Here is a 55,032-nt window from a genome sequence, read left to right as displayed (position 1 = left end):
GCGAACGCCGCGCCACCTCCATCGCGCCATCCTCGGCGATCGGCAGGTCGAGCAGCCGCGCGGCACGGGTGACGACGCGGGTCAGTTCCTCGACCGTGTAGAATTGCAGCCGGACCGGAATGCCGAAACGATCCCGAAGCGGCGTGGTCAACAACCCCTGCCGCGTCGTCGCCCCCACCAGGGTGAAGCGCGGCAGATCGATCCGCACCGATCGTGCGGACGGTCCCTCGCCGATCATCAGGTCGAGGACGCGGTCCTCCATCGCCGGGTACAAGACTTCCTCGACCGCCGGTTGCAGACGGTGGATCTCGTCGATGAAGAGCACGTCGCCGTCCTCGAGATTGGTCAGCAGCGCGGCGAGGTCACCCGACTTGGCGATGACCGGGCCGGAAGTCGCGCGGAAACCCACGCCCATCTCGCGCGCGATGATCTGCGCCAGCGTCGTCTTGCCCAGCCCCGGCGGGCCAAAGAACAGGACATGGTCGAGCGCATCGCCGCGCCCGCGCGCCGCCTGGATGAAGACGCGCAGATTGTCGCGCGCCGCCTGCTGCCCGACGAACTCGTCCAGGCTTTTGGGACGGAGCGCGGCATCGACATCCTCGGGACGACGGCTGGCGGACAGAAGGCGGTCTTGGTCGGTCACGCGCGCTGCCCTAGCGAGCGGGCGGCGGGGTTGTCGAGCAAAGCGATGATGGCGACGTCAGCGAACATTGCACGAACATAGCAGGGGATAGGCGACAGGGACAGCCGCCGCAGCGACCGCACCAAACCTAGGTAGCGGACTTACCGCAGAATCGCGCTACAACAGATGCCATGCCGCAGGACATTTTTCTGGCAACCGCCATTCCGCCCGCCCTGGAAATCGCACTGGCCGAACGCTTCACGCTTCACCGCGACACGCCTCCACCGACCGCCCGCGTCATTGTCGGCGGCGGCATGATGACGGTCGATGCCGCGCTGCTCGATCAACTGCCGGCGTTGCAGATCATCGCGGTGCACGGAGTGGGTTTCGACGGGATCGACCGCGAAGCCGTCGCCGCACGCGGCATCCGGATCGCGATCACCCCCGATGCGCTGACCGACGATGTCGCGGATCAGGCCATTGCGCTGTGGCTGGCGGTCGATCGGCGGATCGCCGCCAATGACCGGGCCTTGCGGATGGGCAATTGGACGGTGCCGCTGGGCCGCCGGGCGACGGGGCGGCGGATCGGCATTTTCGGGCTGGGGCGGATCGGCCAGGCCATCGCCAGACGCGCCGAGCCCTTTGCCGCAGAGATCCTATACACTGCCCGCTCGGCCAAGCCGGTGGCGTGGCGCTACGTCCCCGAACTGGCGCAACTGGCGGAAGAGAGCGACGTGCTGATCCTCGCTGCGCCCGGTGGCACGGAGACGCACGGGGCGGTGGATGCGGAGGTGCTGGACCGGCTGGGTGCCGATGGCGTGCTGGTCAATATCGCACGCGGGAGCCTGGTCGACGAGGAGGCGCTGATCGCCGCGCTGGAGAGCCACCGGATCGCCGGGGCGGGGCTGGACGTGTTCGCCGACGAACCCGAGGTGCCCTATGCTCTGCGGCGGATGAACCATGTCGTGCTCGCTCCGCACCAGGGGAGCGCGACACGCGAGGGGCGGGCGGAAATGGCGCAGATGGTGATCGCCAATCTGGAGGCCCATTTCGACGGGCAGGAGCCGCCGGGGTTACTGGATTAACGAAGGCGCTTGGCCTTTTGGCCTCGACCCCCGCGTTACTTCGCCGCCTTGCGCAATGCCAGGCGAACCAGCGCATCGAGCGAGGCCGTCGCGCCCAATTCCTCTTCCGCCGCCGCCACCGCCGCGCTTGCCTCGGCGGGACGGAAGCCCAGGTTGAGCAGCGCGGACACCGCATCGGCCCCTGCTCCGACCGGTGCGGCCATGCCGCCACCCGATCCCGGTGCCAGCACGATCCCGCCGACCTTGTCCTTCAACTCCATGACGATCCGCTGGGCAAGCTTCGGTCCGACACCGTTGGCGCGGGCCACCATCGCCTTGTCGCCGCTGGCGATCGCACGCATCAGGTCGGCGGGCTCCAGCGCCGACAGGATCGCCAGCGCCACGCGCGACCCCACGCCCTGCACGCCGGTCAGCAAGCGAAACCAGTCGCGCTCGTCGGCGCTGGCGAAACCGACCAGGCGGATCGAATCCTCCGACACCAGCATCTCGGTATGCAGCATCGCCGCCTCGCCCACCGGGCCGATGGCAGACAGGGTGCGCGCCGAAGCGCCGACCAGATAGCCCACACCGCCGACATCGATCACCGCATGGTCGATACCGGTGGAGTCCAAACGTCCCTTGAGATGCGCGATCATGGCGTAGGGTTAGAACAAAACGGGGATTTCGTCACCCACTTCGATGAGACGCGAATCTGATTCACGCGAAGTCGCGATGACGCGAAGGAATAGATTTTCGCGCGGAGGCGCGGAGGACGCAGAGGTTTTTCGCCCGCCGCGCCAGCGGCCCTACAATCTCGATCGGTGCGTGAAGCGGATAATGCGCCAAACAGGTCGCCACCTCCGCGATCTCTGCGCCTCCGCGCGAAACCACCTTCTTCGCGGCATCGCGGCTTCGCGTGAACCGAAATTCCTAAACCGCCGAAGCCCGCCGCTGCATCGCCCGCGCACTTGCCAGATGGTGCGCATGGGTGATCGCCACCGCCAGCGCGTCCGCCGCGTCGGGGCCGGTCAGCTTCACGCCCGGCAGCAGATGGCCGACCATCGCCTGCACCTGCTTCTTGTCCGCGCCGCCGGTGCCGACCGTCGCCTTCTTGACGATGCTGGGGTGATATTCACCGACCACCAGCCCCGCCTGCGCCGCCGCGAGCAACACGATGCCACGCGCTTGCCCCAGTTTCAGCGTGGACTGCGCATTGCTGTTGCCCAGCACCTCTTCCACCGCCGCGCCGTCGGGCTGTTGCTGGCGGATCACGTCGTAGAGCGCGGCGTGCAGGTTCGCGAGGCGGCGGGGGAGCACCATCGACGGCTCGGTCTTGATTTGGCCGTTGGCGACGTGGCGCAGGCGGTTGCCCTCCACCGCGATCACCCCCCAGCCGGTGGTGCCGAGGCCGGGATCGAGGCCGAGGATGATGGCGGGGGGTACGGTCATGGGTCGCCTTGAGAGGGGTGATCTATGGTCCTGCCCCTCCACCACCGGTTTCACCCGGCGGTTTCCCTCCCCAGACTCTGTCTGGGGAGGATCAGGGTTCAGGCCAGCTTTTCCATCACTTCGTCGGAGACTTCGTAATTGCCCCAGACGGTCTGGACGTCATCGTCATCGTCCAGCGTGTCGATCAGCTTGAACAGCGTCGCCGCCGCCGCTTCGTCGACCGAGACCATGGTCTGCGGACGCCATGCGAGCTTGGCGCCTTCCGCCTCGCCCAGCACGGGCTCCAGCGCCTTGGCGACTTCGTGCAGATCGCCCTGCGCGGTCCAGATCTCGTGGCCGTCTTCCGACGAGGTCACGTCTTCGGCACCGGCCTCCAACGCCGCCTCGAACACCTTTTCGGCGTCGCCCGCGCTGGCGGGATAGTTGATCAGGCCCATCCGATCGAAACCATGGCTGACCGAACCACCGGCACCCAGGTTGCCGCCATTCTTCGATACCGCGGTGCGGACATTGGTCGCGGTGCGGTTGCGATTGTCGGTCAGCGCCTCGATGATCAGGCTGACGCCGCCGGGGCCGAAGCCCTCGTACCGGACTTCTTCGTAATTCTCTCCGTCGCCGCGCGAAGCCTTGTCGATCGCGCGCGCGATATTGTCCTTGGGCATCGACGCCGCCTTGGCCGCGTTGACGGCGGCGCGCAGACGCGGGTTCATGTCCGGGTCGGGCGTGCCCATCTTCGCCGCGACGGTGATTTCGCGGGAGAGCTTGGAGAATGCCGCCGAGCGCTTCTTATCCTGCGCGCCCTTGCGGTGCATGATGTTCTTGAATTTGCTGTGGCCTGCCATCGGTGCCTCTTGATATGATCGCGCTCTCTACGACCGCGACAGGGCCTTTGCCAACCCGTCGATCTTCGCCTCCAGACTATCGAGCCGTTCGGTGACCGCGTTGTCCAGCTTATGGTGCAGCCGCAATATGTCGATCTCGGCGCGCAAATTGGTGCGATAGTCGAGGCTGGCGGCCAGCCGATCCTTGGCCGACTGCCGATTCTGGCTCATCATGATGACCGGCGCCTGGATCGCCGCCAGCGTCGAGAGCATCAGGTTGAGGAAGATGTAGGGATAGGGATCGAAGACCAGCCCGAAATGGCTGAGCACGTCCGAGTTCAGCAGCATCCACCCGAGCAGGATCACCGAGAAGGTGATGATGAAGCCCCAGCTTCCCCCGACCGCCGCGACCCGGTCCGCCAGCCTTTCGCCCCAGGTCGAGGTCTCGTCCGCGACATCGGCGGCGTCGCGCGCGCTGAGATTGCCCGACTCGATATCGGCAATGACCTGGGCCTCTTCCTCATCCAGTTCGTGCGCGGGCTTGCCCAGCGTGCGGCGGGCGATTTCGGCGGCGGTCGACAGGGCCATGGGCGAAGGGCTCCGTTCAGGGAATCAAATGCCTTGCTCCTTGGGGCGTTGATCGGCCAAACGCCAGAGTCATGACGGTACGCGTGGATATGGGAACCGATGAGCGTGGCTCGTCGGTGCCGATCGATCTTGAGGAACTGCTGGCGACCCGCCTGCTGGTGCAGGGCAATTCGGGGTCGGGAAAGTCGCATCTGCTGCGCCGGTTGCTGGAAAAGTCGGCGGGCCAGGTGCAACAGGTGGTGATCGATCCCGAAGGCGATTTCGTCACCCTGTCCAAGGCCTATGGCCATGTCGTGATCGAGGCGGGCGACTATGCCGAGCGGGAGGTCGGACGCTTCGCCACGCGGATTCGCGAACATCGCGCCTCGGTGGTCCTAAGCCTGGAGGGGCTGGAGATTGAGGGGCAGATGCGCTGTGCCGCGACCTTCCTCAACGCGCTGTTCGACGCCCCGCGCGAGCATTGGTACCCCGCGCTGGTCGTGGTGGACGAGGCGCAGTTGTTCGCCCCCACCACCGGCGGCGAGGTGACCGAAGAGGTCCGCCGCGCCTCGCTCGCCGCCATGACCAATTTAATGTGTCGTGGGCGCAAGCGTGGCCTCGCGGGCGTGATCGCGACCCAGCGACTCGCCAAGCTCGCCAAGAACGTTGCCGCAGAGGCGTCCAACTTTCTGATGGGCCGCACCTTTCTCGACATCGACATGGCGCGCGCGGCCGACCTGCTGGGCATGGAGCGGCGGCAGGCCGACTCGATCCGCGATCTGGCGCGCGGCACCTTTCTGGCGCTCGGCCCCGCCGTCTCGCGTCGACCGATCACGGTTAAGATCGGCGCGGTCGAAACCTCGGCCCGCTCGGGCAGTCCCAAGCTGACCCCCCTGCCCGATGCGCCGCCGCCGGACCTGCAGGAACTGCTCTTCGCGCCGGTCGAGGAAGCACCGACCCTGCCCATGACCTTCGACCCGCGCCCGCGCCGGGTGCCCGCCGAGGAACTGATGGCCGATCTCGGCCGCCCGCCTTTGCCCACCACCGCCGCGCCACCCGCGCCGGAAATGGACGAAGGCGAAGTCGAGGCGATCTATGAACAGGTGCTGCGCGCGATCGTCGAGGACCCCGAATCGACCTTCCGCCCCGCCTCGGTCCTGTTCCAGGACTTTCAGGTGCGATGCCGCATGGCAGGGCTGGCCCGGCCACCGCTCGACCTGAACGGCTTTGCCCGCCGCCTGTCCTGCGCGCGGGCGGGGATTTTCGACGTCAACGATCCCGACTGGCAGGAAGCACTGGCGCTGGCCGGGATGCTGCCCGACGACATGCTGGGCGCGTTCCTGCTGGTCGCGCGCGCGGCGCGTGAGGGCCTGCCCTGCCCGCCGGATACCAAGATCGCCGAGACCTATGGCACCAGTTCGCTGGGCCGGGTGAAGCGGCTGATCGCCTATATCGAGAGCCGCGACCTGTTCGTGTGCCGCACCGACCTGACGGGGAAGCGGTCGATCACGATTCCGCGATTGGGCTGGACGACCCAGGCAGCGGAGATGGGGTGAGCGGTTCGCGTGGCCTTCGACTTCGCTCAGGCTGAACGGAGGTTGGGGAAGGGCAATCCTTCATATTGTCGCGAAGATTAGGGCTTGGGAGCCGAAGCCTTGTCCTTCAGTCGTGGCACCCAGATTGTGCACGACAGTCCTGGCACCAATGGCCTGCCATCCGGCATCCGCACGCGCTTGAAACAGCCCCCCAGAGGAAATTCACGCCCCAGCCATTTGCCCTCTGGGGTGTCCTGCTCATAAGATTCGATCCTATACCGCTCCAGGAACGCCCATAGCTTTTCCGCCGCCTCTCCGGCACAGATGTATTTGTGGCTTTCTTCGGTGTCACTGACGTAACCCGCATCAACGGCCTCCCCCAGACACGCTTCCATAAAAATCGGCATCTGTTCCGGGAAGGGCTTGTCGATCGCAGCGGAAAGCAGCGCGAAAGGGAGGATCAGCATAATGAAACAAGACATGCCCGATCACCCCACCGCCATCAAGCACCACCCCCGTTCAGCCTGAGCGAAGTCGAAGGCTACGCCCCACCGCCGCCACAAACAAAAAGGGCGGCGGAGCACTAGCCCCGCCGCCCTTCGCATTCTGAAACCGGAAAACCGGGATCAGATCATGCCCAGCGCCTTCATATACACTTCGAGGATGGCTTCCTCTTCCTGATATTCCTCACGCTTCTTCTTGCGGATCTGCATGATCTTCTTGATCGCCTTGGGGTCGTACCCGCGCGCCTTGGCTTCGGCGAAGACGTCCTTGATGTCGTCCGAAATGCCCTTCTTCTCTTCTTCCAGCCGCTCGGCCCGCTCGATCAGCAGGCGCAGCTCGTCGGCCGTCACATTGCCGCTGCTGTCGTAATTGTCGTCCGCCATCGTCTTAACCCTCTGAATACCGATAGGCCCGCATGACCGAATCCATGTCGCGGCCCGTACCTGCCCCCTCAATCAAGCGAAGGTCGGTCTGGCGCGGCCGGATCAGGCCCCATGTCGGGATCGGCGGCGGGTCTAGGCGCTTAACGCGACATGCTCAAGCGGGCATGTTCGTCAGGCGTTCTTCTTCACGCTTTCGGCCATGCGCGCCAGCTGCTCGGGCGTCGCTTCGCCCTGATGCTGCGCCTTCCACTGGTCATAGGGCATGCCATAGATCGCTTCGCGCGCGGTCGCCTTGTCGACCCCTGCGGCCTCGCCCACCCAGTCGGACAGGCAGTTGCGGCAAAAGCCCGCCAGCCCCATCAGGTCGACATTCTGCGCATCGGTCCGGTGGCGCAGATGCAGGACCAGCCGCCGAAAGGCCGCCGCCGCCGCATTGTCATCGATTGCATTCAACGCATCCACTGCATCGGCCATATTCGTCTCTCCAAGGTTGATCGCGCCGCATTAGGCTTTAGGACGCACCCAGAAAAGAAGCAGGATGTAAGATGACCCAGGCCCTCCCCCCGCGTTCGCGAAAAGTCCGCGTTCTTGCCACGCTTGGCCCGGCCAGCAGCGATCCCGAAATGATCGCCACCCTGTTTCAGGCAGGGGCCGACGCCTTCCGAATCAATATGAGCCATGGCGACCAGCAGTCCAAGGTTCCGCTGATCCAGGCGATCCGCGCGCTCGAGGAGCGGTTCGGTCGCCCGACCACGATCCTCGCCGATCTTCAGGGCCCCAAGCTGCGCGTCGGCAAGTTCGCCGAAGGCAAGGTGACGCTGGAAACCGGCAGCACCTTCGTGCTCGACCGCGATCCGACGCCGGGCGACGCCACCCGTGTCGAACTGCCCCACAAGGAGATCTTCGCCGCGATCGAGCCGGGCGCGCGCCTGCTTCTCGACGACGGCAAGCTGGTGCTGCGCGTCGCCTTCCACGACGATCAGAAGATCACCACCCTGGTCGAGGTCGGCGGCGCGCTGTCGAACAACAAGGGGCTGAACGTTCCCGACGTGGTGCTGCCCATGGCCGCGCTGACCGAGAAGGACCGTTCGGACCTGGCCTTCGCGGTCGAACAGGGCGTCGACTGGATCGCGCTGTCCTTCGTCCAGCGGCCCGAGGATCTGATGGAGGCGCGCGGCCTGATCAAGGGGCGCGCCGCGCTGCTCGCCAAGATCGAGAAGCCGCAGGCGATCGACCGGCTGGAGGAAATCGTCGAGCAGTGCGACGGCGTGATGGTCGCACGCGGCGACCTGGGCGTCGAGCTGCCGCCCCAGGCCGTCCCGCCGCTCCAGAAGCGCATCGTCGAGGTGTCGCGCCGCATGGGCCGCCCGGTCGTCGTCGCGACCCAGATGCTCGAGTCGATGATCCAGAGCCCTTCGCCCACCCGCGCCGAGGTGTCGGACGTGGCGACCGCCATCTATGACGGCGCCGACGCGATCATGCTGTCGGCCGAATCGGCGGCGGGTGCATGGCCGGTCGAATCGGTCGCGATGATGAACGCGATCGGCGTGTCGGTGGAAAGCGATCCCGGTCACGGCGAGCGCGTCCACTTCACCGCGATGACTCCCGACCCGACCACCGCCGATGCACTGGCGGAGGCGGCCGCACGGATCACCAATACCGTGTCGTCCAAGGCGATCATCTGCTTCACCTCCAGCGGCTCGACCGCCCGGCGCGTGGCGCGGGAGCGTCCCCTGGTGCCGATCCTGGTCCTGACCCCGCGGCTGGAGACGGCACGTCGCCTGGGCCTGCTCTGGGGCTGTCACGCGGTGCATACCCGTGACGTCGAGTCGTTCGAAGAGATGGTCGCCAAGTCCAAGCGCATGGCGCTGCGCCATGGCATCGCCGAAGCGGGCAATCAGGTCGTGCTGATGGCGGGCGTCCCGTTCCGCACGCCGGGCTCGACCAATGTGCTGCACGTCACCCGGATCATGGGCGACGAACTGGCGAGCTACGGGGATCGCAGCGAAGAGGCGTAAGCCACTTAATTACCCGGTGAGATGGCCGGGATAAGGGAATCGGGGCGGCAGCGCGAACAGCGCCTGCCGCCCCTTTTCAATCGGTGTGGCGACGAACTGGTCGCCGGCACGTTGGTGGCCGCCGATCAGCTTATATCTACGATTCGGGCCAGCTTGCCGTCCGCGATCGCCAAGAACGAAGCACCTCGCATCGCGATCGGCCTGAACGATGGCAGTGCGCACCGCCTGATGACGGGTGACGAACATCGACGCGGCCTGCTCCGCCAGCGTGGCAAAGGCCGCCCGGCCCTCGATCCTCATGCTTTGATCGGCATTGGAGACATTCTCGAACACCACGCCCTCGTCCACACAGGCCACCAGTGCGGCGACGTCCTAGCGGTTATACGCGGCAAGATAGCGTTGAATGACGGCAGGCAGCGTCACAGACCATGTCCCTTCTTCCCGAAGCGCAGCCGCCCAACATGATTCCGGGCGGCAAGCCCGCGCTTGTCCTCGATATTGGAAGATGCCACGCGGCATCGGTTCACTTGGACGGACCCGACCTGACGTATCAGGCCGGGCGATTAAATCGTCCGATGGTCGCGATCGCGATGTGAACCGGGTGGGTCATGATGCGATTATGCCAGCTTGGGCGGGATTGTCGAGATCGTCGCCGATCGTTCGGGCCGCCTATATCAGCGGCAGGAACAGCTCCGCCACCGCCTCATGCTCCGCGACGTCCGGAAAGAGGCTCAGGCGCTGGCAGTAGAGCGGGAAATCGCGCGCTTCTTCTCCGCTTTCCGGTAGCCAGTCGCGGTAAAGATATAATGCAGCGGGCTCCAGATTGTCGGTGTTGCCGACGACGCGCAGCACGGCGCATCGTCCGCCGGGAATGAGCCCCGCCTCGATCCGCTCACCATGCGCTTCGATCGGTCGTTCGATCCCGACGCACAAATCCATGCGATACTCGGCCGGGGGTGTGGTTCGCGGGTCCGAGTGGAAGATATTGAAGGTCGGGCTGGTCTTGGGCGACAAACCGCACGCTTTGCGCCAGGCGATGAAACGCTGGATGGTCGCGCCGATCGTCATCGGATCGCCGCGATGCTCCAGGATCGCCACCGGCATCGGGGGCACGTCACGGATCGTCACATCGTCAGCGGTGTAGTGGGTCTGCATGAGCTTGCTCCTCGCTTTGTCGAGTGGCCCGAAGGCCCCAAGCCACGGCTCCCATTCGGGAGTCTTACGGAAAGACGATGGCGATTGGCCGAACCGCTGCCGAAAGGCGCGGGCAAAGGCATCGGGTGCATCATAACCGGCATCCATCGCGATATCCGTAATGCTCTCCCCATCACGATAGGCCAGCCGATAGGATGCCCGTTTCATGCGGGCGAGCTGGATGTAGCGATGTAGAGTGAGCCCGAAGGTCGCCGAGAACTGCCGGTGGAAGTGGAATTTCGAGAAGGCAGCAATGCCGCTGATCCTATCCAGATCCAGCTCGTCATCGAGATGCCGGTCGATATGATCCAGCACCCGTTGCATCCGCCCATGGTAGTTGCGAAGCGCCGCCCTCATCGTCCTGTCCTCCGTGGCGATGACAGCTAGACCTTCGTCTCGAAACCGCGCTCGACCGATCTTGCGCTTCACGCATAGCAGAAGGGGCGGACATCTTGCGATGCCCGCCCCCCTTTCATCATCCGGTGACAACCGATCAGATGTGGATCGGCTTGCCCTGCACCGCCATGGCGGCTTCCTTGAGCGCCTCGGCATGGGTCGGGTGCGCGTGGCAGGTATAGGCGATGTCTTCCGACGTTGCGCCGAATTCCATCGCCTGGGCGGCCTGCGCGATCATTGTGCCGGCCAGCGAGGAGATGATCCACACGCCCAGCACGCGGTCGGTCTTGGCGTCGGCGATGACCTTCACGAAGCCGTCGGTGTCGCGGTTGGTCTTGGCGCGGCTGTTCGCCATGAAGGGGAACTTGCCGACCTTCACTTCGCCCTTTTCCTTGGCGGCCTCTTCCGACAAGCCGACGCCGGCGATTTCGGGCATGGTGTAGACGACGCTGGGGATGACGTCGTGGTTCACGATGCCGGTCTGGCCCGCGATGTTCTCGGCCACCGCGACGCCTTCGTCCTCGGCCTTGTGGGCGAGCATCAGGCCCGGCGCCACGTCGCCAATCGCCCAGATGCCGTCGACATTGGTCGCGAAGTCATGGTCGATGGCGACCTGACCGCGATCGGTCAGCTTCACGCCGGCGGCCTCCAGGTTCAGGCCGTCGATGTTCGGCTTGCGGCCGATCGCGACCAGCACGGCATCGGCCGACAGCGTTTCCGCCGCACCGCCAGCCGCCGGTTCGACCGATACGGTCGCGCGATCGCCCTCGACGGTGACGCCGGTCACCTTGGTCGAGGTCTTCAGCTCCATGCCCTGCTTCTTGAACAGCTTGGCCGATTCCTTGCGGACCTCGCCGTCGAAGCCGGGGAGGATCTGGTCGAGATATTCGACGACCGTGACCTTGGCTCCCAGACGACGCCAGACCGAGCCCAGCTCAAGCCCGATCACGCCGCCGCCGATGACGACCAGATGCTCGGGCACCTTGGGCAGCGCCAGCGCGCCGGTCGAGTCGACCACGACCTTCTGGTCGATCTCGACGCCCGGCAGCGGGGTCACGACCGAGCCGGTCGCGATCACGATGTCGCGCGCGGTGACGGTTTGGTCGCCGACCGTGACCGTGCTCGAATCCTGGAACGCGGCCTTACCCTTCAGCCAGGTGACCTTGTTCTTCTTGAACAGATATTCGATGCCGCCGGTCAGCTCGCCGACCGCCTTGGCCTTTTCGGCATGCATCTGGTCGAGGTTGAGCTTCGCGCCCTCGATCTCGACACCGAACTTCGCAAGGGCACCATGCGACGCTTCCTCGAACAGTTCGGAGGCGTGGAGCAGCGCCTTGGACGGGATGCAGCCGACATTGAGGCAGGTGCCGCCCAGCGTCTCGCGCGACTCGGCGCACGCGGTCTTCAGGCCCAGCTGCGCCGCGCGGATCGCCGCAACATAGCCGCCGGGGCCAGCGCCGATCACCAGGACGTCATAGTCATACTCAGCCATTTGTCTCTCCCGTTCCCCGGCCTTCGGGGTCCAGCCTGCGGGCGCACCCGCCTTCACACAGCAATAACGGACCCTCGCCGGTGCAAGGGTCCGTATAGGTCACAAACCGATCAGAGGTCGATCAGGATGCGGGTCGGGTCCTGGATCGCGTTCTTCAACGCGACCAGGAAGGTCACCGCCTCGCGGCCGTCGATGATGCGATGGTCATAGGACAGCGCCAGGTACATCATCGGGCGGATGACGATCTGGCCGTCGACGACGACCGGGCGCTCCTCGATGCGGTGGAGGCCCAGCACCGCCGACTGGGGCGGGTTAATGATCGGGGTCGACATCAGCGAGCCGAACACGCCGCCGTTCGAGATGGTGAAGGTGCCGCCCTTCATCTCTTCCATCTTCAGCGTCCCGTCCTTGGCGCGCTTGCCGAAGTCGCCGATCGTCTTTTCGATGCCCGCGACCGTCAGGTCCTGCGCATCGCGGATCACCGGCACGACCAGGCCGTTCGGGGCCGAGACGGCGACCGAGATGTCGGCATAGTCGTGATAGACGATCTCATCGCCCTCGATCGAGGCGTTGACCGAAGGAATGTCCTTCAGCGCCATGGTCGCGGCCTTCACGAAGAAGCCCATGAAGCCCAGGCGGACGCCATGCTTCTTCTCGAACAGGTCCTTATACTTGGCGCGCGCCTCGATCACCGCGGTCATGTCGACGTCGTTGAACGTCGTCAGCATCGCGGCGGTGTTCTGCGCTTCCTTCAGGCGCTTGGCGATCGTCTGACGCAGGCGCGTCATCTTCACGCGCTCTTCCTTGCGCGCCGAACCGGCGGGGGCAGCAGCCGGAGCAGCGGCGGCCGGGGCCGGGGCGCTCGACTTGTTCGCGGCGGCGGCGGCGACGTCTTCCTTGGTGATGCGGCCGTCCTTGCCGGTGCCCTTGATCGTCGCGGGGTCGAGGCCATGCTCGAGCACCGCACGGCGCACCGACGGCGAGAGCGCTGCGGGCGAGTCGCTCGACTCGTCAGCGGCCGGCGCAGCGGCAGGTGCCGGAGCGGCAGCCGCCGGAGCTGCGGTCACGGCAGGCGTCGCCGCTTCGGTCTTGGCCGGAGCCGAGCCACCCGCATCGACGGTCGCCAGCAGCGCGCCGACCTGCACCGTGTCGCCGACCTTCACGGCATGCTCGCCCATGACACCCGCCACCGGCGAGGGCACTTCGACCGAGACCTTGTCGGTCTCCAGGCTCGCGATCGGCTCGTCCACCGCCACCGCGTCACCCGGCTGCTTCAGCCATTCGCCCAGCGTCGCTTCGGAGATCGATTCGCCCAGTACCGGGACCAGAACTTCAGTCGCCATTTCCATTTCCTCCGCCCGGTCCATCGACCGGGGCTCTTACGCGGGCGGGCAAAGCGCCCGCGCCAGATTTCATCCCTCCCCGGCCCCTGAAGGACCGGGGAATTCGGTTAAGTGTCAGTCCGCCGCCGCCGTGGTCGGCTTGGCGGTGGTGTTGCTGCCCTCGGCGCGCGTCCGGCGGATTTCCTCGCGGACATTGTGGCCCAGCGCATCGGCGACCAGCGCGCCCTGCTCGGCGGTGTGGCGCTTCATCAGGCCGGTGGCGGGCGATGCCGCCGCCGCACGACCCGCATAACGGGCGCGCTTCACGCTCGCACCGGCCTCGGCCAACGCTTCCTCGATCAGCGGCTCGACGAAGAACCAGTAACCGTTGTTCTTCGGCTCTTCCTGCGCCCAGACCACGTCCTGCAGGTTCGGCATGCGAGCGATCCGCTTGGCGAGCGCGTCGCTCGGGAACGGATAGAGCTGCTCGACGCGCACGATCTGGGTCGTGGTGTCGCCCGCCGCGTCGCGTGCCTCGATCAGGTCATAGGCGACCTTGCCGGTGCACAGGACCAGACGCGTCGTCGCCTCGTCGGCGGCACCGTTGGTGTCCGACAGCAGACGGCGGAAGTGGCTCTCGCCCTGGAATTCCTCGGCCTTCGACACCGCCAGCTTGTGACGCAGCAGCGACTTGGGGGTGAAGACGATCAGCGGCTTGCGGAAGTTACGGTGCATCTGGCGGCGCAACAGGTGGAAATAGTTGGCCGGGGTGGTGCAGTTCGCAACCTGGATATTGTCGTTGGCGCAAGACTGGAGGAAGCGCTCGGGACGGGCCGACGAGTGCTCCGGCCCCTGGCCTTCATAGCCATGCGGCAGCAGCATCACGAGGCCGTTGGCGCGCAGCCACTTGGACTCGCCGCTCGTAATGAACTGGTCGATCATGATCTGCGCGCCGTTGACGAAGTCGCCGAACTGCGCCTCCCACAGCACCAGCGTCTTCGGATCGGCGAGCGCATAGCCATATTCGAAGCCCAGCACGCCGTACTCGGACAGCGGGCTGTCCAGCACCTCGAAGCTGCCATGCTCGACCGTCTTCAGCGGCACGTACTTGTGCTCGTCGGCCTGGTCGACCCAGACCGCATGACGCTGCGAGAAGGTGCCGCGCCCCGAATCCTGGCCCGACAGACGCACGCCGTAACCTTCCGACAGCAGCGAACCGAAGGCCAAAGCCTCGCCGGTCGCCCAGTCGAAATTCTCGGACGTCGCGAACATCTGCCGCTTGGCGTCGAGCACGCGGTTCAGAGTCTTGTGGACCTGCAAGCCTTCCGGGATCGTGGTCAGCGTGCGGCCGATCGCGTCGAACAGCTTCTTGTCGAGGCCGGTCTCCACGTTGCGGCGACCCTGGTCGGTTTCCTTGGGTGCCGACAGACCCGACCAGCGACCGGCGAACCAGTCAGCCTTGTTGGGCTTGTAGCCCTGGCCCGCCTCGAACTCGCCATCGCAGCGCGTGGTATACTGCTTGATATTCTCGTCGACCCAGGCCTGATCGACCACGCCCTCGGACACGAGACGCTTTGCATAGGTTTCGGCAACGCCGGGGTGCGAGCGGATCTTGTTGTACATCAGCGGCTGGGTGAAGCCCGGCTCATCGCCTTCATTGTGGCCGAAGCGGCGATAGCACCACATGTCGATCACGATGTCGCGGTGGAACTTCTGACGGAATTCGATCGCCATCTTGGTGGCGAAGGTCACCGCCTCGGGATCGTCACCATTGACATGGAAGACCGGCGCCTGAACGCCCTTGGCCACATCCGACGGATAGGGCGAGGAGCGCGCGAACTGCGGGCTGGTGGTGAAGCCCACCTGGTTGTTGATGATGAAGTGGACGCAGCCACCCGTGTTGTAGCCACGGATGCCCGAAAAGCCGAGGCACTCCCACACGATGCCCTGGCCCGCAAAGGCCGCGTCGCCGTGGATCAGGACCGGCACCGACGCCGAGTGATCGGTCAGGTCGTCCGCGATGGTCTGGATCGCGCGGGTCTTGCCCAGCACGACCGGGTTCACCGCCTCGAGGTGCGAGGGGTTGGCGACCAGCGACATATGGACCTTGTGGCCATCAAACTCACGGTCGGTCGAGGTGCCGAGGTGATACTTCACGTCGCCCGATCCGCCAATGTCATCGGGGTTGGCCGAACCACCGGCGAATTCGTGGAAGATCACGCGCAGCGGCTTGGCCATGACGTTGGCCAACACGTTCAGACGGCCGCGATGCGCCATGCCGAACACGATCTCGCGCACACCCATCTGGCCACCGTACTTGATGACCGATTCCAGCGCGGGGATCATCGACTCGCCGCCGTCCAGGCCGAAGCGCTTGGTGCCGACGTACTTCTTGCCGAGGAACTTTTCCCACTGCTCGGCCTCGATGACCTTGTTCAGGATGGCCTTCTTGCCATCGACGGTGAAGTCGATCGCCTTGTCCTGGCCTTCCATCCGGTCCTGAAGGAAGCGGCGCTCCTCCACATCCGCGATGTGCATGTACTCGAGGCCGATATTACCGCAATAATTCTTGCGCAGCGTGTCGACCAGCTCGCGAACGGTCGCCCATTCGAAGCCCATCGTGCCGCCCAGATAGACCTTGCGGTCGAGATCGGCGTCGGTGAAGCCGTGATATTCGGTCTTCAGGTCTTCCGGAAGCTCACGCAGGCCCGACAGGCCGAGCGGGTCGAGATTGGCAGCAAGATGGCCGCGCACCCGGTAGGTGCGGATCAGCATCTGCGCGCGGATCGCGTCGCCCGCCGCCTTGACGATGTCGGCGGTGGAGGGGGCCGCGGCCGCAGCGGCCGCCGGGGCGGGCTTGCCGCCCTTGGCAGGCTTGGGGGCCGGTTCCATCTGGGTCGGGTCGAGGCCCGCCGTCAGATCGTCGGTCGAGGTCAGCGGCCAGCGCTTGTTCTGCCAGCTGGGGGCGCCCACGCCCTGCTCCAGACCGTCGAAAAAGGTCCGCCAGCCCGCATCGACCGACGACGAGTCGGCCTGATACTTGGCATAGAGCGTTTCGATGAAAGCGGGGCTGACGCCCGCCGCGATTTCGCTGAATTCCTGGCCTTCGTAGCCCATGAGACGCTTCCTCGACCGCCCGTCTTCTTCATGATCGCCACCCCGGCACATCCGCCTGGGGTCCGCAGCCGCGAGCGGCCCGCCTGCCGCCACGGACCCCGGCGGGTGTGCCGGGGTGACGCGATACGCCTTACTTGTTCAGCACCGACAACAGGGTCGAGCCGAGCTCCGACGGGCTGGCCGCGACCTTGATCCCGGCCGCTTCCATCGCCGCGATCTTGTCCTCGGCACCGCCCTGGCCGCCCGACACGATCGCACCGGCATGGCCCATGCGACGACCCGGAGGCGCGGTGCGGCCCGCGATGAAGCCGGCCATCGGCTTCGAGCGGCCGCGCTTGGCCTCGTCACGCAGGAACTGCGCGGCTTCTTCTTCGGCCGAGCCGCCGATCTCGCCGATCATGATGATCGACTGGGTTTCGTCGTCGGCCAGGAACAGTTCCAGCACGTCGATGAAGTTGGTGCCGTTGACGGGATCGCCACCGATGCCGACCGCGGTCGTCTGACCCAGGCCAGCGTTCGAAGTCTGGAACACCGCCTCATAGGTCAGGGTTCCCGAACGCGACACGACGCCGACCGAGCCCTTCTTGAAGATCGAACCCGGCATGATGCCGATCTTGCACTCGCCCGGCGTCAGCACGCCTGGGCAGTTCGGGCCGATCAGGCGCGACTTCGAACCCGACAGGGCGCGCTTCACCTTGACCATGTCGAGGACCGGAATGCCCTCGGTGATCGCGACGATCAGCGGGATCTCGGCGTCGATGGCTTCCAGGATCGAGTCGGCCGCGAAGGGCGGCGGAACATAGATGACCGACGCATCGGCGCCCGTCTTCGACTTGGCTTCGGCGACGGTGTTGAAGACCGGCAGGCCGATATGCTCGGTGCCGCCCTTGCCCGGCGTCACGCCGCCGACCATCTGCGTGCCATAGGCCAGCGCCTGCTGGGTGTGGAACGTGCCGGTTTCACCCGTCATGCCCTGGGTGATGACCTTGGTGTTCTTGTTGACGAGGATGCTCATCTAACTTCTCTTCCTCTTGTTCCCCGGCGAAGGCCGGGGCCCAGTTGGGGAAACGATCATGGCAGTGCGATCCGGTCGTAAAGATCATCCCAGTCGGGATTGAGCCCTTCGATTTCCCGCAGCTTCCAGGCCCGCTTCCATTCTTTCATCCGCAGCTCGCGCTGCCGTGCTGATTCGATGCTCTCATGCGCCTCGAACCAGACGAGGCGATGACAGCGATGTTTTCGCGTGAACCCGGTAACCACCCCTTCGCGATGCTGAAGCACGCGCTGGGCGAGGTTGCTGGTCACACCGAGATAGAGCGTCCCGTTACGATCGCTGGCCATGATATAGACATAGCCCGGCCGCTCCATCTCAAACGCCTTCCCAACTGGGCCCCGGCCTCCGCCGGGGCACAATCAGCTGGATTACGCCAGGCTCTCGTCGATACCTTTGCAGGCGACGAGCAGTTCCTTGACCGCGTCGACCGAGACCTGAAGGTTCGCCTTCGCCTCATCCGACAGCTTGACCTCGACGACCTTCTCGACGCCGCCGGCGCCGATCACGACGGGCACGCCGACGTACAGATTGTCGATGCCATATTCACCCGACAGGTGCGCGGCGGCGGGCAGGATGCGCTTCTGGTCGTACAGATACGCCTCGGCCATCGCGATGCCGCTGGTGGCGGGCGCATAATAGGCCGAGCCCGTCTTGAGCAGCGCAACGATCTCCCCGCCGCCGCCGCGCGTACGCTTGACGATCTCTTCGACCTTTTCCTTGGTCGAGAAGCCCATCTCGATCAGGTCGCTGACCGGGATGCCGCTGACGGTCGAATATTCCAGGACCGGGACCATGGTGTCGCCGTGGCCGCCGAGCACGAAGGTGTTCACGTCCTTCACCGACACGCCGAACTCCTCGGCGAGGAAGTGCGAGAAGCGCGCCGAGTCGAGCACGCCCGCCATGCCGACGACCTTGTTCGCCGGGAGACCCGAGAATTCGCGCAGCGCCCAGACCATCGCGTCGAGCGGGTTGGTGATGCAGATCACGAAGGCGTCGGGCGCGTTGTCGCGGATGCCCTCGCCGACCGCCTTCATCACCTTCAGGTTGATGCCGAGCAGGTCGTCGCGGCTCATGCCGGGCTTGCGCGCGACACCGGCGGTGACGATGATGACATCGGCGCCCGCAATGTCGGCGTAATCGTTGGAACCCTTGATATTCGCGTCGAAGCCTTCGACCGGGCCGCACTGCGACAGGTCGAGCGCCTTGCCCTGGGGCACGCCCTCGACGACGTCGAACAGGACGATATCGCCCAGCCCCTTGAGCGCGGCGAGGTGCGCGAGCGTACCGCCGATATTACCGGCGCCGATCAGCGCGATCTTCTTGCGAGCCATTCCAATCCTACTCCGTAGTGGACGTGCGTGATTGGTCACGCGGCCTACGCCCATATGGGCGTCGGGGCAACCGTTAATCCACAGAGCTTAAGATTTTAAACGATAATGGTTCGCAAGTGCATTAGACTGTCACAACCCCGTCATCGGAGCCATGACCTTGCGCCAGATACTCCTCGGATCGCATCTCTTCGAGGCGGCTGATCGTGCGTTCAAACTCGAACCGCCCGTCCCCCGTTTCATAAAGTTCGGCAGGCTGGGCATCGGCTGCGGCGAGCAGCTTGACCTTGTGTTCATACAGCGCATCGATCAGTTGGACGAAGCGCGCGGCCTCGTTGCGATTCTCCGGCCCCAGCTTGGGGATTCCCACCAAGATGACGGTGTGGAAACGCCGCGCCACCGCCAGATAGTCCGCCGCCCCCCGCGCCTCTCCGCACAGCCGCTTGAACGAGAAGACCGCGACGCCCTTCAGCGCCTTGGGGACATGCAGCACGCGCCCACCGACCTTCAGATCCTCCGAGGGCACATGCGCGGCATCCTCGACCGGATAGTCGGTCAGGCGGAAGAACGCCGCCGAGAGCGTCATCGTCGCCTTCGGCCCATTGGGTACCATCCAGGTATCCAGCCGCCCCAACCGGTCGCGCCGGTAATCGGTCGGCCCGTTGAGCGCCAGCACGTCCAGCCGCGCCTCGATCAGCGCGATGAAGGGCAGGAAATGCTCGCGGTTGAGACCGTTCTTGTAGAGGTCCTTGGGCGGCCGATTGGAGGTGGTGACGATCGTCACCCCCGCCTCGATCAGCGCGGTGAACAGCCGCGACAAGATCATCGCGTCGGGGCTGTTGGTCACCATCATCTCGTCGAACGCCAGCAGTCGGACTTCCTCGGCCAGCGCGGCGGCGACGGGGGCGATCGGGTCGCCCGCCTGCTTGGCCCGCTCGGTGGCGATACGGGCATGGACCTCCAGCATAAACTCGGCAAAATGGACCCGGCGCTTGGCCTCGACCGCCACATGGTCGAAGAACAGGTCCATCAGCATCGACTTGCCGCGCCCGACATCGCCCCAGAGATACACGCCCTTGGGCGCGGGGGCGCTTTTACCCGTCAGGCGAGCAAGAAAGCCGGACTTGCGCGGGGTTTCAAGTTCGGTGGCGAGTTGTTCGAGTCGGGCGGCGGCGGTGGCCTGTTCGGGATCGGGGCGGAGCTCTTCGGCGGAGACCATGCGGCGATAGGCGTTGAGGATGTCGGGCATATTAGGGGCGATGTCTGCCTCTGGTCCGGATGCGTCAACCCCCTCCGCCCTCACCCTTCCCACCCGCTTCGCGGGCGGGCCCCTTCCCTCTCCCCGCGGGAGAGGGAGGGGGCGCGTTAGCGCCGGAAGGGTGAGGGTATCCGGCGATTCCCACCGGCCACGAAAAAAGGGGGCCGTTTCCGACCCCCTTTCCGTTTCCGTCGAACCAACCGGATCAGATGATCCGCTCGGCCTCCATCTTCTTGATTTCCGCGATCGCCTTGGCCGGGTTCAAACCCTTGGGGCAGACATTCGCACAGTTCATGATCGTGTGGCAGCGGTACAGGCGGAAGGGATCCTCCAGCTCGTCCAGACGCTCGCCGGTCATCTCGTCGCGGCTGTCGGCCAGCCAGCGATAGGCCTGGAGCAGGATCGCCGGGCCCAAGAACTTGTCGCTGTTCCACCAATAGCTGGGGCACGAGGTCGAGCAGCAGGCGCACAGGATGCACTCGTACAGGCCGTCGAGCTTGGCGCGGTCGTCGGGCGACTGGAGCCGCTCCTTGCCCGAGGGCGCGGGCGACACGGTCTGCAGCCACGGCTTGATCGAGGCATATTGCGCGTAGAAATGGGTGAAGTCGGGGACCAGGTCCTTGACCACGTCCATGTGCGGCAGCGGGGTGATCTGGACGGTGCCCTTCACATCCTCGATCGCGGTGGTGCAGGCCAGGCCGTTGCGACCATCGATGTTCATCGCGCACGATCCGCAAATACCCTCGCGGCACGAACGACGGAAGGTCAGCGAGCTGTCCTGCTCGGCCTTCATCTTGATCAGCGCGTCGAGCACCATCGGACCGCATTCGTCGAGATCGATCTCGAACGTGTCGTAACGCGGATTCTGGCCCGAGTCGGGATCGTAGCGATAGACCTTGAACTTTTTCAGACGGCCGCCGGTGGTCGCCTTATGCGTTTCGCCCTTCTTGATGACGCTGTTCTTCGGCAGGGCAAATTCGGCCATGGTCACAAACCCGCTGGATAGGCCGACAGGCATGTCGGCAAAGGATCGCCCCCGCCGATACATGACAGGGGCGCTTGTCGCAAATGTCTTGACCGATTTAGGCGCTGCTTCAGATCACATCAAGAACGAGGCCCAGCTCGCGCGCCTCCTCGGCGTCGATATACCAGTTGCTCCTCGCCTTTTCCTGCAGCGTCTCGAAGGTCACCTTCGATCCGTTGACGATCGCGCGGAAGCCCTCCTCCTGGATCAGCACCGACTGCTCGATCTCGTGCAGCTTGGCCTTCAGCACCACGGGCAGGTTGGTGAGCGGGCCAGACAGGTCGATGCTGCCGCTCATCTGCCGCTCGTGCAGCATCAAACGGGTTCCGCGCGTCAGGAAACGATGCTCGACCGGAAAGGCCGACATCAGGGTCGCGCCCGCCGAATAGACCGCGACCTTGCCCAGGAACAGCGTGTCGCGGCCCGTATAATCCCTCAGCAGCCGGATCGAGTCGCCCATCGCCCGCGCAATCTCCGGATCGCCGCCCAGCGTGGTGATCGACACCACCAGCGGGCCATCGGTAGGCGCAGCATCGAGCTGGTCTTTGAAGCCGGCATACATCACCTCGTCCACCGTGCCGTAAAGCTGGATGTGCGGGCGGGCGAGCAGCGGATAGTTTACCGCATTGTTGGGCTGGTCATGCATGGTGCAGCGAACCGGGAGCGGGGGCGAAGGTTCCGCGTCGTCAGTTCGGGCGTGGCCTTCGACTTCGCTCAGGCTGAACGGAGGTTGGTATCCAGCCCTCGCCCCCTCTGCTCAGATCCCACTCTCCACAGCCGTTCAAGCTGAGCCCTTCGGCTGGCTGGCAAGCCAGCCGCTCAGGATAAACTTCGGCGCTTTGCGCCGAAGTCGAAGCCCAAGGGAATCCCTACCCGGTCTTCGCCCGAGCATAGGCCTGCGTCCCGCGCGTCACCACGTCATCCCCGTCCACGATCTCGGCCACCGGAATATCCGGCAACGCCTTGATCTCCGTATAGAGCGGGGCGAAATCCGTCTCCAGCGTGGTGCGCAGCAGTTCCTCGTAACTCGGGATCACGAAATAATTCTGCTGGAAATCGTCGATCCGATACTGGGTCCGCATCACGCGGGCGAGGTCGAAGCCGATCCGGTTGGGGCTCGGGTCCTCCAGCGCGAAGCGGCTTTCCGAATAGCTCGACACGATGCCTGCGCCATAGATGCGCAGGTCCCCGTCCTCACGTACCAGCCCGAACTCGACCGTGTACCAATAGAGTCGCCCGAGATATTTCAGCGCATCCATCCCCAGCGCGCGTTGCCCGCCGCGCCCATAGGCGGCGAGATAATCGGCGAAGACCGGGTCGGCCAGCATCGGCACATGGCCGAACACGTCGTGAAAAACGTCGGGTTCCTGAAGATAATCGAGCTGGTCGGGCCGCCGGATGAAATTGCCCGCGACGAAGCGGCGATTGGCCATATGGTCAAAGAACACATCGTCGGGCACCAGCCCCGGCACCGCCACCACCTGCCACCCGGTCAGCGTCATCAGCCGTTCGGACAATTCCTCGAAATCGGGAATGCCTGGCCGCGACAGCTTGAGCACGTCGAGACCGCGCAGATACGCCTCCGACGCGCGACCGGGGAGCAGTTTGGATTGGCGCGCGAACAGCGTATCCCAGGTCGCATGATCCTCCGCCGTATAATGCTCCCATCCTTGCGGGATGGTCCAGTCGGCCCCTGCTCCTTCAGGCGGGGCGGCAAGAACATGGGTATCCTGAGCCATAAGCGGAGCCTATCATGAGGATGGTGACAAATGAAACCATATCGTGGCGACGGGTGGGCCAGGTTGCAAGGGGGGCGCTGGCAGCCGTGGCGCTGCTCCTGGCCTGCTATCTCGCGGCGGGCCTGACCCTGGGGGCAATCCCTCGCCAGACCGTCGCGATGCCTGCCGCCGGGCCGGATGCGGTCACCATCTTCGTCGAATCGAGCGCGATCCACACCGCGATCATCGTGCCCAAACAGGCGGCAGGGGTGAACTGGCGCGACTGGGCGCGGCCGCAGGATTTGCGCGATCCGCGCTATGCGGGCTTTCCCTATCTCGCCATCGGCTGGGGTGAGGCGGGCTTCTTTCGCGAAACGCCGCATTGGCGCGATGTTCGGCCGGGGACGATCCTGCGCGCTGCGCTGGGCAGCGCGCGGACGCTGATCCATGTCGACCATCTGCCGCTCCCCCGCGCCAATGGCGACGATGTGCGGATGATCCGCCTGTCGCCCGAGGCGTATCGCCGCATGGTCGCGTTCATCCAGGCAAGCTGGCGGAGCGATGGCGCACATTATCCTGGCTATGACGTGTACGATGTCTTTTACGAGGCGAAGGGGCGGTACAGCGCGGCTCACACCTGCAACAGTTGGACCGGCGACGCGCTGGCGGCGGCGGGGGTGCGGATGGGGTGGTGGACGCCTTTCCCCTGGACGGTGATGCATTGGCTGTGATCCGGCCCCCGTCCAAGGCGCTCTGGGCCGCCGAACTGCCGCGTGCCCTATGGATGGGTGCGACCTGGTGGCGGCACCGCGCGGAGCTGGCCGCCGCGCCGCGTGGCGACGGGCGGACGGTGATGCTGCTGCCCGGCCTGGGCAATGACGACCTGTCGAACATCGTGCTTCGGCGCTATCTCGCCGCCAAGGGCTACCGCGTCCATGGCTGGGGACTGGGCCGCAACCTGGGCGTGCGCAGCATCGGACGGGACGCCGGGCGGCTGATCGCGCGGCTCGAGTCGCTGGCCGATAACGGCCCGGTCACGCTGATCGGCGTCAGCCTGGGCGGGATCATCGCGCGGATGGCGGCGCAGGCTCGGCCCGATCTGGTCGCGGGCGTCGTGACCATCGCCTCGCCCTATATGGGGCCGGCGCGGGCGACCAATGTCTGGCGCGCCTTCGAGCTTCTGACGGGCGAGCGGGTCGACGATCCGGCGGTTATCGCGCGGGGCGCGGTGATCGCGGGGCCGCTCCCCTGCCCTGCGGCGGCGATCTGGAGCCGGAGCGACGGGCTCGTCTCCGGCCGGATCTGTCGCGACGACACGATCCCGGCGGTCGAGGTCCGCTCCAGCCATTTATGGGTGCAGCACCGGCCGCAGGTGCTGGCGGCGGTGGCGACCCTCCTGGCGGGATGGCCGCCCGTCAGCGATCAGTAACCGGCGCGATAGCCGTCATAGCCCTGCTGACTGGGTTGGCCCTGCTGACCCTGCTGGCACTGCTCGGGGTGCTTGCGGCACTGCTTTTCATAGTCCCGCCGCTCACGGCCTTCGCGCGCTTCCTGCTTGCGCATCTTGCGACCGTAATTGCGGTCGGCCTCGTCCTGGCTGGTCGTCGTCCAGTCGACCACCTGCCCCGCCGCTTGGAACGGTGCCTTCACGACGCTGGCAACCGTCTTCACACAGCCTCCGGTCGCCAGTGGCAGGGTCAGAACGGCGAGTTTCAGGACGAGGTTACGCATGGTCACAGGGTCTTTCAGCGGGTGCGCACGACGGCGTTGCGCGATTCTACCCCGATTTGCGGGAAATCGGTGAAGAATCCGTCGATGCCCTGACCCAGCGCGGCGCGAATCTCGCCCGCGACATCGCCATGCGCCTTGGGATCGGTGCCTTGGCGGAAGGCGGGGCGGACGAACTGATTCTCCGCGCGGTAGGTCCAGGGATGCACCCGCAGCCCCGCTGCATGCGCGTCGGCCACCAGCGTCGTCGCCGCATCGCCCTTCCACAGCATCGCCTTGTCCGGGCCGATCCCCCAGGCATAGGTCGCGACCTGGCGAAGCCCTTCGGGCGTCATCATCGCGGCATAGCTGGGCGCGGCGCCATCCGCCGGACCGCCCTCGCCCGCGACCAGCTGGATCAGGCGGATGCCGGTCGTTGTCTTGAGATGCTGGAGGTTCTTCACCTCGAACGACTGGATGAAGACGGGCGCATCGGCAGTCTTCCACCCCGCCTTATCGAGCGCGGCGACCAGCGGCGCGTCGGTGCCCTTGCCGATCGAGGCGAAATAGGTCGGATGCTTGGTCTCGGGATAGATGGCGATGGTCCGCCCCAACTCCTTTGACCGCTGCTTGGCGAGCGCGATGATCTCTTCCAGGGTAGGGATCTGGAATTGCCCGTCATAAGCCGTCGAGCGGAATTGCGGCAGGCGTTCGCGGGCACGCAGCGTCTTCAATTCGGCCAGCGTGAAATCCTCGGTAAACCAGCCGGTTTCGCTCTGCCCATCGATCGTCTTCGTCGTCTTGCGATCGGCGAATTCGGGGTGCGCCGCGACATCGGTCGTCCCCGAAATCTCGTTTTCATGCCGCGCGACGAGGTGACCGTCCTTGGTCGGCACCAGATCGGGCTCGATCACGTCCGCACCTTCCCGGATCGCCAGGTCATAGGCGGCCAGCGTATGCTCAGGCCGCTCCCCGCTGGCCCCGCGATGCGCGATGACGATGGGAGACGAGAGCGGTTTCGACCAATCGGCGGACATGGCCTCAGACTGCCCCAAGACCAAGGCGGCGGCAATGAGAGTGGTTCGCAAAGGGAAACGCAGGGAAATCATGGCGTTTGTTCATCCAACTGTAATCCCAAGGGGATGGCGCGATGCATTTCACAATCAATGGTCAATCGCATGACATCGAGGTCGATGTCCGCACCTCGCTGCTCGATCTATGCCGCGAACATCTGGGGCTGACGGGTTCCAAGAAAGGCTGCGATCATGGCCAATGCGGCGCCTGCACGATGCTGGTCGACGGGCGGCGGATCAATAGCTGCCTGACGCTGGCGGTGATGCATCAGGATGACGAGATTACCACGATCGAGGGTCTGGGCCAGCCGGGCAATCTTCACCCCCTGCAGGATGCGTTCGTGCGGCATGACGGGTTCCAGTGCGGCTATTGCACGCCGGGCCAAATCTGTTCGGCGGTCGGCATGCTCGACGAGGTGAAGAAGGGCTGGCCGAGCCATGTCACCGAAGACCTTGGCCATGCCGAACTGACCGTGGAAGAAATCTCCGAGCGGATGAGCGGCAATCTGTGCCGCTGCGCCGCCTACCCCAACATCGTCGACGCGATCCGCGAAGTCGCCGGGGAAGGCGACCGCAATCCCAATGAGGAAGTCGGCCGGGAGGTCGCGGCATGAAGCTGTTCGACTATGCCCGCGCCGACTCGATCGGCACCGCCACCCGCGACGGCGCGGTGCCGGGTGCGCGCTTCATCGCAGGCGGCACCAACCTGCTCGACCTGATGAAATTGCAGGTCGAGACGCCCGACACGCTGATCGACATCAGCCGCCTCGCCCTGACCGAGATCGAGGCGCGCGAGGATGGCGGCCTGACCATCGGCGCGCTGGTGCCCAATAGCGACCTCGCCGCCGACCCCCGCGTGATCGAACGCTATCCGGTCCTGTCGCGCGCGCTGCTGGCGGGAGCCTCGGGGCAGTTGCGCAACAAGGCGTCGACCGGGGGCAATCTGCTCCAGCGGACGCGCTGCTATTATTTCTACGACCCCGCCACCCCGTGCAACAAGCGCGATCCGGGCAGCGGCTGTTCGGCGATCGGCGGCGAAAACCGTATCCTCGCCATCCTCGGCACCTCGGACCAGTGCATCGCGACGCATCCCAGCGACATGGCGGTCGCAATGCGCGCGCTGGAGGCGGTCATCATCACCCAGAAACCAGACGGCGACCGCCGCCGGATCGCGATCGGCGACTTCTATCGCCTGCCAGGCAGCACGCCCGAGATCGAGACCGTGCTGGAGCCGGGCGAACTCATCACCCATGTTGAGCTGCCCCCCGCCCCTGCGGGCCGCCAGACCTATCGCAAGGTGCGCGACCGCGCCTCCTATGCCTTCGCGCTGGTGTCGATCGCCGGGATCGTCGCGGTCGAGAATGGCAGGATCGCCTCGGTCCGGCTGGCGTTCGGTGGTCTTGGCCCGATGCCATGGCGCAACGAGGCGGTGGAGGCCGCGCTGGTCGGACAGGAGCCCACCGACGCCGCCTTCCACGCCGCCGCCGATGCGCTGCTGGCCGACGCCAAGGGCTATGGCTCGAACGACTTCAAGATTCCGCTGACGCGCCGCACTTTGGTCGCGACGCTCCGTGAACTGACGCAGGAGGGCTGATCCCATGTTCGGATTCGGCAAGGACGACACGCATTCGCTGACCATGAATCAGCCGCATCCCGACAGCCTGCTCGATACGGGCGTGCAAGGGGTGATTTCCAAACCGCTCGACCGGGTAGACGGGCCGAAAAAGGTGACGGGCACCGCCACCTATGCCGCCGAATATGCCATAGAAAACTGTGCGCATGGCGTGCTGGTCAGCGCCACGAAGGGCCATGCCAAGGTCAAGTCGATCGACGCCGAAGCGGTGAAGGCCATCCCCGGCGTGATCGACGTCATTACCGACTATGCCAGTTTCATCCGCAACCCGCAGCAAGGCGGCGAGACCGAGGCCCCGACGCAAGGGGTCCGCACGGTAGATTATTTCGGCGAGATCATCGCCATCGTCATCGCCGAAAGCTTCGAGGTCGCGCGTGATGCCGCCAAGCGGCTGAAGGTCGACTATGAGCCGCTCGACGGCAATTTCGACTATGAAGCGAACAAGGATCAGGCCGAACCCGCCCCCGACGGCCTGATCAAGGGCCATTATGACCAGGGCGATTTCGACAAGGCGTTCGAAAATGCCGCGGTCAAGGTCGACGTCACCTACACCACCCCCAGCCAGAACTCGGCCGCGATGGAGCCGCATGCCTCGATCGCGGTGTGGGAAGAGGGGGCGCTGACGCTGTACGGCGCGTACCAGATGCCGACCTCGGACGCGCAGCAGCTCGCCAAGGCATTGGGCGTGTCGCAGTCCAAGGTGCGGATCATCTCGCGCTATATCGGCGGCGGCTTTGGGTCGAAGTTGGGCATCGCGCCCGAAAGCGTCGCCGCCGCCATCGCCGCCAAGCGGCTGAACCGCCCGGTCAAGGCGGTGATGCTGCGCCAGCAGGTGTTCGACGCCACCGTCCGCCGCTCCAATACCGAACAGCGGATGCGGCTGGGCGCCGAGGCGGGCGGCCGGATCGTCGCGCTGGGACATGAGGCGATCACCTCCAACCTGCCCGACGAGGATTTCTTCGAGCCCGTCGGGATCGGCACGCACTTCCTCTATGCGGGCGAGAATCGGCGGATCAACCATGACGTGGTGCGGCTGAACTGGCTGCTCTCCGGCTCGATGCGCGCGCCGGGCGAGGCGGTGGGCATGGTCGGCATGGAATGCGCCATGGACGAACTGGCCGAGAAGATCGGCATCGACCCGATCGATCTTCGCAAGATCAACGATCCCGAACAGGACCCCGAACTCAAGGTCCCCTATTCCTCGCGCAACCTGACCCGTTCGTTGGAAGAGGGCGCGAAGCATTTCGGCTGGGACCAGCGTCAGGCGGCCGGCCAGCGGCGCGAGGGCGATTGGCTGATCGGCATGGGCGTGGCGTCCGCCTGCCGCTCCAATCAGTTGCAGTTGTCCGCCGCCAAGGTCGAACTCCATCCGGACGGCAGCGCGACGGTCTCGTCGGCGATGACCGATATTGGCACGGGCAGCTATACCATCATGGCGCAGATCGCCGCCGAAATCCTCGGCTTGCCGGTCGAGCGTGTGACGATGGCGCTGGGCGATACCAACGATCCCCCTGCCGCCGGGTCGGGCGGATCCTGGGGCGCGGCTTCCGCCGGGTCGGCGGTCTATCTCGCCGCCGAGCGGGTGCGCGAGAAACTGGCCAAGGCGATGGGCGTGAAGGCCGATGATCTCACGCTCAAGGACGGCATGGCGATCGGAGACAATCGCTCGGTCCCGCTGAGCGAACTGGTCGGCAAGGACGGCCTGTCCGCGATTGGCGAGATCAAGCCGGGGAAGCAGGAAAAGCAGTTCCAGCAGGCCAGCTATGGCGCGCATTTCGCCGAGGTCGGCGTCAACGTCGTCACGGGCGAAGTGCGCGTGCGGCGGATGCTGGGCGTGTTTGCGGCGGGGCGCGTGCTCAACGCCAAGACCGCGCGCTCGCAATGCCTGGGCGGCATGACCTTCGGCATCGGCACCGCGCTGACCGAGGAACTCATCCACGACCCGCGCACCGGCAAGCTGGTCAACCATGACCTCGCGGAATATCATGTGCCGGTGAACGCCGACGTGCCCCAGTTGGAGGTGCATTTCCTCGACGAGCGGGACATCCATGCCAACCCGATCCACGCCAAGGGGATTGGCGAGCTGGGCATTTCCGGCGCGGCGCCGGCGGTGGTCAACGCCATCTACAACGCCACGGGCGTTCGGGTGCGCGAGATGCCGGTGACGCTCGACAAGCTGCTCGATCATCTCCCGGCGCTTTGATGAGCGACCATGACAGTGTCCTCGCCGCCGCCAGGGAATGGCGGGGCGAGCCGATGGCGATCGCGACGGTGGTGTCGACCTGGGGGTCGGCACCGCGTCCGCGTGGCAGCCATATGCTGGTCCATGCCGATGGCCGGTTCGAGGGATCGGTGTCGGGTGGCTGCGTCGAGAACGATATCCTCCACACCGCCGCGGAGGTGATCGCGGGCGCCCCGTTTCAGGTGAAGCGCTACGGCGTGGCGGATGCCTCCGCCTGGGAGGTCGGCCTGCCCTGCGGCGGCGAGATCGCGGTGATGGTGCAGCCCGTGTCAGCGGACGGCTTCGACCCCGAATTATTCGACCGGATCGGCGAAGCCCGCGAGCAGGGCCGCGCGCTCACCGTCATCACCGACCTCGCCACCGGTCATTCCGACCTGCGGCCGGTCGAGACGGGCGAGGTCTTCGCCAACCGCTACGACCCGCCGCGCCGCTTGCTGATCGTCGGGGCGGTGCAGATCGCACAGAGTCTGGCGCAGCTGGCGCAGACGCTGGGCATCGCCACCACCGTCATCGACCCGCGCGCGCGCTTCCTGACCGAAGAGCGTTTCCCCGGCGTCACGCTCGACGATCGCTGGCCCGACGAGGCGGTGGCGGCCTATGCGCCCGGTCCGGCGACCGCCGTGGTGACGCTCAGCCACGACACCAAGATCGACGACCCCGCGCTGGTCGCGGCGCTTGCCGCGGACACCGCCTATGTCGGTGCCTTGGGCAGTCGGCGCAGCCATGCGGCGCGGCGGGAGCGTCTGGCGGCGATGGGCGTTTCCCCCGAGGCGATCGACCGGATCGATGGCCCGGTCGGGCTGGACATCGGTGCGATCGGCCCGTCGGAGATCGCTCTGTCGATCGCGGCGGCGATGATAGGAGCCTTTCATGATCGACGCTGAAGATGTGGTGCTGGTCCTGCTGGCGGCGGGTCAGTCGAGCCGCTTCGGGATGGAGAACAAGCTGGAGGCGGAATTTCTCGGCAAGCCGGTGGGTTTCCACGTCACCACCGCGCTGGAGAGCATCCCCTTCGCCGACCGGATCGTCGTCACCGACGGATGCCAGCTCGACTTCGCCTCGCGCGGCTACCGCGTGATCCACAATGACGACATCGCCAAAGGCATGTCCTTCTCGCTGCATCTGGGCGTGCAGGAGGCGATCAAGTCCGGCCCCAAGGCGATCCTGATCGCACTGGCCGATATGCCGCGCGTGACGGCGGCGCATATCTATCGCCTGTTCGACGCCTTTGATGGACCCGACGCGGTCGTGGTGTCGAGCAATGGCGAGCATCCCACCCCGCCCGGCGTCTTCGGCGCGGGCCAGTTCGAGGCGCTGCTCGAACTGGAGGGTGATGAGGGCGGCCGCAAGCTGGTCGCCGGTGGACGGCATGTCGTGACCGCCCCCGCCGAGTTGATCGACATCGACACGCCCGAGGATCTGGAACGGCTACGCCAGCTCGTCCACGCGCCCGAGCGGATCACTCGTGCCGTAGAGCATCGATCGGATTGAGCGCCGCCGCGCGTCGTGCGGGGAAATAGCCGAACACCACCCCGATCACCGCCGAAATCGCAAAGGCGATGACGTTGATCTGCGGATCGAAGGTCCACGGCACCTGCATCAACGGCACCAGTGCGGCGATAATCGCCTGCGCCAGGATCAGGCCGATGATCCCGCCCAGGCAGGACAGCACCACCGCCTCGACCAGGAACTGCATCAGCACTTCGCGCGCGACCGCACCGATGGCCAGGCGAATGCCGATCTCGCGCGTCCGCTCGGTCACCGACACCAGCATGATGTTCATGATGCCGATGCCGCCGACCACCAGGCTGATCGCCGCCACCGCCGCGACGATCCGGGTCAGCATCGTCGTCGTGCTGGTCAGCGTGTCGCTGATCTGCTTGGTGTCGAAGATGTTGAAATCATCTTCCTTGCCGCCGGTGATGTTGCGCCGTTCGCGCAGCAGGTCGGTTAGCGAGGCCTGTACCGCGTTCGTCTGATAGGCCTGATCGATGCCGACCAGCATCAGGCGGATGTCGCGGCTGCCGGTGAAGCGGCGCTGCACCGCCTTGATCGGCATGAGCACCACATCGTCCTGATCGCCGAACCCGCCCTGCCCGCGCGTCGTCAGCACGCCGACCACATCGCAACTGATCGCGCCGATGCGGAAGCGCTTGCCGACCGCCTCGGTGCTGGGGAACAGGTTCTTGCGGACCGTATTGCCGATGATGCACACCGCCTTGCCCGACGCTTCCTCCGCCGGAGTCCAGAGCCGCCCCGATGCCAGCGGCCAGGGCTGCACCGTGAAATAGGCGAGCGTCGTACCGGTCACCGTGGTCGACCAGTTCGCGCCTTCATAAATCGCGGTCGCGGTCGTCTGGGCCTGGGGCGCGACCGCCGTCACGCCCGCGATCTGGTCGGCGATCGCCTCGACATCCTCGGGCTTGAAGTCGGGCGGACGCGGGCCGCCGCCGCCGCGCCCGAAGCCCTGGCCGGGCCGGACCTGAAGGATGTTGGTGCCCAGCGACGATATGGACTGCTGTACCGCGGCCGTGGTCGCCTTGCCCAGCGTCACCATCGTCACGACCGCGCCGACGCCGATGATGATGCCCAGCGTCGTCAGGAACGACCGCAGCATATGCCGCCGGATCGAGCGGATCGCGAGGAGAAGCGTGGTGCCGAACATCAGTGCATATCCGTCGCGGGCGCATCCGGCACCGGCATGGTGCCCGGCCTGTGCTGTGCCTCGATCCGATCGACCAGCCCGTCCTTAAAATGGATGACGGTGCGCGCGAACGCCGCCATGTCGGGTTCGTGCGTGACCATCAGCACGGTGATGCCGCTGTCCCGGTTGAGCCCGGTCAGCAACTCCATGATCTCCACCGAGCGTTCGGAATCGAGATTGCCGGTCGGCTCGTCGGCCAGCAGCACGTCGGGGCTGGTGACGATGGCGCGCGCGATCGCCACGCGCTGCTGCTGCCCGCCCGACAGTTCGGCGGGGGTATGATCCCACCATTGGTCGAGTCCCACCTTCTCCAGCGCCGCCATGCCGAGTTCGCGCCGCGTCTTCTTGTCCTCGCCCCGATAGAGCAGCGGCAGCTCGACATTCTCCAGCGCAGTGGTGCGCGACAGCAGGTTGAACCCCTGGAACACGAAGCCCAGATAGCGCCGCCGCAGCATCGCGCGCTGGTCGCGGTCCAGCGTCTCGACATGATGGCCGCGGAACAGGAAATTGCCGCCGCTCGGCACGTCGAGGCAGCCCAGAATGTTCATCGTGGTCGACTTGCCCGACCCCGAAGGCCCCATCACCGCGACGAAATCGCCGCCCGCAATGTCCAGATCGACGCCCTTCAGCGCCTGGAACTGGGTCGCGCCGCTACCATAGGTCTTGGTGACGCCGCGAAGCTGGATCAGGGGCGCATCAGCCACCACCGCCGCCCCCGCGCTGCCCCTGACGACGCTGACCACCCGCCGCCGGCGCGCTCTGGCCCGCCGCAAGCTGGCCGGTGATGACCTGCATCCCCGGCTTCAGGCCGCCCGACAATACTTCGGTCATCGATCCGTTGGTGTCGCCGGTGACGATCTGCACCGGCTGCGGCTTGCCGTCCGTACCTCGGACATAGACGGTCTGGGTCGCGCCGCGCTGGACGGTGGCGGTGCGCGCCGCCCGGTCGCGGCGCGGACGGAAGGTCAGCGAGCCCGCAATGCCGCCGCCACCCTGGCTCGCCCTATCGGACGGCTGGAAGCGCAATGCGGCATTGGGGATCAGCATGACGCCGCGCTTGTCCGAGGTCACGATATCGGCCGTCGCGGTCATACCGGGGCGGAGTTGCAGGTCGGGATTGGCGACGGTCAGATCGGCGGCATAGCTGACCACCTGTCCCGTGGTCGACGTGCTGCTGGCAGTCGAGGAGGTGGACGAGGTCGCCGCGCTGACCGTCAGGTTCGATCCCAGATCGACGCGGGTGATCGTCGCGGGAAAGGTCCGGCCCGGAAAGGCGTCGACGGTGAAATTGGCCTTTTGCCCGACCTTCACCTCGCCGACATCGGCCTCGTCGATCGCGACCTCCAGCTTCATCTGGGTCAGGTCTTCGGCGATGACGAACAGGGTCGGCGTGTTGAACGACGCCGCGACCGTCTGGCCGGGATCGACCTGCCGCGCCAGCACCACGCCCGACACGGGCGAGCGGATGATCGCACGCTGCCGCTGGGTCTGCGACTGGGCGAGCTGCGCACGCGCGGCGGCGACATTGGCTTCCGCGACGCGGAGCGCGGCGACCGCCCGCTGGGCATCGGCGCGCCCGGCCTGGAGTTCGGTGCCGGAGGGCACGCGGCCGTTGGACAGCTTGTAAACTTCCTCCAGCCGCCGCAGCTGCGCCTGCGATTCGGCCACGGTCGCGCGCGCCTGCGCCACCTGCGCCTGGTTGGCGGACAGCGTCGCCTGCGCCGCCCGGATCTGGTCGTCAATCTGTTCGGGATCGATCAGCGCCAGCGCCTCGCCCGCCTTCACCCGGTCGTTCACATCGACCACGACCTTCGTCACCAGACCCGACAGCTGCGAGCCGACCGTCACCTGGTTGGTCGGGGCGAGCTTGCCGGTGGCCGAGACGGTCACGGTCAGGTTGCCGCGCGAGACGGGGGCGGTGGCATAGCCCGCCTGGTCCGACCCGCCGAAACAGCTTTTCAGCAGCACCGCGAGCAGCACGACGCCCAGGATCACGACGCCCCACTGCACCCATTTGCGCCAGCGCGGTTGCGGCTTCACGCCCAGGAAATCGTCGAGAGTCTGATCGGCCATCAGCGGTTGTCCGGGGTTTGCGTCGCGCGCGGCGGCGCTTCGGGGGTGGTGCTGTCGTCCCATCCGCCGCCCAGCGCGGCGAACAGCGCGACCTGCGCGGTGGCGGCGTCCGAGCGCGCCTGGACCAGCCCGTTCTGGGCGCTCAGCAACGACGCCTCCTGCTGCGACAGGGTGGTGAAATCGGTCAGGCCCGTGCGATACTGGCTGCGCGCCAGGATCGCCGAGTTGCGCGCCGCGTCGAGCTGGATCGCGAACAGCCGCTCCCGCTCGCGCGCGGTGTTGAGTGCGACGATGGCGTTCTCGACATCCTCCAGCGCCAGCAGGACGGTGCCCTGATAGGCGGCATAGCTCTGATCGGCGAGCGCCTGGGCGTTGCGGACCTGGCTGCGCAGGCGGCCGCCGTTGAAGATCGCCTGGGTCAGCCCGGCGAACAGGCTGCCGGTGATCGCATCGCCCAGCGAGCCGATGCTGGTCGCCGCGGCGTTGATATTGCCGGAGATGGCGAGCGCGGGATAGAGCGCCGCCTGCGCCACGCCGATCCGCGCCGTGGCGGCGGCCAGGTTGCGCTCGGCCGCGCGGACATCCGGGCGGCGGCGCAATATGTCGGCCGGGATGCCGACGCCGATCACTGCCGGTCCGCTGGGGATCGGCCGCACCGCCTCCAGCCGCGCCTTGAGCGCACCGGGCGCCTGCGCGGTCAGCACGCCCAGGCGCGAGACGGCGGTATTATATTGCTGCTCCAGCGTCGGGATGGTCGCGGCGGTCTGCGCCCGCTGTCCCCGCGCCTGCTCGGCGTCGAGCGAGGACACCAGTCCCGCCCGCACCCGGAAGCCCGCAATCTCCAGATTGTCGTCCTGCAGCGCCAGGCTGGCCCGCGCATTGGCAAGCTGCGCCTGATAGGTCCGCGCGAGCACATAGTTGCGCGCCAGCTCGCTCTCGACGGTCAGCAGCGTCGCGGCATAGGTGAAGCCCGCGCCCTCATAGGTCGCGCGCGTCGCCTCCACGGTGCGGCGCAATTCGCCGAACAGGCCGACCTGATAGCTGGCGGACAGGCCGACAGTGAAGCTGTTGCTGCCGCCCCCGCCGGTATCGACCACCGTGCCATCGGGCAGCGTGAAGCTGCGCCCGCCGCCGCGCAGATTCTCGTTCCGCTGATAGCCGGTCGAACCGGACACGGTGGGCAGCAGCGAGGCGCGGCTCTGGATCAGGCTTTCGCGCGCCTGCCGCAATCGGGCGATGGCTTGCACGACATCCGTATTGGCGATCACCGCCTGCTCGACCAACTCGGCCAGCAACGGGTCGTTGAACGACCGCCACCACCGGCCAAGGTCCTGTGCCTGCGCGTTAGCTGCGGGTACCGACCAATTGGCGGGCACCCCCAGCTCTTGGGGAGCGGCGGGACGGTAATCGGGGCCGACCGTACAACCGGACAAGGCGGCTGTGGCCAGGAGAAGGACGCGGGCGCGAGGCTTCATGGCGGCGAACCTGCCCCGCCGTTACGGGCCCGTCCAGTGCGTTTATGTCGCAAAATGTGACGGATGGTGGAAATCGCCGTCATGAGGTGGCGTATATTTTTCCAGAGATTAGGTCCGGGGCCGAACAAAATCCTCCCCCGCACGGGGGAGGAGTATCGGGTTACCGCCCCACCCAGTCAGACACCTGCTGCGCCACCTGGTTCGCCGCCTGGTTCAGCGCGGGGCCGACGCTTTCGGCGTCGATCTTGCCGACCGGCACGCGTGCTTCGAAGCGACGCTTCTCGATGCTCGTCTGGCCGTCGCGCTGCAGGGCGGCGTCAAACATCACCACCGCCTCGCGCCGGGTCGCGTCCATGCCGAACTGGCGCAATTCGCCGCCCAGCCGATCGCCCGGATCGCCGATCGAATCGCGCGTCGACAGCACCACCCGGCCCGCCCGCGCGGTCAGCGTGTCCGCCATCAGCCGCGCGAACAGCCGCGTCGGCGGCTCGGCCCATTGCGCGTCCTTGACATAGGCGATGCTGGTCGCATCCTCCTGCACCGGCACGCGCGCGGTGGCGAGTTCCTGCGGCGCGCTGGGCACCTGGACGGTGATCGACTTGCCGCGCCCCGAATCCTGCGTCTGCCCCACCACGGGGGCCGACTGCGCCTGAAGCGTCAGCAGCGAGGGCGGCGGCTTGGCGCCGAAGCTGATGCAGCCCGCCAGCGGAAGCGAAGCCATCAGAACGATCAGCGGAGTCTTCATGACGGTCCTCATCGGCTTCCTCACTTGCCCTTATAGTCCGGCAGCTTCTGCTGCCCGATCAGCGACCCCGCGCCCTGCTGGTCGACCTTTTCGGCCACCGCCGACAGCGACTGGGTCATGACGCGCAGGTCCTTCACCAGACGATCCACCTCGGGCACCGTCTGCTTCGAGAAGGTCTGCAGGCCCGGCCGCGCATCGCCGATCGCCGAATTCAGCGTGTCGGCGCTCTTCTGGGCCGAAGCGATCGCCTTGTTCAGATTGACCATGGTCGGCTTGACGTCTTCGGCGAGCAGGCCGTTGGTCGTCGCCGCCAGCTGGCCGATTGACTGCGCCGCATCGCCCGCCTGCTGGATCGCCACGCGGGTTTGCGCCAGCGTCGCCGCGATCTCCGGCCCGCGATCGGCCAATGCATCGGTCAGGCGGTTGGTATTGTCGAGGATACCCGCGATCGACGCCTGGTTACGATCCGACAAGAGGCCGGTCAGCCGCTCGGTCAGCGTCGACAGCCGCTCCAGCAACTGCGGCGCGGAGTTCAGGATCGCGCCGATGCCGCCCTGCTTGGTCGGGATGACCGGCACGTCATAGGGGCAGACGGTCCGGTTCTCGGGCGTCGGGCAGGTGATCGGCGGCGCCCCCTTGCGCGCGCCATCGAGCGAGATGGTGCTGGTGCCCGTGAAGCTGGCCGAGATCGAGGCGGTGGTACCCTGGAGGATCGGCGTCTGCTCGTTGACCGCGACGCGAACCCGCACGAATTGCGGATCGGGACGCCACAGCGCGATCTCCTTCACCTGGCCCGAGGGCACACCCGAATAGGTGACCGCCGATCCCTTGGCCAAGCCATCGACCGACTGTCGGAAGAAGATGTCATATTCCTTCTCCGACGTACCGCCCAGCCGGGCGATCCAGACGGTGAAAAGCGCCAGCACGACGAGCAGGATCAGCACGACGGAGCCGACAAGGACGTGGTTCGAACGAGTTTCCATCAGCGTGTCCCTGGTTCGCCTCTCGCATGGGCATCGGCCTCACTCCCCTGCGAATGCTGGCCGGTGATATGGGCTTCGACTTCGGTCGGATGGCGCGCGGCGTCGGTGTCCGCCGAACGGGGCCGGATGTCGGCCACTTCATCCTTGGCGGCGATCGCGGCACGCCCGCGGGGCCCCTTGAAATATTCCTCGATCCACGGATGGTCGAGCGCGATCAGCTCGTCGATCGTCCCGACCGCGATCACCTTCTTGTCCGCCAGCACCGCCACCCGGTCGCAGATCGCATAGAGCGTATCGAGGTCATGGGTGATGAGGAAGACGGTCAGCCCCAGCGTCTTCTGGAGCGACGCGATCAACTGGTCGAACGCTGCCGCGCCGATCGGGTCGAGCCCCGCGGTCGGCTCGTCGAGGAAGAGCAGTTCGGGATCGAGCGCCAGCGCCCGCGCCAGACCGGCGCGCTTCTTCATGCCGCCCGACAGTTCGGCCGGATATTTGGGCCCGGCATCGGCCGGAAGGCCGGTCATCACGACCTTGTAGGACGCGATCTCATCCATCAGCGCCTGGGGCAGGTCGCGGTAGAATTCGCGCAACGGCACCGCGACATTCTCTGCCACGGTCAGCGTCGAGAACAAAGCGCCGCCCTGGAACAACACGCCCCAGCGCTTGCGCACATCGACCGCCTCGGTCGCTTCGCGCCCGATGGTCGGCTCGCCGAACACGGTGATGTCGCCCGCATCGGGGGTCTGGAGGCCGATGATCGTGCGCATCAGCACCGACTTGCCGGTGCCCGATCCGCCGACCACGCCCAGAATCTCGCCCTTGCGCACGTCCAGGTCGAGCCCGTCGTGAATCACCTGCTCGCCAAAGCTGTTGCGCAGGCCCCGGACCCTGATCAGATGTTCGTCCTGTTCGGCCATCAATCCCATCCGATCCAGGTGAAAAACACCGCGAAGAACGCGTCGAGCACGATCACCAGGAAGATCGCCTGCACCACCGCCGCCGTGGTGCGCAGGCCGACCTGCTCGGCGTCGGACTTGACCTGCATCCCCTGGAAACAGCCCGCGATCGCGATGATCGCGCCGAAAACCGGCGCCTTGATCAATCCCACATACAGGTCGGTGATCGGCACCACCTCGCGAATGCGGGCGATGAAGGTGATCGGGGGAATACCCAGCGACACCGCCGCCAGAAAGCATCCGCCGATCATCGCGATCAGCGACGAATAGAAACCGAGCAGTGGCATCAACGTGACCGCCGCCAGCGTGCGCGGCAGCACCAAGGCCTCCATCGGCGACACGCCGATGACGCGCATCGCGTCGATTTCCTCGGTCAGCTTCATCGTGCCGAGTTGCGCCGCAAAGGCCGAGCCGGAGCGGCCCGCGACCATGATCGCGGTCATCAGCACGCCCAGTTCGCGAAGCGTCAGGCGACCGACCAGATTGATCGTGAACACCTCCGCGCCGAATTGGCGAAGCTGTACCGCGCCCTGTTGCGCGATGACGATCCCGATCAGGAAGCTCATCAACCCGACGATCGCCAGCGCGGTGACGCCGACTGTCTCGAATTCATGCACCACCGCATTGAAGCGGAAACGACGCGGATGGCGGATCACGGCCAGCGCGGCCAGCACCGTCGCCCCCATGAAGCCGAGCAGGCCGTACAACGTCTTGAACGCGGCGACGACCGCGTCGCCCACCTCCCCCGCCACGCGGGTAAAGGGGCTGATCGCATGGGGCCGCATCGCCACGGGTTGATCCGCCTCGACCACCTTGTCGAGCAGATGGCGCTGATCCTCATCCAGCCCGTCGATCCGCGCATTGTTGCGCGCGGCGAAGCGGTGGACCAGCCAGGCGCCGACCGTGTCGATCCGCTCGACCTGCGACAGGTCGAGCCGCTGGACGGGTGCCTTCTCGCGGTCGAGCCGTTCCGGCAGGTCGCCCAGCGTCGCCAGCGATAGGCTGCCGGTAAAGCGCATCGCGCCACCGTTCGCCGGATCCAGCTGATAATCGGCCTTGGCGTTCATCACCTGCCTCTTTGAGCGAAAGCGAAGGTATCGACAAGGCGCTTCGTGGGAACGACGAATCGACCTCGACCGGTAATTAGACGTTTGCGTGACGTTTTCAAAGCAACCTGTCCACGGCGTGAAGGACCAGGCCGACGCTGCCGCCGACCAGCGTCCCGTTGATCCGGATATATTGCAGGTCGCGGCCCACCGCATTCTCCAACCGCGAGGTGACCGTGTCCGCATCCCATCCGCGCACCGTCTCCGACACCAGCCGGACGATGCCGTCGCCATAATCGGCCGCGACGCCCACCACCGCGCGGCGCACGAAACGGTTGATCGTCGCCGCCAGTCGCGGGTCGCCCTGAAGCGTCTGTCCCAGTTGGCGCAGCGTATCGCCCAGCCGCCCGGCGGTCACCGCCTGCGGATCGCGTGCCATGCGGAGCAGCGCCTCGCGCGCCTGTTCCCATAGTCCGTCAAGCCATCGCTGCATCGCCGGATTCGCGATCAGGTCGTTCTTCATCGACTCCACCCGCGCGCGCGTGTCCGGATCATATTGCAGGTCCCAGGCGAGCCGATCGAGACCTTCCTCGATCTTCAGGCGCAGCGGATGCTCGCGGTCCTCGGCGACATCGTGGAGCAGCTTGTGCAGTCCGTCGATCAGCTTGTCGGCCAGCGTCTCGTCCAGCCCGGTCCAGCGCAGGATCGCCCCGGCGCGTTCATGCACCATCGCCCGGACGATCGGCTCATTCGCCTCCAGCGCGCTCGCTGCCCAGCGCAGCACCGAGTCGAGCAGCGGCAGATGCCGCCCCTCGGCGATGGTGGCCTTGAGCAACTGTCCCAGGATCGGCGACACCTCGGTCGCACGGAGCCGGGAACCGATCCCCGCCTTGACCATGCCGCCCAGCCTTTGGGGATCGAAGGCGGTCAACATTTCGGCGAATAGCCGCGACGCGCCGCGCCGGATGCGCCCGCCCTCCTGCGGCGGCTGCGCCAGCCAGCGCCCCGCCGCGCCCGCCACGTCCAGCCGGTTCATGCGCCGCGCGACGACGCGGGGGATCAGGAAATTGGTGCGCAGGAAATTGGCGAGCGTGTCACCGATACGATCCTTGTTGCGCGGCACGATCGCCGTATGCGGGATGGGCAGCCCCAGCGGATGGCGGAACAGCGCGGTGACGGCGAACCAGTCGGCCAGTCCACCGACCATCGCCGCCTCGGCAAAGGCGCGGACGAAACCCCAGGCCGGATGCATCGGCTGCATCGCCCGCGATACCAGATAGAGCGCCGCCATAGCGACGAGCAGCCCGGTGGCCACGACCCGCATCTTCCGCAGGGCGGGTGGAACGGTCTGGCTACCCCCCGATCGCATCGCGACTTCCATCAATCAGAACAATCCGCGAGCGGCGGGTTTGTTCAAGGGGAATCTTTCCTAGGCGTAACGAAACGGGGCCGCTCTCCATTCCTTCCCTGCGAGGAGAGGTGGCGCGCGTTGCGCGCCTGAGGGGTGTTCCCCCCTCGACAACGCGACACCCCTCCGCCGGGCCTGCGGCGTGCCACCTCCCCTTCTAGGGGAGGAAAGCGCCCGTCACTCGGCCGGGCCGTAGCCCAGCTTGCCCGTCGCAGGCGGCAATGCGGGGCCGCCAGCCGGTCCCTCGATCACCGGCCCGCCGCCCAGTTCGTCGCCGGGCTTGTAGGTCAGCAGGCGCTTGCCGAGGCGCGGACCGATCCAGCGCTCGACTCCCACTGCCAGGCTGAATGCCGCAGGTACGATCAGCAGGGTCAGGATGGTCGACAGCGCCAGACCGCCGATCACCGTCACGCCCATCGGGCTGCGCCAGGATCCGTCGCCACCCAGCGACAAAGCGGTGGGGATCATGCCTGCGACCATCGCGACCGTGGTCATCACGATCGGCTGCGCGCGCTTGTGGCCCGCATCCAGCACCGCGTCGCGCACCGGCACGCCCTTGGCGATCTCCTCCAGCGCGAAGTCGATCAGCAGGATCGAGTTCTTGGCGACGATGCCCAACAGCATCAACAGGCCGATATAGACCGGCAGCGAGAGCGGATTGCCGGTGAAGTACAGCGCCAGCAACCCGCCCAGCGGCGCGAGCAGCAGCGAGGCCATGTTGACGAAGGGCGGCAGGAAGCGGCGATAGAGCAGGACCAGCACCGCGAAGACCATGAAGATCGCCGAGATGATCGCCGTGAAGAAGTTGGTCATCATCTCGTTCTGCATCTTGGCCTGGCCCAGCACCATTTCGCTGACCCCCATCGGCAGATTCTTCATGATCGGCAGGTCATGGACCTTCTTCATCGCGTCGCCGCTGATGACCCCCTTGGCCAGGTCGGCGCCCACCGTCACCTGACGCCGCTGGTTCACGCGGTCGATCTGGGTCGGCCCCGCGCCCAGTCCGATGTCGGCGACCACGCTCAGGGGCACCGAGCCGCCGGTCTGGGTCTGCACCGGCAGGTTCTGGATGGTCGAAAGCCGCGCGCGGGCATTCTGGTCCAGCGCGACGCGGATCGGCACCTGACGATCCGACAGCGAGAAGCGGGCCGAATTCTGGTCGATGTCGCCCAGCGTCGCGATGCGGATCGCGCTCGACAGCGCCTGCGTCGTCACGCCCAGATTGGCCGCGAGGTCGAGGCGCGGGCGGATGACGATCTCCGGCCGGTCGAGATTGCCGACGATACGCGGCGCGACCAGGCCGGGCACGGTCCCCATCTGCTCGACGATCTTGTTGGCGGTATCGCGCAGCACGGCGGGGTCGTCGCCGCCCAGGGTGATGGTCAGGTCGCGGCCGCTCGATCCCCAGCCGAATTGCGACTGGAACGACACGCGCGCATCGGGGATCGCCGCCAGTTCGGGAGCGAGCGAGCGTTCGAAGTCGGTGCTCTTCATCGAGCGATCCTCCTTCAACGTCGCGACCACCCGGCCATTGCCGACGCCGGTGCGCGAATAGACCGATTCGACATCGGGCTGCTTGCGCAGGAATTGCGCGACCCGCTTCACCACCTGATCGGTCTGGGCCAGCGTCGTGCCGGGCACCATCTCGATTTTGGCGACCGCCTGGTCATTGTCCTGCGGCGGCTGGAACGTCTTGGGGATGATCGCGAACATCGCGACGGTCAGCACGAAGGCGAGCACGCCGATGCCGATCACCCACAGGCGATGGTCGCGGAACCGCCCGAAGAACCGTCGGAAGACCCCACGCCGCACCCCATCCGTGGGCCGATCATAGCGCAGCGACCAGCGAAGCGTCGCCATATAGGCGTCCATCAGCCGACCTTCGCCATGGCTGGCATGGCCGGCGGATTTCAGGAAATAGGCGGCGATCATCGGCGTGATCATGCGCGCCACCGCCAGGCTCATCAGCACCGAAACGACGACGGTCAGGCCGAAATTCTTGAAATACTGGCCCGGCACGCCCGGCATGATCGACACGGGCAGGAACACCGCGACGATCGCCATGGTGGTGCCCAGCACGGCAAGGCCGATCTCGTCCGCCGCGTCGATCGACGCCTGATAGGCGGATTTGCCCATGCGCATGTGGCGCACGATATTCTCGATCTCCACGATCGCGTCATCGACCAGCACGCCCGCCACCAGGCTGAGCGCCAGCAGCGTCATCTGGTTGAGCGTGAAGTTCATCAGGTCCATGACCCAGAAGGTCGGGATCGCCGACAGCGGAATGGCCAGCGCCGAGATCACCGTCGCGCGCCAGTCGCGCAGGAACAGGAAGACGACGATCACCGCCAGCACCGCGCCCTCGATCATCGCATGGATGGCGCTTTCATATTGCTGTTCGGTATATTTGACGCTGTTCGAGCGGAGGACGAACTTCACCTCCGGATTGCGCTTTTCCAGTCCCTTCAGCTTCTCGACTGCCCCGTTATAGACGCTGACGTCCGAGGCGCCCTTGGCGCGCTGAAAGTCGAAGCTGATGACCTGCCGCCCGTCGACCGCCGCCTGCGAACGCTGCTCGGCATAGAGATCGCGGACCGTGGCGATATCGGCCAGCCGCACCGTGCGTCCGCCGCGCACGTTGATCTGGGTCTGGCCCAGGTCATAGGCGTTGCGCGCATTGCCCAGCACGCGGACCGCCTGCTCGGTGCCCGCAATCTCGGCCCGGCCACCGGCGGCGTTCAGGTTGGTCATGCGAAGCTGCGCATTGACCTCGCTGGCGGTCAGGCCCTGTGCCTGCAACTTCAGAGGGTCGAGGATGACGCGGATTTCGCGAGTCACGCCGCCGTTGCGGATGACCTTGGAAAGGCCGGGGACCGACAGCAGCTCTTTGGTGACGTTGTTGTCGATATACCAGCTGAGCTGTTCGGGCGTCATGTTGGACGCCACCGCCGAATAGCTGGCTAGATCGTTGTCGGTCGAATCGACGCGGATCACCTGCGGCTCGAGAATGCCGTCGGGCAGCATCGAGCGGATCTGGGTGATCGCGTCGCGCGCATCGCTGACCGCGCGATCAATCGGCGTGCCGATGTCGAGCTGGACCAGGGTCTGCGACGTGCCCTCGGTCACGGTCGAGGTGATCTGGTCGACGCCCTGCAGGTTCCGCAACGCCGCCTCGACCCGCTGGGTGACCTGCGTCTCCAGTTCGGTCGGTGCCGCACCCGGCTGGTTCACGACGACCACGACGATCGGGAAATCGATGTCGGGATCGTTGTTCACGTCCATCCGCATGAAGCTGACGATCCCCGCCAGCGTCAGCGCGACGAACAGGACGATCGGCGGAACCGGGTTCCGGATCGCCCAGGCGGAGATGTTGCGGAAACTCATGTCACTTGGCCTCCCGGCCTGCGAGAATCGGACGGACCAGCTGGCCAGCCGCCAGGAAGCCACCCGCCGAACGCACCACCCGCTCGTCGCCGTTCAGGCCCGATGCGATGGTCACGCCATCGTCCGATACCTGCCCGATCTTGATGTTGCGGCGCGCGACCTTGTTGTCGGAGCCGACGATATACACGAAACTGCCCTTGTCGTCGCTCTGGATCGCCGAGTCCGGCAGCACCGGCGCACGCCCCGCGCCGCCGCGGATCGTGGCGGAGGCGAAGCCGCCCGGACGCAGTTCGGGACTATAGGCCAGCGCGATGCGCGCAACGCCCTGACGCGTCTGCGGGTCGATGACCGGCGACACCTGCCACACCTCGCCGTTGAAGCTCTTGTCGCCGCCAACCGGGGTGACGGTGGCGGGCGCGCCGACATTCAGGCCGACCAAGTCCGATTCGGCAAGTTGCGCCCGCAACTCCATCTGGCCACCCATCGCCATGCGGAACAACACGCCCGAGCCCGAGCTGACGATCTGCCCCGGTTCGGCGGCGCGGGTCAGGATCAGTCCCTCGGCGGGAGCGCGAATGTCGAGGCGGCCGTTGCGCGCCTGCGCTTCCTTATACGTCGCCTGCGCCGCGCGGACGCGGGCGGCGGCGGCATCGCGGGTCGCAGCCCGGCGCTGAAGATCGGCCTTGGAGATGAAGCCGCGATCGACCAGTTGCTGCGCGCGGTCGAGCTCGGCCTGCGCGATCTGCTGATCCGACTGCGCCACCGCGACCTGGGCATTGAGCGCCGACGCGGTCTGGGTCTGCACCGAGCGATCGACCGTCGCCAGCACCTGTCCCGCGCGAACCCACTGGCCCGGTTCGACCAGGACGCGGGTGATCATGCCCCCCTCGCCTGCGACGCCGACCGGCATTTCCCGCCGCGCGGCCAGCGTCCCGGTCGCGGAGACGACGCGGCTGACCGTCTGCTGTCCGGGGACGACGACGGTGATGTTGGGAATCTGCGTGCTCGCGGACGCGCCCGCCGGCGAATCATGCTTCTTGCCGGCCAGCAGATACCAACCCAGCAGCGCCACGAGGACCAGCACCACCACGACCGGAATCCAACGGCGCCGCGCGGGTGCGGGGCCTTCCAGTGCCATGTGGCTGCCGCCGCCGATCGCCCCCGTTTCGTAATTCATGTTCGTCATCGATCCCCGATCCGCATCCTAATGTCGTGGCCCACGCCGCAGATGCGCCCAATTCACGGCTGTATTATAGAAATACATCACCATGCTCAAGGGACTTTGCCTATTGGAAGATTAAGGCGGCTCTAAGATGCGGCGGGCGCGTTCATCGCACGTTTCGGCGTGGTCGGCCAAAGGCTCGGCAGCATCAAAGGGAGTTGATGATGAAATTTTTCCTGTTCACCGCCGCACTGGCCCCGATCGCGGTCGCGTCGGGCGTCGCCGCCCAATCGCTACCCGCGCCGACCACGGTCGAGCCGCTGGTTCCGGCGGCCGGCACCGTGCTCGACGTCTCGGCGGAGGGGCGCACGACGCGCGTGCCCGACCTGGCGACGATCCGCGCGGGCGTGGTCAGCCAGGGTGCGACGGCGGCCGCCGCGCTGACCGACAATGCCCAGCGCATGGCGCGCGTGCTGGCGGCGGTGAGGCGGGCGGGCGTCGCCGACCGCGACATCCAGACCGCGACCGTCCAGCTCCAGCCGCAATATCGCTATGGCGAGAATGTCCCGCCGACCATCACCGGATACCAGGCGACCAACACGCTGAGCATCCGGTTCCGCGATGTCGCAAAGTCCGGCACGGTGCTGGATGCGCTGGTGGCGCAGGGCGCGAACCAGATTGACGGCCCCAACCTGTCGATCGACAAGCCCGATGCGGCGGTGGACGAGGCGCGGACCGATGCCGTCGCCAAGGCGCGCGCCCGGGCCGAGCTTTATGCCAAGGCGGCGGGAATGCGCGTCGCCCGGATCGTGTCGATCACCGAAAACGGCGCGGATGCAGGTGGTCCGGAGCGGCCGATGATGATGGCGCGTGCGATGGCCGCCGACGCCTCGGCCAAGACCAGCATCGCACCGGGCGAGCGGGACGTGACGGTCAATGTCTCGGTCCGCTTCCTGCTGAACTGATCGCGCGCCCCCTTCGCCCAACGGCGGGGGGGGGCGACGCCCGCCCCTGGTCGGGCCCGGACATTCGCCATACCCGACATACAAAAGAGGCCGCCCGGCATCCCGGACGGCCTCTTTGTTTCCGCTCGGAGCGTATGAGTGCTTAGCGCACCCGACCGCGACGAACGAGGTTCACGATCGCCAGCAGGACGACGGCGCCCAGCAGCGAAACGAGGAACGAATAGAGCGACAGACCAGCGTTGTTGATCGAGCCACCGGCAAAGATCAGGCCGCCGATGAACGCGCCGATGATGCCGACGACGATGTTCAGGAAGATGCCCTGCTGGGCGTCAGTACGCATGATGATGCTGGCCAGCCAGCCGATGACACCACCGATGATAAGCCACAGGATAATACCCATTGTCTTTCCCTCCGTTGGGCCCGCGAGCGGGACACGGGGGAAAGACGTGCGAATGGCGGTTATTGTTCCGTCCCCGTACCGTCAATTCGATGAACTGATTTCGCAAACGATTTGGATGTCAATATTTCTGCTGGCGTTCGTAGAGCGAGCGATAATGCTGGATGCGGGTCACCCGCAGGCCGGGCATGCCCGACCGATCGATGGCGCGCTGCCACCCGGCGAATTCCTCGACCGTCAGGCCATAGCGTTCGCAAACCTCGTCGACCGAGAGCAGTCCGCCATTCACCGCCGCGACCACCTCCGCCTTGCGACGGACCACCCAGCGGGTCGTGCTGGGCGGGGGAAGCGATTCGAGTGTCAGCGGTTCGCCGAGCGGCCCGATTACCTTGGCAGGCCGAATCTTCTGATTCTCGATCATCATACAACCTCTTTGGGGCTCCCTACCCCATGTCGTCTGTAAGGGACGTCCTGACGCAGGCCCTTCAACATCTCTTAAATCCGAAAGGTTAACGGTTTATTCATTCTTTCCCCACCGGGCCAGATATCGCGCCATCGGGCCGTTGAACGCGCCATCGAGCGGCGCGAACAGCGCCGGATCGGGGGCGGCACGGACGAAGCCCGCCTGCACCGCCGCCGTGCGGCTGGCAGCCTGCCGAGCCGTCGCACCGACCATCAGCACCGCCAGATCGGGCGGCAGCACCGTCAGTTCGGCATCCCGGTCAAAGCGGTTGAAGCTCAGGTCCAAAAGCGCAATCCATCCCGATCGTGAACCGCCCTGTTATCGGACGGATATGAAAGCCGGGTAAAGGGTGCTGGGGTTTTCGCACTTTTCTTGGGCCCCGACCCGATCCGCATGCCCCTGAACAGAGGCGCCTGCTTTGCAACCGTGGCGGGAAAAGCGTATGGGGCGTGCATGGAGCAGATGGTGGATTTTCAGCTTGGGGGCGATCCCCGGGCCCGTCGGATCGTGGTGGCGATGTCGGGCGGCGTGGACAGCTCGGTCGTCGCCGCGCTGGCCCATGCGACGGGGGCCGAAACCATCGGCGTGACCCTGCAACTCTATGACCATGGTGAGGCGGTCGGCCGCGCGGGTGCCTGCTGCGCCGGCCGCGACATTCGCGACGCGCGCGCGGTCTGCGACAGGCTGGGCATCGCACACTATGTCTTCGACCATGAGGACAGTTTCCGCACCCAGGTCGTCGATCGCTTCGCCGACGAGTATCTGGCCGGGCGGACGCCGATCCCGTGCGTCCAGTGCAATATGGGGCCGAAATTCACCGATCTGCTGAAGCTGGCGCGCGATCTGGGCGCGGATTGCCTGGCGACGGGCCATTATGTCCGGCGCGTCGCGGGGGTGAACGGTGCAGAGCTGCATCGCGGGGCCGATCCGGCACGCGACCAGAGCTATTTCCTGTTCGCGACGACGCAAGGCCAGCTCGACTTTCTACGCTTCCCGCTGGGGGCGCTGCCCAAGTCCCGCGTGCGGGAAATCGCCGCCGAACTGGGTCTTGGCGTCGCGGCCAAGCCCGATAGCCAGGACATCTGCTTCGTCCCCGATGGCGACTATGCGGGGCTGGTGAAGAAATTGCGTCCGGAATCGGATACGCGCGGCGACATCGTCGATCTGGCGGGCGCGAAGCTGGGCGAGCATCGCGGCCTGATCCACTATACGGTCGGCCAGCGGCGCGGGCTGGAAATCGGCGGCAGCCCCGAACCGCTATATGTCGTCCGGCTGGAGCCCGACACCAGGCGCGTCGTCGTCGGCCCGCGCAGTGCGCTGGCGGTCGAGGCGGCCCGGCTGACGGGCATGAACGTGCTGGGCCCGCTCGACGGTCCGCTCCTCGCCAAGGTCCGCTCCATGGCCAAGCCTGTTCCGGCGCGGATGGTCGGCGACCGCCTGGTCTTCGACACACCCGAATATGGCGTGTCGCCGGGGCAGGCGGCGGTGCTCTATGACGGCGACCGGGTGCTCGGCGGCGGCTGGATCGCGCAGACCGAGGCGGCACGGATCGCCGCCTGACGCGTTGATCCCGGCATGACCGGCCCCACCATCGAAGACCTGCGCCACCAGATGGAGGCGGCCGCCGAACGCCTCGATTTCGAGGAGGCGCGGGCCTTGCGCGACCGCATCAACCTGTTGCGCGGCGGGGCGGAGGATATGAGCGTCGACACCAGCGGCCTCACCCGGCAACAGCCGGGCGCCATGGGCCTGGGCACCAGCCAGTCCCGCCCCGAGCGCCCCGATGGCTGGGTGCCCCCGAAAAAGCCCGACCCGATGACCAAGGGTCGCGGGCGGCGACAGGGTCGATCCTAAGCCGCCAGGTCGAGACGGAAGAACTGGTTATGCGGGCTGGGCGAATAGTCCGCAAACGCTTCGCATGCCACGAACCCCGCGCTGCCGTACAGCGCGATGGCGGGCGCATAAAACGGCGCCGTCCCGGTTTCGAGGCTCAGGCGCGCATAGCCGCGTTGCCGTGCCTGTTCAATGATATGCGTCAGCACCCGTCGTCCCACGCCCCTGCGCCGTGCCGCCGGCGCGGCCCGCATCGACTTCACCTCGCCATGATCCGGCGCTAGCTGCTTCAGGGCGCCGAAGCCCATCAGGGTTTCCCCTTCCCACACCGTCCAGAAGGTCACGTCTGGCGCCGACAAGCCCGACGCGTCGAGCGCGAAGGAATATTCGGCCATTTCCCCTCGCAACTCGCGCAGGTGCAGCGCGAGCAGGTCCGCGACATAAGGCGCGCTCGGATCGTCCTGCCGTATTTCCATCATTCCCCCTTCGCTGTCGGCCAAATCCTACTCCCGTTCCATCTCTTGCCAAGCCCGATCCCTATGGCTGCTCGGCAGGAACGAAGCGAAGCACCCCGGTCAGCCTTGCCGGCGCATGGGTGTCGCTGGGGTGATTGATGCCGTCATTGACCGGCACTTCGGCGAAATCAAAGGGGGACAGGCCGTCCAGACAGGCGACGTTGACGCCATATTGATCGCGATTGGATCGCCTTTGATGATGGGTGTAGATGCCGCAGATCGAACAGAAGAAATGTTCGGCCACGCCCGTATTGAACCGATAGCGCGTCAGGCGATCCTCCCCGCCTAGGATCGTGATGCCGCCCATTTCGGCGGAGACGACCACGGCACCCCGCATCCGGCAATAGGAGCAATTGCAGCGCCGCACGCTATTGAGGCCGTCGCTGAGCGTCGCCTCGAAACGGACCGCACCGCAATGGCATTGTCCGGCCCAGCGATCCTTCCGCTCCTCAGCCATCACGACTTCGTCTCCCCTCATGGCGTCGGGACGAGATAATAGAGAGAAGGCGGTCCGATGCACCCCTCTTGCGCGCCGCGACCTGGCTTTCCCGTTAACGCCCCAGGGCGAAGGCTGCGCGATAGGCGGGCTTCACCGCCCCGGCGATCGCCCGCGTGACCGGCAACGTCACCTCATAGCTGCCCTCGGCATAGGAGCCCGCGACATAAGGGTCGGCAAGCAATCCGATGCGGTCGATCGCGCGGCCGTTGGTCGATCCCAGCAATATGGTCAGATCCTTGACCGGCGGACAGACATTCATCGAAGAGCCCTCGCCCTGATTGCGCCGCCGCTGTTCGATCCGAAGACGCGCGCAATAATCGATCCGCGTCGCGCTTTGCAGCGCGGCGAGCGAGACGAAAACCGCCTTGGTGTCCAACCGCCGCCCCGCCGCCTTGTCCCAGAGCAGCGCCGACGAAGCAGGCTGCCCATGCGCCCCGCCCGTATAGTCATAGCTGTCGCTCGACAGGCTGAGGAAACGCGGCGTGTCGGTCACGACCTTCCACGTCTTTTCATAGGAATAGGGCCGGAACGGAAAGCCGGAAGCCTTGGCCTCGCGCCGATCCGATGCGGCGTCGTGCGCCGTTTTCCGTCGGAGATTGGCCGCTTCGCCATCGAGCGTGCGCTTCAAGGCGGGGATGCGCGCGACGGCGGCGGGGTAACGATAGGCGAATTCATAATCCGCCGTCTTGGCGTGGCTCGCCACCGTCTGCGCGGCCAGCGGGGCCGTCATTCCGCATAACGCCAGCCCGATCATTACCTTGTGCATCGCCCATCTCCTCCCGGAGCGAATATGTCTGGACCAGTCGGGCTGTACGGACGATGACCGGCCGCGTTCGTCTTGTTCACGACATGCCAAGAACGTATATCGAACAAATGGCGCAACTCGACACTCGTGAGAAGCTGGCGATCCTGGCGGACGCCGCAAAATATGACGCCTCCTGCGCGTCTTCGGGCACGTCCAAGCGCGACAGCCGCGACGGCAAGGGGATCGGCTCGACCGAAGGGATGGGCATTTGCCACGCCTATGCGCCCGATGGCCGATGCATCTCGCTGTTGAAGATCCTGCTGACCAATAGCTGCATCTTCGACTGCCATTATTGCATCAATCGCAAGTCGTCCAACGTCCGCCGCGCGCGCTTCACCGCGCAGGAGGTGGTGAACCTCACCCTCGCCTTTTACCGGCGCAATTATATCGAGGGGCTGTTCCTCTCCTCGGGCATCATCAAATCGTCCAACTATACGATGGAGCAGATCGTCGAGGTCGCGCGGGCCCTGCGGGAGGATCATGGCTTTCGTGGCTATATCCATCTGAAGACGATCCCCGATGCCGATCCCGAATTGGTGCGGCTGGCGGGCGTTCATGCCGATCGCGTGTCGATCAATGTCGAATTGCCCACGGTCGGCGGGCTGAAGCGGCTCGCGCCCGAAAAGGACGCCGCCCGGATCGAAGGCGCGATGGCGGAGGTGAAGACCGCGATCGACGATCGGCAGGATGCGGCGAAGAAGTACAAGTCCGCCCCCGGCTTCGCCCCCGCCGGCCAGTCCACCCAGATGATCGTTGGTGCGGACGCCGCGACCGACCGCGACATCGTCGGGCGCGCGGCGACGCTCTATGACCGTTTCCGCCTGCGTCGCGTCTATTATTCGGCGTTCAGTCCGATCCCCGATGCGTCGGCCGTATTGCCGCTGCAACGGCCGCCCCTGATGCGCGAGCACCGGCTTTACCAGTCCGACTGGCTCATGCGCTTCTACGACTATCAGCCGCGCGAAGTGGCCGCCGCCGCCGATGAGGCGACGGGAATGCTGCCGCTCGACATCGATCCCAAGCTCGCTTGGGCGCTCAAATTCCGTCAGCATTTCCCGGTCGATGTGAACCGCGCGCCGCGCGAAATGCTGCTCCGCGTGCCGGGTCTCGGGGTGAAGGCGGTGGACCGGATCATCGCCAGCCGCAAATGGCGGCGATTGCGGCTGGAGGATATCGCGCGGCTGACCGTGTCGATCGCCAAATTGCGGCCTTTCCTGATCGCGGAGGACTGGTGGCCCGTCGCGCTGGCCGAGCAGGCGGACCTCCGGCCGCTGGTCAAGCCGCAGGTCAAACAGCTCGAACTTTTCGGCTGAGTGAGAGTGATTCGCGGGTGAAACGACCGCCGCGCTTCGGTGTTGGATGCGCGAAGGAGACAGGATCATGGCGACCGCAGACATCTATGCCGATCTGAAGCGCGATCACGACAAACAGCGCGAAATGCTCAAGGAACTGGCCGAGCTGAAGGGCGACGGGGCCAAGCGCAAGAAGCTGTTCGAGACCTTTCGTATCGAGATTCAGAGCCACGCGGCCGCTGAGGAGGAATCGCTCTACGCCACCATGCTGGGCGAACCCGAACTGCGCGACGATGCCCGCCATTCGGTGTCCGAGCATAAGGAGATCGACGATCTGCTCGGCGAGATGATGGACCTCGACTTCGCCTCGGACGAATGGGAATCCAAATTCTTCCACATGCGTCATCGCTATGAACATCATATCGACGAGGAAGAGGAAGAGATGTTCCCTGCCGCCGAGAAGGAGCTCGACGACGCGACCGAGCAGAAACTGGCGGAGATTTATGAAACCCGCAAACCCATCGAGGCGAAGGAGGCCAAGGCCAACCCGCCCGGCGGAGACGAACGCGATTGATACCGGATGCCATTGAATTCCTCCCCTGCAAGGGGAGGTGGCAGGCCGCAGGTCAGACGGAGGGGTGTTCCGGGTCGCGAGCAAAGCGTACCTTTTCAAGCGGTAACACCCTTCCACCATGCTGCGCATGGTTCCCCTCCCCTTACGGGGGAGGAATAGGGATCTTTCCATGCGCATCATAACCCTGCCCGCGCCCGATGACTTCGACGCCTGGCGTGAAGCGGCACGCGGGCTGATCGCCGACAGCGTGCCGCCCGATCAGGTCGTATGGCAGGTCGGCGATCAACCTGCCGATCTGTTCGGCTCGGTGGCCGACGACAGTCCGACCACCCCCGCCCCGCGCTTCACCGTCTCGCGCGGTTTTCTCGACCTTGCGCGCAGCGTGATCCTGTCCAACGACCAGGAACGTTTCGCGCTGCTTCACACCGCGCTCGACCGACTGCGGCGGCAGCCTCGGCTGATCGAGGATCAGGCCGATCCGCTGGTCCGTCGTCTCGACCGACTAGCCAAGGCGGTGCGCCGCGACATTCACAAGATGCGGGCGTTCCTGCGCTTCCGCGAGACCGAGGATGACGACGGCCCGCGCTATGTCGCCTGGTTCGAACCGGAGCATCATATCGTCCGGGCCAATGCGGCGTTCTTCGTCAACCGCTTCACCACGATGCGCTGGTCGATCCTGACACCCGAGGTGTCGCTCCATTGGGACGGCAAGACACTTGCCGAAGGACCGGGTGCCAGCAAGGCCGACGCGCCCGAGGGCGATCCGACCGAGGCGGTGTGGAAGACCTATTATGCCAGCATCTTCAACCCCGCGCGCGTGAAGATCGGCGCGATGTTGAAGGAGATGCCGCGCAAATACTGGAAAAACATGCCGGAAACCGCGTTGGTCCCGCAACTGATCGCAGGCGCGCAGGCACGGGAGACGGGCATGATCGACACGGCCAAGGTGGATGTCCGTTCGGGGCGCGGCGGCAATGCGCAAGCGGCTTGGGCGGCCCTCCGCGACGAGGCGATGGGCTGCACCCGCTGCCCGCTCTATGCGCCCGCAACGCAGACGGTGTTCGGCGAAGGCCCGGTGGACGCCGCGCTGATGTTCGTCGGCGAGCAGCCGGGCGACCAGGAGGATCTGGCGGGCTATCCCTTTGTCGGCCCGGCCGGACAGGTCTTCGACCGCGCGGTGGCGGAAGCCGGAATCGATCGTGCGAGGGCTTATGTCACCAACGCCGTCAAGCATTTCAAATTCGAACCGCGCGGCAAGCGTCGTATCCATAGCTCGCCCAATGCGGGCGAAATCCAGGCCTGTCGCTGGTGGGTGGAGCAGGAACGCCTGCTGATCCAGCCACAGGTGACGGTCGCGCTGGGGGCGACGGCGGCGCGATCGCTGTTCGGCAAGGTGATGACGATCGGGCGGGAGCGAGGCAGGGCGCTGACCCTGCCCGATGGCGGCACCGCGTTCATCACGGTGCACCCCAGCTTCCTGCTCCGCCTGCCCGATCCGGAGGCGAAGAAAGTCGAATATGCGCGGTTCGTGGAGGACTTGAAGCTGGCGGCGTCAGCGCTTCCGTAGCGCGGGGTACATTGTTGAGTGGTACCGCAACCACTTTTCACGACAGAGGCCGGGTGCCAGAGACACCCGGTCCCGTCGAACAATCAGCCGTGGCAGGTGCAACCGGCGTGGTCGCAGCCATTGCCGCCCTCATGATGCTGGGCGCAGGCATCGCTGCAGAAGCTGCGGCCCTCGGCCTCGATGGCATTGTTGACGCTGACGATGCAGACGCAGTCGGCGCACGCACACTTCACTTGATCGACGGTGACGGCCATTGGAATCACTCCTCATCTACGGATTCAGGTTCGAGCACATGGTCCATCATGTTGGTCAGCATGGTGCGGATATGGCAGTCGGGCAGCTCGTAAAGGACGTTGCGTCCCTGCCGGCTCTGCTTGAGCAGACGCCCGGCGCGCAGCAATCGCAGATGCTGCGAAACCAGGCTCTGGCTCACGCCTACCTCCTGCGTCAGCTCGCTCACGGTACGCGGCCCGTCCAGACACGCGACCACAAGCCTCAGCCGATTGGGTTCGCCGAGAAGACGAAACACATCGGCGAGCAACGCCCCTTCATCCGGTGTCATGCAAATATCAACATATGAACGCGTTCTAATATGTTCATATGAAAGTTGATGTCAATCAACATTCCGATGCGGGGCGCCTGAGTGGGCAGATTGCGGCGCCGTC

At 65.9% G+C, this 55,032-nt stretch carries 58 protein-coding genes (1 of these 58 only partly in view); 17 read left to right on the top strand and 41 right to left on the bottom strand.

From position 1 onward, the window contains the following. Positions 1-643, bottom strand: the 5' portion of a protein-coding gene (gene ruvB / locus NZL82_RS06480) for a Holliday junction branch migration DNA helicase RuvB (protein ID WP_261268953.1). Its footprint begins 383 nt before the window's first position; the window shows 643 of its 1,026 coding nt (coding positions 1-643); its start codon is at positions 641-643; its stop codon lies beyond the left edge, outside the window. 170 nt (positions 644-813) lie between these two features. On the opposite strand from ruvB, the gene NZL82_RS06475 reads away from it, so the two are divergent. Next, positions 814-1,707: a 2-hydroxyacid dehydrogenase gene (locus tag NZL82_RS06475; RefSeq protein ID WP_261268952.1), complete on the top strand. Its 894-nt coding sequence runs from the start codon at positions 814-816 to the stop codon at positions 1,705-1,707. Between the two features lie 35 nt (positions 1,708-1,742). On the opposite strand, the gene ruvA is transcribed toward NZL82_RS06475, so the two are convergent. The 4 genes from ruvA to NZL82_RS06455 all read right to left on the bottom strand — a co-directional run bounded on the left by ruvA (position 1,743) and on the right by NZL82_RS06455 (position 4,544). After that, positions 1,743-2,342, bottom strand: a complete 600-nt coding sequence (ruvA, locus tag NZL82_RS06470; protein ID WP_261268951.1) for a Holliday junction branch migration protein RuvA — start codon at positions 2,340-2,342, stop codon at positions 1,743-1,745. Positions 2,343-2,616: 274 nt separating this feature from the next. Continuing rightward, positions 2,617-3,135: a crossover junction endodeoxyribonuclease RuvC gene (ruvC, locus tag NZL82_RS06465; protein ID WP_261268950.1), complete on the bottom strand. Its 519-nt coding sequence runs from the start codon at positions 3,133-3,135 to the stop codon at positions 2,617-2,619. Between the two features lie 98 nt (positions 3,136-3,233). Continuing rightward, positions 3,234-3,977: a YebC/PmpR family DNA-binding transcriptional regulator gene (locus NZL82_RS06460; RefSeq protein ID WP_056437018.1), complete on the bottom strand. Its 744-nt coding sequence runs from the start codon at positions 3,975-3,977 to the stop codon at positions 3,234-3,236. A gap of 27 nt (positions 3,978-4,004) precedes the next feature. Beyond that, the gene (locus NZL82_RS06455) at positions 4,005-4,544 is read right to left on the bottom strand and encodes a DUF1003 domain-containing protein (RefSeq protein ID WP_261268949.1); all 540 of its coding nucleotides are present in this window, start codon (positions 4,542-4,544) and stop codon (positions 4,005-4,007) included. Between the two features lie 71 nt (positions 4,545-4,615). On the opposite strand from NZL82_RS06455, the gene NZL82_RS06450 reads away from it, so the two are divergent. Then, entirely contained in the window at positions 4,616-6,079 is a 1,464-nt protein-coding gene (locus tag NZL82_RS06450; protein WP_261268948.1) for an ATP-binding protein, read from the top strand. 77 nt (positions 6,080-6,156) lie between these two features. On the opposite strand, the gene NZL82_RS06445 is transcribed toward NZL82_RS06450, so the two are convergent. The 3 genes from NZL82_RS06445 to NZL82_RS06435 all read right to left on the bottom strand — a co-directional run bounded on the left by NZL82_RS06445 (position 6,157) and on the right by NZL82_RS06435 (position 7,419). Then, complete coding sequence (locus NZL82_RS06445) at positions 6,157-6,525, bottom strand: hypothetical protein (protein WP_261268947.1); 369 nt, start codon at positions 6,523-6,525, stop codon at positions 6,157-6,159. A gap of 159 nt (positions 6,526-6,684) precedes the next feature. Continuing rightward, entirely contained in the window at positions 6,685-6,945 is a 261-nt protein-coding gene (locus NZL82_RS06440; RefSeq protein ID WP_261268946.1) for a DUF2312 domain-containing protein, read from the bottom strand. Positions 6,946-7,116: 171 nt separating this feature from the next. Then, positions 7,117-7,419, bottom strand: coding sequence for a DUF1244 domain-containing protein (locus NZL82_RS06435; protein ID WP_261268945.1), 303 nt, complete (start codon positions 7,417-7,419; stop codon positions 7,117-7,119). A gap of 71 nt (positions 7,420-7,490) precedes the next feature. On the opposite strand from NZL82_RS06435, the gene pyk reads away from it, so the two are divergent. Further along, a complete protein-coding gene (pyk, locus tag NZL82_RS06430; RefSeq protein WP_261268944.1) occupies positions 7,491-8,963 on the top strand; it encodes a pyruvate kinase in 1,473 nt (490 codons plus the stop codon). Positions 8,964-8,972: 9 nt separating this feature from the next. Here the strand turns inward: pyk and NZL82_RS06425 are convergent, their stop codons facing one another. Then, positions 8,973-9,311 carry a hypothetical protein gene (locus tag NZL82_RS06425; protein ID WP_261268943.1) on the bottom strand — a complete coding sequence of 113 codons (339 nt, stop codon included), beginning with the start codon at positions 9,309-9,311 and terminating at the stop codon, positions 8,973-8,975. Positions 9,312-9,391: 80 nt separating this feature from the next. Here NZL82_RS06425 and NZL82_RS06420 point away from each other — a divergent pair, with 80 nt between their 5' ends. Then, positions 9,392-9,559 (top strand): hypothetical protein, encoded by a 168-nt coding sequence (locus tag NZL82_RS06420; protein ID WP_261268942.1) that lies wholly within the window; start codon positions 9,392-9,394, stop codon positions 9,557-9,559. A 73-nt stretch (positions 9,560-9,632) separates the two neighbouring features. On the opposite strand, the gene NZL82_RS06415 is transcribed toward NZL82_RS06420, so the two are convergent. The 11 genes from NZL82_RS06415 to phhA form a co-directional block, all read right to left on the bottom strand. After that, entirely contained in the window at positions 9,633-10,514 is an 882-nt protein-coding gene (locus tag NZL82_RS06415) for a GyrI-like domain-containing protein (RefSeq protein WP_261268941.1), read from the bottom strand. 136 nt (positions 10,515-10,650) lie between these two features. Then, positions 10,651-12,045, bottom strand: a complete 1,395-nt coding sequence (gene lpdA / locus NZL82_RS06410; RefSeq protein WP_261268940.1) for a dihydrolipoyl dehydrogenase — start codon at positions 12,043-12,045, stop codon at positions 10,651-10,653. Between the two features lie 110 nt (positions 12,046-12,155). After that, on the bottom strand, positions 12,156-13,388 hold the full coding sequence (gene odhB, locus NZL82_RS06405; RefSeq protein WP_261268939.1) for a 2-oxoglutarate dehydrogenase complex dihydrolipoyllysine-residue succinyltransferase: 1,233 nt from the start codon (positions 13,386-13,388) through the stop codon (positions 12,156-12,158). A gap of 114 nt (positions 13,389-13,502) precedes the next feature. Further along, a complete protein-coding gene (locus tag NZL82_RS06400; RefSeq protein WP_261268938.1) occupies positions 13,503-16,484 on the bottom strand; it encodes a 2-oxoglutarate dehydrogenase E1 component in 2,982 nt (993 codons plus the stop codon). Positions 16,485-16,614: 130 nt separating this feature from the next. Then, positions 16,615-17,499, bottom strand: coding sequence for a succinate--CoA ligase subunit alpha (gene sucD / locus NZL82_RS06395; RefSeq protein ID WP_042484035.1), 885 nt, complete (start codon positions 17,497-17,499; stop codon positions 16,615-16,617). Positions 17,500-17,555: 56 nt separating this feature from the next. Then, a complete protein-coding gene (locus NZL82_RS06390; RefSeq protein WP_261268937.1) occupies positions 17,556-17,852 on the bottom strand; it encodes a GIY-YIG nuclease family protein in 297 nt (98 codons plus the stop codon). A 54-nt stretch (positions 17,853-17,906) separates the two neighbouring features. After that, entirely contained in the window at positions 17,907-18,869 is a 963-nt protein-coding gene (gene mdh, locus NZL82_RS06385) for a malate dehydrogenase (RefSeq protein ID WP_261268936.1), read from the bottom strand. Positions 18,870-18,990: 121 nt separating this feature from the next. Further along, positions 18,991-20,115 (bottom strand): cell division protein ZapE, encoded by a 1,125-nt coding sequence (zapE, locus tag NZL82_RS06380; protein ID WP_261268935.1) that lies wholly within the window; start codon positions 20,113-20,115, stop codon positions 18,991-18,993. A 214-nt stretch (positions 20,116-20,329) separates the two neighbouring features. Continuing rightward, the gene (locus NZL82_RS06375; RefSeq protein ID WP_261268934.1) at positions 20,330-21,109 is read right to left on the bottom strand and encodes a succinate dehydrogenase iron-sulfur subunit; all 780 of its coding nucleotides are present in this window, start codon (positions 21,107-21,109) and stop codon (positions 20,330-20,332) included. A 109-nt stretch (positions 21,110-21,218) separates the two neighbouring features. Beyond that, entirely contained in the window at positions 21,219-21,794 is a 576-nt protein-coding gene (locus tag NZL82_RS06370) for a ClpP family protease (protein ID WP_261268933.1), read from the bottom strand. 223 nt (positions 21,795-22,017) lie between these two features. Further along, on the bottom strand, positions 22,018-22,887 hold the full coding sequence (phhA, locus tag NZL82_RS06365; RefSeq protein ID WP_261268932.1) for a phenylalanine 4-monooxygenase: 870 nt from the start codon (positions 22,885-22,887) through the stop codon (positions 22,018-22,020). 86 nt (positions 22,888-22,973) lie between these two features. Here phhA and NZL82_RS06360 point away from each other — a divergent pair, with 86 nt between their 5' ends. Then, positions 22,974-23,597, top strand: a complete 624-nt coding sequence (locus NZL82_RS06360) for a TIGR02117 family protein (RefSeq protein WP_314732873.1) — start codon at positions 22,974-22,976, stop codon at positions 23,595-23,597. Next, on the top strand, positions 23,558-24,295 hold the full coding sequence (locus tag NZL82_RS06355) for a triacylglycerol lipase (protein ID WP_261268930.1): 738 nt from the start codon (positions 23,558-23,560) through the stop codon (positions 24,293-24,295). Before NZL82_RS06360 ends, NZL82_RS06355 begins: the two co-directional genes overlap by 40 nt. On the opposite strand, the gene NZL82_RS06350 is transcribed toward NZL82_RS06355, so the two are convergent. Both NZL82_RS06350 and NZL82_RS06345 read right to left on the bottom strand, forming a co-directional pair. Continuing rightward, entirely contained in the window at positions 24,289-24,597 is a 309-nt protein-coding gene (locus NZL82_RS06350) for a hypothetical protein (RefSeq protein WP_261268929.1), read from the bottom strand. The genes NZL82_RS06355 and NZL82_RS06350 overlap by 7 nt on opposite strands. A gap of 14 nt (positions 24,598-24,611) precedes the next feature. Next, entirely contained in the window at positions 24,612-25,610 is a 999-nt protein-coding gene (locus tag NZL82_RS06345; RefSeq protein ID WP_261268928.1) for a glycerophosphodiester phosphodiesterase, read from the bottom strand. A 113-nt stretch (positions 25,611-25,723) separates the two neighbouring features. Between NZL82_RS06345 and NZL82_RS06340 the strand changes: the two genes are divergently transcribed. The 5 genes from NZL82_RS06340 to NZL82_RS06320 are packed head-to-tail and all read left to right on the top strand — an operon-like array spanning position 25,724 to position 31,012. After that, positions 25,724-26,260 (top strand): 2Fe-2S iron-sulfur cluster-binding protein, encoded by a 537-nt coding sequence (locus NZL82_RS06340; RefSeq protein WP_261268927.1) that lies wholly within the window; start codon positions 25,724-25,726, stop codon positions 26,258-26,260. Beyond that, the gene (locus NZL82_RS06335) at positions 26,257-27,240 is read left to right on the top strand and encodes a xanthine dehydrogenase family protein subunit M (protein ID WP_261268926.1); all 984 of its coding nucleotides are present in this window, start codon (positions 26,257-26,259) and stop codon (positions 27,238-27,240) included. Before NZL82_RS06340 ends, NZL82_RS06335 begins: the two co-directional genes overlap by 4 nt. A gap of 4 nt (positions 27,241-27,244) precedes the next feature. Then, positions 27,245-29,482, top strand: coding sequence for a xanthine dehydrogenase family protein molybdopterin-binding subunit (locus NZL82_RS06330; RefSeq protein WP_261268925.1), 2,238 nt, complete (start codon positions 27,245-27,247; stop codon positions 29,480-29,482). Continuing rightward, positions 29,482-30,405, top strand: a complete 924-nt coding sequence (locus NZL82_RS06325) for an XdhC family protein (RefSeq protein ID WP_261268924.1) — start codon at positions 29,482-29,484, stop codon at positions 30,403-30,405. The genes NZL82_RS06330 and NZL82_RS06325 overlap by 1 nt, the downstream gene beginning before the upstream one ends. Further along, entirely contained in the window at positions 30,392-31,012 is a 621-nt protein-coding gene (locus tag NZL82_RS06320; protein ID WP_261268923.1) for an NTP transferase domain-containing protein, read from the top strand. Before NZL82_RS06325 ends, NZL82_RS06320 begins: the two co-directional genes overlap by 14 nt. Here NZL82_RS06320 and NZL82_RS06315 read toward each other — a convergent pair. The 11 genes from NZL82_RS06315 to NZL82_RS06265 form a co-directional block, all read right to left on the bottom strand. Beyond that, a complete protein-coding gene (locus NZL82_RS06315; RefSeq protein WP_261268922.1) occupies positions 30,981-32,186 on the bottom strand; it encodes an ABC transporter permease in 1,206 nt (401 codons plus the stop codon). The two genes, NZL82_RS06320 and NZL82_RS06315, sit on opposite strands and share 32 nt — an antisense overlap. Continuing rightward, complete coding sequence (locus NZL82_RS06310; RefSeq protein WP_261268921.1) at positions 32,186-32,929, bottom strand: ABC transporter ATP-binding protein; 744 nt, start codon at positions 32,927-32,929, stop codon at positions 32,186-32,188. Before NZL82_RS06310 ends, NZL82_RS06315 begins: the two co-directional genes overlap by 1 nt. After that, positions 32,922-34,298, bottom strand: a complete 1,377-nt coding sequence (locus NZL82_RS06305; protein WP_261268920.1) for an efflux RND transporter periplasmic adaptor subunit — start codon at positions 34,296-34,298, stop codon at positions 32,922-32,924. Before NZL82_RS06305 ends, NZL82_RS06310 begins: the two co-directional genes overlap by 8 nt. Beyond that, entirely contained in the window at positions 34,298-35,773 is a 1,476-nt protein-coding gene (locus NZL82_RS06300) for an efflux transporter outer membrane subunit (RefSeq protein ID WP_261268919.1), read from the bottom strand. Before NZL82_RS06300 ends, NZL82_RS06305 begins: the two co-directional genes overlap by 1 nt. 160 nt (positions 35,774-35,933) lie before the next feature. Continuing rightward, entirely contained in the window at positions 35,934-36,518 is a 585-nt protein-coding gene (locus tag NZL82_RS06295; protein WP_261268918.1) for an ABC-type transport auxiliary lipoprotein family protein, read from the bottom strand. Positions 36,519-36,538: 20 nt separating this feature from the next. After that, positions 36,539-37,501 carry an MlaD family protein gene (locus NZL82_RS06290; RefSeq protein ID WP_261268917.1) on the bottom strand — a complete coding sequence of 321 codons (963 nt, stop codon included), beginning with the start codon at positions 37,499-37,501 and terminating at the stop codon, positions 36,539-36,541. After that, positions 37,501-38,418 (bottom strand): ABC transporter ATP-binding protein, encoded by a 918-nt coding sequence (locus NZL82_RS06285; RefSeq protein ID WP_261268916.1) that lies wholly within the window; start codon positions 38,416-38,418, stop codon positions 37,501-37,503. Before NZL82_RS06285 ends, NZL82_RS06290 begins: the two co-directional genes overlap by 1 nt. Then, complete coding sequence (locus NZL82_RS06280; protein ID WP_261268915.1) at positions 38,418-39,524, bottom strand: ABC transporter permease; 1,107 nt, start codon at positions 39,522-39,524, stop codon at positions 38,418-38,420. The genes NZL82_RS06285 and NZL82_RS06280 overlap by 1 nt, the downstream gene beginning before the upstream one ends. A gap of 97 nt (positions 39,525-39,621) precedes the next feature. Then, the gene (locus tag NZL82_RS06275; protein ID WP_261269053.1) at positions 39,622-40,827 is read right to left on the bottom strand and encodes a DUF445 domain-containing protein; all 1,206 of its coding nucleotides are present in this window, start codon (positions 40,825-40,827) and stop codon (positions 39,622-39,624) included. Positions 40,828-41,088: 261 nt separating this feature from the next. After that, complete coding sequence (locus NZL82_RS06270; protein ID WP_261268914.1) at positions 41,089-44,295, bottom strand: efflux RND transporter permease subunit; 3,207 nt, start codon at positions 44,293-44,295, stop codon at positions 41,089-41,091. Between the two features lies 1 nt (position 44,296). Further along, a complete protein-coding gene (locus tag NZL82_RS06265) occupies positions 44,297-45,472 on the bottom strand; it encodes an efflux RND transporter periplasmic adaptor subunit (RefSeq protein ID WP_261269052.1) in 1,176 nt (391 codons plus the stop codon). Positions 45,473-45,678: 206 nt separating this feature from the next. Here NZL82_RS06265 and NZL82_RS06260 point away from each other — a divergent pair, with 206 nt between their 5' ends. After that, on the top strand, positions 45,679-46,422 hold the full coding sequence (locus tag NZL82_RS06260) for an SIMPL domain-containing protein (RefSeq protein ID WP_261268913.1): 744 nt from the start codon (positions 45,679-45,681) through the stop codon (positions 46,420-46,422). A 142-nt stretch (positions 46,423-46,564) separates the two neighbouring features. On the opposite strand, the gene NZL82_RS06255 is transcribed toward NZL82_RS06260, so the two are convergent. From NZL82_RS06255 to NZL82_RS06245, 3 genes are all read right to left on the bottom strand, one after another. Beyond that, positions 46,565-46,822 carry a GlsB/YeaQ/YmgE family stress response membrane protein gene (locus tag NZL82_RS06255; RefSeq protein WP_230482577.1) on the bottom strand — a complete coding sequence of 86 codons (258 nt, stop codon included), beginning with the start codon at positions 46,820-46,822 and terminating at the stop codon, positions 46,565-46,567. A gap of 118 nt (positions 46,823-46,940) precedes the next feature. Next, positions 46,941-47,240, bottom strand: a complete 300-nt coding sequence (locus NZL82_RS06250; RefSeq protein WP_261268912.1) for a DUF1153 domain-containing protein — start codon at positions 47,238-47,240, stop codon at positions 46,941-46,943. Positions 47,241-47,336: 96 nt separating this feature from the next. Beyond that, positions 47,337-47,567: a hypothetical protein gene (locus NZL82_RS06245; protein WP_261268911.1), complete on the bottom strand. Its 231-nt coding sequence runs from the start codon at positions 47,565-47,567 to the stop codon at positions 47,337-47,339. Between the two features lie 168 nt (positions 47,568-47,735). Between NZL82_RS06245 and mnmA the strand changes: the two genes are divergently transcribed. Together mnmA and NZL82_RS06235 are read left to right on the top strand one after the other, a co-directional pair. Beyond that, positions 47,736-48,842 carry a tRNA 2-thiouridine(34) synthase MnmA gene (gene mnmA, locus NZL82_RS06240; protein ID WP_405051347.1) on the top strand — a complete coding sequence of 369 codons (1,107 nt, stop codon included), beginning with the start codon at positions 47,736-47,738 and terminating at the stop codon, positions 48,840-48,842. A 15-nt stretch (positions 48,843-48,857) separates the two neighbouring features. Further along, the gene (locus NZL82_RS06235) at positions 48,858-49,136 is read left to right on the top strand and encodes a UvrB/UvrC motif-containing protein (protein WP_261268910.1); all 279 of its coding nucleotides are present in this window, start codon (positions 48,858-48,860) and stop codon (positions 49,134-49,136) included. Here NZL82_RS06235 and NZL82_RS06230 read toward each other — a convergent pair. The 3 genes from NZL82_RS06230 to NZL82_RS06220 form a co-directional block, all read right to left on the bottom strand. Continuing rightward, complete coding sequence (locus tag NZL82_RS06230) at positions 49,133-49,591, bottom strand: GNAT family N-acetyltransferase (RefSeq protein WP_261268909.1); 459 nt, start codon at positions 49,589-49,591, stop codon at positions 49,133-49,135. The two genes, NZL82_RS06235 and NZL82_RS06230, sit on opposite strands and share 4 nt — an antisense overlap. 61 nt (positions 49,592-49,652) lie before the next feature. Beyond that, complete coding sequence (locus NZL82_RS06225) at positions 49,653-50,108, bottom strand: GFA family protein (protein WP_261268908.1); 456 nt, start codon at positions 50,106-50,108, stop codon at positions 49,653-49,655. 73 nt (positions 50,109-50,181) lie between these two features. Further along, positions 50,182-50,895, bottom strand: coding sequence for a DUF4163 domain-containing protein (locus NZL82_RS06220; protein WP_261268907.1), 714 nt, complete (start codon positions 50,893-50,895; stop codon positions 50,182-50,184). Positions 50,896-51,002: 107 nt separating this feature from the next. Between NZL82_RS06220 and NZL82_RS06215 the strand changes: the two genes are divergently transcribed. The 3 genes from NZL82_RS06215 to NZL82_RS06205 all read left to right on the top strand — a co-directional run bounded on the left by NZL82_RS06215 (position 51,003) and on the right by NZL82_RS06205 (position 54,367). Further along, on the top strand, positions 51,003-52,247 hold the full coding sequence (locus tag NZL82_RS06215; RefSeq protein ID WP_261269050.1) for a putative DNA modification/repair radical SAM protein: 1,245 nt from the start codon (positions 51,003-51,005) through the stop codon (positions 52,245-52,247). Between the two features lie 67 nt (positions 52,248-52,314). Next, positions 52,315-52,800 carry a hemerythrin domain-containing protein gene (locus NZL82_RS06210; protein WP_261268906.1) on the top strand — a complete coding sequence of 162 codons (486 nt, stop codon included), beginning with the start codon at positions 52,315-52,317 and terminating at the stop codon, positions 52,798-52,800. A 169-nt stretch (positions 52,801-52,969) separates the two neighbouring features. Next, complete coding sequence (locus NZL82_RS06205) at positions 52,970-54,367, top strand: UdgX family uracil-DNA binding protein (RefSeq protein WP_261268905.1); 1,398 nt, start codon at positions 52,970-52,972, stop codon at positions 54,365-54,367. An 83-nt stretch (positions 54,368-54,450) separates the two neighbouring features. Here NZL82_RS06205 and NZL82_RS06200 read toward each other — a convergent pair whose 3' ends face one another. Both NZL82_RS06200 and NZL82_RS06195 read right to left on the bottom strand, forming a co-directional pair. Next, entirely contained in the window at positions 54,451-54,621 is a 171-nt protein-coding gene (locus NZL82_RS06200; protein WP_058715199.1) for a metallothionein, read from the bottom strand. A 5-nt stretch (positions 54,622-54,626) separates the two neighbouring features. Next, the gene (locus NZL82_RS06195; protein ID WP_261268904.1) at positions 54,627-54,929 is read right to left on the bottom strand and encodes a helix-turn-helix transcriptional regulator; all 303 of its coding nucleotides are present in this window, start codon (positions 54,927-54,929) and stop codon (positions 54,627-54,629) included. Positions 54,930-55,032: the final 103 nt, after the last annotated feature.

It is taken from the genome of Sphingomonas sp. LC-1 (assembly GCF_025371035.1).
GTDB lineage: Bacteria > Pseudomonadota > Alphaproteobacteria > Sphingomonadales > Sphingomonadaceae > Sphingomonas > Sphingomonas sanguinis_E.
The sequence above is the reverse complement of the archived record's forward strand: the minus strand, read 5'-3'. Positions and strand labels throughout refer to the sequence as shown.

Excerpts from the sequence above, each read along its gene's own strand:
- NZL82_RS06475 (WP_261268952.1), top strand. The coding sequence starts at position 814 with ATGCCGCAGGACATTTTTCTGGCAACCGCCATTCCGCCCGCCCTGGAA.
- ruvA (WP_261268951.1), bottom strand. The coding sequence starts at position 2,342 with ATGATCGCGCATCTCAAGGGACGTTTGGACTCCACCGGTATCGACCAT.
- ruvC (WP_261268950.1), bottom strand. The coding sequence starts at position 3,135 with ATGACCGTACCCCCCGCCATCATCCTCGGCCTCGATCCCGGCCTCGGC.
- NZL82_RS06460 (WP_056437018.1), bottom strand. The coding sequence starts at position 3,977 with ATGGCAGGCCACAGCAAATTCAAGAACATCATGCACCGCAAGGGCGCG.
- NZL82_RS06455 (WP_261268949.1), bottom strand. The coding sequence starts at position 4,544 with ATGGCCCTGTCGACCGCCGCCGAAATCGCCCGCCGCACGCTGGGCAAG.
- NZL82_RS06450 (WP_261268948.1), top strand. The coding sequence starts at position 4,616 with ATGACGGTACGCGTGGATATGGGAACCGATGAGCGTGGCTCGTCGGTG.
- NZL82_RS06445 (WP_261268947.1), bottom strand. The coding sequence starts at position 6,525 with ATGCTGATCCTCCCTTTCGCGCTGCTTTCCGCTGCGATCGACAAGCCC.
- NZL82_RS06440 (WP_261268946.1), bottom strand. The coding sequence starts at position 6,945 with ATGGCGGACGACAATTACGACAGCAGCGGCAATGTGACGGCCGACGAG.
- NZL82_RS06435 (WP_261268945.1), bottom strand. The coding sequence starts at position 7,419 with ATGGCCGATGCAGTGGATGCGTTGAATGCAATCGATGACAATGCGGCG.
- pyk (WP_261268944.1), top strand. The coding sequence starts at position 7,491 with ATGACCCAGGCCCTCCCCCCGCGTTCGCGAAAAGTCCGCGTTCTTGCC.
- NZL82_RS06420 (WP_261268942.1), top strand. The coding sequence starts at position 9,392 with ATGTCCCTTCTTCCCGAAGCGCAGCCGCCCAACATGATTCCGGGCGGC.
- NZL82_RS06415 (WP_261268941.1), bottom strand. The coding sequence starts at position 10,514 with ATGAGGGCGGCGCTTCGCAACTACCATGGGCGGATGCAACGGGTGCTG.
- lpdA (WP_261268940.1), bottom strand. The coding sequence starts at position 12,045 with ATGGCTGAGTATGACTATGACGTCCTGGTGATCGGCGCTGGCCCCGGC.
- odhB (WP_261268939.1), bottom strand. The coding sequence starts at position 13,388 with ATGGCGACTGAAGTTCTGGTCCCGGTACTGGGCGAATCGATCTCCGAA.
- NZL82_RS06400 (WP_261268938.1), bottom strand. The coding sequence starts at position 16,484 with ATGGGCTACGAAGGCCAGGAATTCAGCGAAATCGCGGCGGGCGTCAGC.
- sucD (WP_042484035.1), bottom strand. The coding sequence starts at position 17,499 with ATGAGCATCCTCGTCAACAAGAACACCAAGGTCATCACCCAGGGCATG.
- NZL82_RS06390 (WP_261268937.1), bottom strand. The coding sequence starts at position 17,852 with ATGGAGCGGCCGGGCTATGTCTATATCATGGCCAGCGATCGTAACGGG.
- mdh (WP_261268936.1), bottom strand. The coding sequence starts at position 18,869 with ATGGCTCGCAAGAAGATCGCGCTGATCGGCGCCGGTAATATCGGCGGT.
- zapE (WP_261268935.1), bottom strand. The coding sequence starts at position 20,115 with ATGCCCGACATCCTCAACGCCTATCGCCGCATGGTCTCCGCCGAAGAG.
- NZL82_RS06375 (WP_261268934.1), bottom strand. The coding sequence starts at position 21,109 with ATGGCCGAATTTGCCCTGCCGAAGAACAGCGTCATCAAGAAGGGCGAA.
- NZL82_RS06370 (WP_261268933.1), bottom strand. The coding sequence starts at position 21,794 with ATGCATGACCAGCCCAACAATGCGGTAAACTATCCGCTGCTCGCCCGC.
- phhA (WP_261268932.1), bottom strand. The coding sequence starts at position 22,887 with ATGGCTCAGGATACCCATGTTCTTGCCGCCCCGCCTGAAGGAGCAGGG.
- NZL82_RS06350 (WP_261268929.1), bottom strand. The coding sequence starts at position 24,597 with ATGCGTAACCTCGTCCTGAAACTCGCCGTTCTGACCCTGCCACTGGCG.
- NZL82_RS06345 (WP_261268928.1), bottom strand. The coding sequence starts at position 25,610 with ATGTCCGCCGATTGGTCGAAACCGCTCTCGTCTCCCATCGTCATCGCG.
- NZL82_RS06340 (WP_261268927.1), top strand. The coding sequence starts at position 25,724 with ATGCATTTCACAATCAATGGTCAATCGCATGACATCGAGGTCGATGTC.
- NZL82_RS06335 (WP_261268926.1), top strand. The coding sequence starts at position 26,257 with ATGAAGCTGTTCGACTATGCCCGCGCCGACTCGATCGGCACCGCCACC.
- NZL82_RS06330 (WP_261268925.1), top strand. The coding sequence starts at position 27,245 with ATGTTCGGATTCGGCAAGGACGACACGCATTCGCTGACCATGAATCAG.
- NZL82_RS06325 (WP_261268924.1), top strand. The coding sequence starts at position 29,482 with ATGAGCGACCATGACAGTGTCCTCGCCGCCGCCAGGGAATGGCGGGGC.
- NZL82_RS06320 (WP_261268923.1), top strand. The coding sequence starts at position 30,392 with ATGATCGACGCTGAAGATGTGGTGCTGGTCCTGCTGGCGGCGGGTCAG.
- NZL82_RS06315 (WP_261268922.1), bottom strand. The coding sequence starts at position 32,186 with ATGTTCGGCACCACGCTTCTCCTCGCGATCCGCTCGATCCGGCGGCAT.
- NZL82_RS06305 (WP_261268920.1), bottom strand. The coding sequence starts at position 34,298 with ATGGCCGATCAGACTCTCGACGATTTCCTGGGCGTGAAGCCGCAACCG.
- NZL82_RS06300 (WP_261268919.1), bottom strand. The coding sequence starts at position 35,773 with ATGAAGCCTCGCGCCCGCGTCCTTCTCCTGGCCACAGCCGCCTTGTCC.
- NZL82_RS06295 (WP_261268918.1), bottom strand. The coding sequence starts at position 36,518 with ATGAAGACTCCGCTGATCGTTCTGATGGCTTCGCTTCCGCTGGCGGGC.
- NZL82_RS06290 (WP_261268917.1), bottom strand. The coding sequence starts at position 37,501 with ATGGAAACTCGTTCGAACCACGTCCTTGTCGGCTCCGTCGTGCTGATC.
- NZL82_RS06285 (WP_261268916.1), bottom strand. The coding sequence starts at position 38,418 with ATGGCCGAACAGGACGAACATCTGATCAGGGTCCGGGGCCTGCGCAAC.
- NZL82_RS06280 (WP_261268915.1), bottom strand. The coding sequence starts at position 39,524 with ATGAACGCCAAGGCCGATTATCAGCTGGATCCGGCGAACGGTGGCGCG.
- NZL82_RS06275 (WP_261269053.1), bottom strand. The coding sequence starts at position 40,827 with ATGCGGGTCGTGGCCACCGGGCTGCTCGTCGCTATGGCGGCGCTCTAT.
- NZL82_RS06270 (WP_261268914.1), bottom strand. The coding sequence starts at position 44,295 with ATGAGTTTCCGCAACATCTCCGCCTGGGCGATCCGGAACCCGGTTCCG.
- NZL82_RS06265 (WP_261269052.1), bottom strand. The coding sequence starts at position 45,472 with ATGAATTACGAAACGGGGGCGATCGGCGGCGGCAGCCACATGGCACTG.
- NZL82_RS06260 (WP_261268913.1), top strand. The coding sequence starts at position 45,679 with ATGATGAAATTTTTCCTGTTCACCGCCGCACTGGCCCCGATCGCGGTC.
- NZL82_RS06255 (WP_230482577.1), bottom strand. The coding sequence starts at position 46,822 with ATGGGTATTATCCTGTGGCTTATCATCGGTGGTGTCATCGGCTGGCTG.
- NZL82_RS06250 (WP_261268912.1), bottom strand. The coding sequence starts at position 47,240 with ATGATCGAGAATCAGAAGATTCGGCCTGCCAAGGTAATCGGGCCGCTC.
- mnmA (WP_405051347.1), top strand. The coding sequence starts at position 47,736 with ATGGAGCAGATGGTGGATTTTCAGCTTGGGGGCGATCCCCGGGCCCGT.
- NZL82_RS06235 (WP_261268910.1), top strand. The coding sequence starts at position 48,858 with ATGACCGGCCCCACCATCGAAGACCTGCGCCACCAGATGGAGGCGGCC.
- NZL82_RS06230 (WP_261268909.1), bottom strand. The coding sequence starts at position 49,591 with ATGGAAATACGGCAGGACGATCCGAGCGCGCCTTATGTCGCGGACCTG.
- NZL82_RS06225 (WP_261268908.1), bottom strand. The coding sequence starts at position 50,108 with ATGAGGGGAGACGAAGTCGTGATGGCTGAGGAGCGGAAGGATCGCTGG.
- NZL82_RS06220 (WP_261268907.1), bottom strand. The coding sequence starts at position 50,895 with ATGCACAAGGTAATGATCGGGCTGGCGTTATGCGGAATGACGGCCCCG.
- NZL82_RS06215 (WP_261269050.1), top strand. The coding sequence starts at position 51,003 with ATGGCGCAACTCGACACTCGTGAGAAGCTGGCGATCCTGGCGGACGCC.
- NZL82_RS06210 (WP_261268906.1), top strand. The coding sequence starts at position 52,315 with ATGGCGACCGCAGACATCTATGCCGATCTGAAGCGCGATCACGACAAA.
- NZL82_RS06205 (WP_261268905.1), top strand. The coding sequence starts at position 52,970 with ATGCGCATCATAACCCTGCCCGCGCCCGATGACTTCGACGCCTGGCGT.
- NZL82_RS06200 (WP_058715199.1), bottom strand. The coding sequence starts at position 54,621 with ATGGCCGTCACCGTCGATCAAGTGAAGTGTGCGTGCGCCGACTGCGTC.
- NZL82_RS06195 (WP_261268904.1), bottom strand. The coding sequence starts at position 54,929 with ATGACACCGGATGAAGGGGCGTTGCTCGCCGATGTGTTTCGTCTTCTC.